Source organism: Clostridium weizhouense, assembly GCF_019431045.1.
Classification (GTDB): domain Bacteria; phylum Bacillota; class Clostridia; order Clostridiales; family Clostridiaceae; genus Clostridium; species Clostridium weizhouense.
In genome coordinates this window covers 1-57,671 of sequence record NZ_JAHXPT010000005.1, presented here as the reverse complement: position 1 = coordinate 57,671, position 57,671 = coordinate 1, and the positions used below count along the sequence as shown (strand labels likewise).

At 27.4% G+C, this 57,671-nt stretch carries 49 protein-coding genes, 3 pseudogenes and 2 other annotated features (1 of these 54 running past the window's edge); of the genes and pseudogenes, 41 read left to right on the top strand and 11 right to left on the bottom strand.

The window, feature by feature from the left end:
• A protein-coding gene (locus tag KYD98_RS08075) for an iron-containing alcohol dehydrogenase (protein WP_219779106.1) crosses the window boundary here: on the top strand, positions 1 to 1,127 show its 3' portion. The gene continues 37 nt to the left of window position 1, outside the view; the window shows 1,127 of its 1,164 coding nt (coding positions 38-1,164); its start codon lies beyond the left edge, outside the window; the stop codon is at positions 1,125 to 1,127.
• 93 nt (positions 1,128 to 1,220) lie between these two features.
• Here KYD98_RS08075 and KYD98_RS08070 read toward each other — a convergent pair whose 3' ends face one another.
• Complete coding sequence (locus KYD98_RS08070) at positions 1,221 to 1,622, bottom strand: GtrA family protein (protein ID WP_219779105.1); 402 nt, start codon at positions 1,620 to 1,622, stop codon at positions 1,221 to 1,223.
• A gap of 11 nt (positions 1,623 to 1,633) precedes the next feature.
• A complete protein-coding gene (locus tag KYD98_RS08065; RefSeq protein WP_219779104.1) occupies positions 1,634 to 2,599 on the bottom strand; it encodes a glycosyltransferase family 2 protein in 966 nt (321 codons plus the stop codon).
• 291 nt (positions 2,600 to 2,890) lie between these two features.
• Here KYD98_RS08065 and KYD98_RS08060 point away from each other — a divergent pair, with 291 nt between their 5' ends.
• From KYD98_RS08060 to KYD98_RS08040, 5 genes are all read left to right on the top strand, one after another.
• Positions 2,891 to 3,754 carry a S66 family peptidase gene (locus KYD98_RS08060; protein ID WP_219779103.1) on the top strand — a complete coding sequence of 288 codons (864 nt, stop codon included), beginning with the start codon at positions 2,891 to 2,893 and terminating at the stop codon, positions 3,752 to 3,754.
• 85 nt (positions 3,755 to 3,839) lie between these two features.
• Positions 3,840 to 4,127 (top strand) — a binding site (T-box leader).
• Positions 4,128 to 4,289: 162 nt separating this feature from the next.
• Positions 4,290 to 6,932: a valine--tRNA ligase gene (locus tag KYD98_RS08055; RefSeq protein ID WP_219779102.1), complete on the top strand. Its 2,643-nt coding sequence runs from the start codon at positions 4,290 to 4,292 to the stop codon at positions 6,930 to 6,932.
• Between the two features lie 273 nt (positions 6,933 to 7,205).
• A complete protein-coding gene (locus KYD98_RS08050) occupies positions 7,206 to 7,526 on the top strand; it encodes a putative heavy metal-binding protein (RefSeq protein ID WP_219779101.1) in 321 nt (106 codons plus the stop codon).
• Between the two features lie 213 nt (positions 7,527 to 7,739).
• Positions 7,740 to 9,044 carry a bifunctional folylpolyglutamate synthase/dihydrofolate synthase gene (locus KYD98_RS08045; RefSeq protein ID WP_219779100.1) on the top strand — a complete coding sequence of 435 codons (1,305 nt, stop codon included), beginning with the start codon at positions 7,740 to 7,742 and terminating at the stop codon, positions 9,042 to 9,044.
• A gap of 80 nt (positions 9,045 to 9,124) precedes the next feature.
• Entirely contained in the window at positions 9,125 to 11,104 is a 1,980-nt protein-coding gene (locus KYD98_RS08040; protein WP_219779099.1) for an HIRAN domain-containing protein, read from the top strand.
• Between the two features lie 203 nt (positions 11,105 to 11,307).
• Here the strand turns inward: KYD98_RS08040 and KYD98_RS08035 are convergent, their stop codons facing one another.
• Positions 11,308 to 11,553 (bottom strand): TIGR03905 family TSCPD domain-containing protein, encoded by a 246-nt coding sequence (locus KYD98_RS08035; protein ID WP_219779098.1) that lies wholly within the window; start codon positions 11,551 to 11,553, stop codon positions 11,308 to 11,310.
• A gap of 189 nt (positions 11,554 to 11,742) precedes the next feature.
• On the opposite strand from KYD98_RS08035, the gene KYD98_RS08030 reads away from it, so the two are divergent.
• Positions 11,743 to 12,621 carry a YncE family protein gene (locus KYD98_RS08030; RefSeq protein ID WP_219779097.1) on the top strand — a complete coding sequence of 293 codons (879 nt, stop codon included), beginning with the start codon at positions 11,743 to 11,745 and terminating at the stop codon, positions 12,619 to 12,621.
• Here the strand turns inward: KYD98_RS08030 and KYD98_RS08025 are convergent.
• A complete protein-coding gene (locus KYD98_RS08025) occupies positions 12,618 to 13,151 on the bottom strand; it encodes a DUF4364 family protein (protein ID WP_219779096.1) in 534 nt (177 codons plus the stop codon). The two genes, KYD98_RS08030 and KYD98_RS08025, sit on opposite strands and share 4 nt — an antisense overlap.
• 178 nt (positions 13,152 to 13,329) lie before the next feature.
• Here KYD98_RS08025 and KYD98_RS08020 point away from each other — a divergent pair, with 178 nt between their 5' ends.
• Both KYD98_RS08020 and KYD98_RS08015 read left to right on the top strand, forming a co-directional pair.
• Entirely contained in the window at positions 13,330 to 14,100 is a 771-nt protein-coding gene (locus KYD98_RS08020) for a polysaccharide deacetylase family protein (protein WP_219779095.1), read from the top strand.
• An 89-nt stretch (positions 14,101 to 14,189) separates the two neighbouring features.
• A complete protein-coding gene (locus tag KYD98_RS08015) occupies positions 14,190 to 14,840 on the top strand; it encodes a single-stranded DNA-binding protein (protein ID WP_219779094.1) in 651 nt (216 codons plus the stop codon).
• A gap of 94 nt (positions 14,841 to 14,934) precedes the next feature.
• Here KYD98_RS08015 and dapD read toward each other — a convergent pair whose 3' ends face one another.
• Positions 14,935 to 15,645, bottom strand: coding sequence for a 2,3,4,5-tetrahydropyridine-2,6-dicarboxylate N-acetyltransferase (gene dapD, locus KYD98_RS08010; protein WP_219779093.1), 711 nt, complete (start codon positions 15,643 to 15,645; stop codon positions 14,935 to 14,937).
• Positions 15,646 to 16,079: 434 nt separating this feature from the next.
• Here dapD and KYD98_RS08005 point away from each other — a divergent pair, with 434 nt between their 5' ends.
• The 7 genes from KYD98_RS08005 to KYD98_RS07975 all read left to right on the top strand — a co-directional run bounded on the left by KYD98_RS08005 (position 16,080) and on the right by KYD98_RS07975 (position 25,963).
• Positions 16,080 to 17,213, top strand: coding sequence for a pyridoxal phosphate-dependent aminotransferase (locus KYD98_RS08005; RefSeq protein WP_219779092.1), 1,134 nt, complete (start codon positions 16,080 to 16,082; stop codon positions 17,211 to 17,213).
• 488 nt (positions 17,214 to 17,701) lie between these two features.
• The gene (locus KYD98_RS08000; RefSeq protein WP_219779091.1) at positions 17,702 to 19,375 is read left to right on the top strand and encodes a peptide ABC transporter substrate-binding protein; all 1,674 of its coding nucleotides are present in this window, start codon (positions 17,702 to 17,704) and stop codon (positions 19,373 to 19,375) included.
• Between the two features lie 695 nt (positions 19,376 to 20,070).
• Positions 20,071 to 20,997, top strand: a complete 927-nt coding sequence (locus KYD98_RS07995; RefSeq protein WP_219779090.1) for an ABC transporter permease — start codon at positions 20,071 to 20,073, stop codon at positions 20,995 to 20,997.
• Positions 20,998 to 21,016: 19 nt separating this feature from the next.
• Positions 21,017 to 21,961, top strand: coding sequence for an ABC transporter permease (locus tag KYD98_RS07990; RefSeq protein WP_219779089.1), 945 nt, complete (start codon positions 21,017 to 21,019; stop codon positions 21,959 to 21,961).
• 11 nt (positions 21,962 to 21,972) lie between these two features.
• Positions 21,973 to 22,980, top strand: a complete 1,008-nt coding sequence (locus tag KYD98_RS07985) for an ABC transporter ATP-binding protein (RefSeq protein WP_219779088.1) — start codon at positions 21,973 to 21,975, stop codon at positions 22,978 to 22,980.
• Positions 22,980 to 23,960, top strand: coding sequence for an ABC transporter ATP-binding protein (locus KYD98_RS07980; RefSeq protein WP_219779087.1), 981 nt, complete (start codon positions 22,980 to 22,982; stop codon positions 23,958 to 23,960). The genes KYD98_RS07985 and KYD98_RS07980 overlap by 1 nt, the downstream gene beginning before the upstream one ends.
• 356 nt (positions 23,961 to 24,316) lie before the next feature.
• Positions 24,317 to 25,963: a peptide ABC transporter substrate-binding protein gene (locus KYD98_RS07975; RefSeq protein ID WP_219779086.1), complete on the top strand. Its 1,647-nt coding sequence runs from the start codon at positions 24,317 to 24,319 to the stop codon at positions 25,961 to 25,963.
• Positions 25,964 to 26,062: 99 nt separating this feature from the next.
• Here the strand turns inward: KYD98_RS07975 and dapB are convergent, their stop codons facing one another.
• The 3 genes from dapB to KYD98_RS07960 are packed head-to-tail and all read right to left on the bottom strand — an operon-like array spanning position 26,063 to position 28,718.
• Complete coding sequence (dapB, locus tag KYD98_RS07970) at positions 26,063 to 26,821, bottom strand: 4-hydroxy-tetrahydrodipicolinate reductase (RefSeq protein WP_219779085.1); 759 nt, start codon at positions 26,819 to 26,821, stop codon at positions 26,063 to 26,065.
• A gap of 9 nt (positions 26,822 to 26,830) precedes the next feature.
• Positions 26,831 to 27,709 carry a 4-hydroxy-tetrahydrodipicolinate synthase gene (gene dapA / locus KYD98_RS07965; protein WP_219779084.1) on the bottom strand — a complete coding sequence of 293 codons (879 nt, stop codon included), beginning with the start codon at positions 27,707 to 27,709 and terminating at the stop codon, positions 26,831 to 26,833.
• Between the two features lie 16 nt (positions 27,710 to 27,725).
• Positions 27,726 to 28,718 (bottom strand): aspartate-semialdehyde dehydrogenase, encoded by a 993-nt coding sequence (locus KYD98_RS07960; protein ID WP_219779083.1) that lies wholly within the window; start codon positions 28,716 to 28,718, stop codon positions 27,726 to 27,728.
• A gap of 442 nt (positions 28,719 to 29,160) precedes the next feature.
• On the opposite strand from KYD98_RS07960, the gene KYD98_RS07955 reads away from it, so the two are divergent.
• The 3 genes from KYD98_RS07955 (at position 29,161) to hslO (ending at position 31,227) form a co-directional block, all read left to right on the top strand.
• On the top strand, positions 29,161 to 29,436 hold the full coding sequence (locus KYD98_RS07955; RefSeq protein ID WP_219779082.1) for an alpha/beta-type small acid-soluble spore protein: 276 nt from the start codon (positions 29,161 to 29,163) through the stop codon (positions 29,434 to 29,436).
• Positions 29,437 to 29,587: 151 nt separating this feature from the next.
• Positions 29,588 to 30,328 (top strand): class I SAM-dependent DNA methyltransferase, encoded by a 741-nt coding sequence (locus tag KYD98_RS07950; protein WP_219779081.1) that lies wholly within the window; start codon positions 29,588 to 29,590, stop codon positions 30,326 to 30,328.
• 14 nt (positions 30,329 to 30,342) lie between these two features.
• Positions 30,343 to 31,227: an Hsp33 family molecular chaperone HslO gene (hslO, locus tag KYD98_RS07945; protein WP_219779080.1), complete on the top strand. Its 885-nt coding sequence runs from the start codon at positions 30,343 to 30,345 to the stop codon at positions 31,225 to 31,227.
• A 328-nt stretch (positions 31,228 to 31,555) separates the two neighbouring features.
• On the opposite strand, the gene KYD98_RS07940 is transcribed toward hslO, so the two are convergent.
• Positions 31,556 to 32,260: a DUF6873 family GME fold protein gene (locus KYD98_RS07940; protein ID WP_219779079.1), complete on the bottom strand. Its 705-nt coding sequence runs from the start codon at positions 32,258 to 32,260 to the stop codon at positions 31,556 to 31,558.
• Between the two features lie 301 nt (positions 32,261 to 32,561).
• Here KYD98_RS07940 and ytxC point away from each other — a divergent pair, with 301 nt between their 5' ends.
• The 10 genes from ytxC (at position 32,562) to sstT (ending at position 43,502) form a co-directional block, all read left to right on the top strand.
• Positions 32,562 to 33,470, top strand: a complete 909-nt coding sequence (gene ytxC, locus KYD98_RS07935) for a putative sporulation protein YtxC (RefSeq protein WP_219779078.1) — start codon at positions 32,562 to 32,564, stop codon at positions 33,468 to 33,470.
• 158 nt (positions 33,471 to 33,628) lie between these two features.
• The gene (gene infC, locus KYD98_RS07930; RefSeq protein ID WP_219779077.1) at positions 33,629 to 34,150 is read left to right on the top strand and encodes a translation initiation factor IF-3; all 522 of its coding nucleotides are present in this window, start codon (positions 33,629 to 33,631) and stop codon (positions 34,148 to 34,150) included.
• A 20-nt stretch (positions 34,151 to 34,170) separates the two neighbouring features.
• Entirely contained in the window at positions 34,171 to 34,368 is a 198-nt protein-coding gene (gene rpmI, locus KYD98_RS07925) for a 50S ribosomal protein L35 (RefSeq protein ID WP_090089354.1), read from the top strand.
• 28 nt (positions 34,369 to 34,396) lie between these two features.
• A complete protein-coding gene (rplT, locus tag KYD98_RS07920; RefSeq protein WP_219779076.1) occupies positions 34,397 to 34,756 on the top strand; it encodes a 50S ribosomal protein L20 in 360 nt (119 codons plus the stop codon).
• A gap of 260 nt (positions 34,757 to 35,016) precedes the next feature.
• Complete coding sequence (locus KYD98_RS07915; protein ID WP_219779075.1) at positions 35,017 to 36,363, top strand: TrkH family potassium uptake protein; 1,347 nt, start codon at positions 35,017 to 35,019, stop codon at positions 36,361 to 36,363.
• 12 nt (positions 36,364 to 36,375) lie between these two features.
• Positions 36,376 to 37,044 carry a potassium channel family protein gene (locus tag KYD98_RS07910; protein ID WP_219779074.1) on the top strand — a complete coding sequence of 223 codons (669 nt, stop codon included), beginning with the start codon at positions 36,376 to 36,378 and terminating at the stop codon, positions 37,042 to 37,044.
• 14 nt (positions 37,045 to 37,058) lie between these two features.
• Entirely contained in the window at positions 37,059 to 37,838 is a 780-nt protein-coding gene (locus KYD98_RS07905; RefSeq protein ID WP_219779073.1) for a TrmH family RNA methyltransferase, read from the top strand.
• Between the two features lie 66 nt (positions 37,839 to 37,904).
• Positions 37,905 to 38,128, top strand: a binding site (T-box leader).
• Positions 38,129 to 38,231: 103 nt separating this feature from the next.
• Complete coding sequence (gene pheS / locus KYD98_RS07900; RefSeq protein WP_219779072.1) at positions 38,232 to 39,251, top strand: phenylalanine--tRNA ligase subunit alpha; 1,020 nt, start codon at positions 38,232 to 38,234, stop codon at positions 39,249 to 39,251.
• An 18-nt stretch (positions 39,252 to 39,269) separates the two neighbouring features.
• Entirely contained in the window at positions 39,270 to 41,648 is a 2,379-nt protein-coding gene (pheT, locus tag KYD98_RS07895) for a phenylalanine--tRNA ligase subunit beta (protein WP_219779071.1), read from the top strand.
• 639 nt (positions 41,649 to 42,287) lie between these two features.
• Positions 42,288 to 43,502 (top strand): serine/threonine transporter SstT, encoded by a 1,215-nt coding sequence (sstT, locus tag KYD98_RS07885; RefSeq protein WP_219779070.1) that lies wholly within the window; start codon positions 42,288 to 42,290, stop codon positions 43,500 to 43,502.
• 90 nt (positions 43,503 to 43,592) lie between these two features.
• Here the strand turns inward: sstT and KYD98_RS07880 are convergent, their stop codons facing one another.
• Positions 43,593 to 44,024, bottom strand: a complete 432-nt coding sequence (locus KYD98_RS07880; protein ID WP_219779069.1) for a MerR family transcriptional regulator — start codon at positions 44,022 to 44,024, stop codon at positions 43,593 to 43,595.
• 222 nt (positions 44,025 to 44,246) lie between these two features.
• Between KYD98_RS07880 and KYD98_RS18505 the strand changes: the two are divergent.
• From KYD98_RS18505 to KYD98_RS07860, 4 genes and pseudogenes are all read left to right on the top strand, one after another.
• A pseudogene (locus KYD98_RS18505) lies at positions 44,247 to 44,661 on the top strand (iron-containing alcohol dehydrogenase); the annotation flags it as partial.
• A gap of 24 nt (positions 44,662 to 44,685) precedes the next feature.
• Positions 44,686 to 45,096: a cupin domain-containing protein gene (locus tag KYD98_RS07870; RefSeq protein ID WP_219779067.1), complete on the top strand. Its 411-nt coding sequence runs from the start codon at positions 44,686 to 44,688 to the stop codon at positions 45,094 to 45,096.
• 53 nt (positions 45,097 to 45,149) lie between these two features.
• Positions 45,150 to 45,470: a carboxymuconolactone decarboxylase family protein gene (locus KYD98_RS07865; RefSeq protein ID WP_219779066.1), complete on the top strand. Its 321-nt coding sequence runs from the start codon at positions 45,150 to 45,152 to the stop codon at positions 45,468 to 45,470.
• 5 nt (positions 45,471 to 45,475) lie between these two features.
• Entirely contained in the window at positions 45,476 to 45,949 is a 474-nt protein-coding gene (locus tag KYD98_RS07860) for a flavodoxin (protein WP_219779280.1), read from the top strand.
• A gap of 465 nt (positions 45,950 to 46,414) precedes the next feature.
• On the opposite strand, the gene KYD98_RS07855 is transcribed toward KYD98_RS07860, so the two are convergent.
• Positions 46,415 to 47,047: a lysozyme inhibitor LprI family protein gene (locus KYD98_RS07855; RefSeq protein ID WP_219779065.1), complete on the bottom strand. Its 633-nt coding sequence runs from the start codon at positions 47,045 to 47,047 to the stop codon at positions 46,415 to 46,417.
• A gap of 278 nt (positions 47,048 to 47,325) precedes the next feature.
• Here KYD98_RS07855 and KYD98_RS07850 point away from each other — a divergent pair.
• From KYD98_RS07850 to KYD98_RS07815, 8 genes and pseudogenes are all read left to right on the top strand, one after another.
• A pseudogene (locus KYD98_RS07850) lies at positions 47,326 to 48,902 on the top strand (AAA family ATPase).
• Between the two features lie 211 nt (positions 48,903 to 49,113).
• Positions 49,114 to 49,932, top strand: a complete 819-nt coding sequence (locus KYD98_RS07845; protein WP_219779064.1) for a MerR family transcriptional regulator — start codon at positions 49,114 to 49,116, stop codon at positions 49,930 to 49,932.
• Positions 49,933 to 50,062: 130 nt separating this feature from the next.
• Positions 50,063 to 53,683 (top strand): excinuclease ABC subunit UvrA, encoded by a 3,621-nt coding sequence (gene uvrA / locus KYD98_RS07840; protein WP_219779063.1) that lies wholly within the window; start codon positions 50,063 to 50,065, stop codon positions 53,681 to 53,683.
• A gap of 206 nt (positions 53,684 to 53,889) precedes the next feature.
• On the top strand, positions 53,890 to 54,885 hold the full coding sequence (locus tag KYD98_RS07835) for a polysaccharide deacetylase family protein (protein WP_219779062.1): 996 nt from the start codon (positions 53,890 to 53,892) through the stop codon (positions 54,883 to 54,885).
• Between the two features lie 325 nt (positions 54,886 to 55,210).
• Positions 55,211 to 55,375 carry a hypothetical protein gene (locus KYD98_RS07830; protein WP_219779061.1) on the top strand — a complete coding sequence of 55 codons (165 nt, stop codon included), beginning with the start codon at positions 55,211 to 55,213 and terminating at the stop codon, positions 55,373 to 55,375.
• A 1-nt stretch (position 55,376) separates the two neighbouring features.
• Positions 55,377 to 55,940, top strand: coding sequence for an ATPase (locus KYD98_RS07825; protein ID WP_219779060.1), 564 nt, complete (start codon positions 55,377 to 55,379; stop codon positions 55,938 to 55,940).
• A gap of 278 nt (positions 55,941 to 56,218) precedes the next feature.
• Positions 56,219 to 56,899, top strand: a complete 681-nt coding sequence (locus tag KYD98_RS07820; RefSeq protein WP_219779059.1) for a DUF5680 domain-containing protein — start codon at positions 56,219 to 56,221, stop codon at positions 56,897 to 56,899.
• Positions 56,900 to 56,919: 20 nt separating this feature from the next.
• Positions 56,920 to 57,362 (top strand): annotated as a pseudogene (locus KYD98_RS07815) (SEC-C metal-binding domain-containing protein).
• Positions 57,363 to 57,671: the final 309 nt, after the last annotated feature.

Genomic DNA, 57,671 nt, shown 5'->3' with positions numbered 1-57,671 from the left:
ATTTTGGAAAAGGACAAATAAAAAATTTAGGAAATGCTATAAAAGAATATGGAAGTAAAGTACTTATAGTTTATGGTGGAGGAAGTATAAAAAAGATAGGTTTATATAATCAGATAACAGAGATTTTAAATAATAATAATTTATCTTATGTAGAACTTTCAGGAATAGATCCAAACCCAAGAATAGAATCTGTTAGAGAAGGTATTAAGATTTGCAGAGATAATGATGTAGAAGTTGTTTTAGCTGTTGGTGGAGGAAGTACAATAGATTGTGCAAAAGTAATCGCAGCAGGAGTAAATTATCAGGGAGATGCTTGGGATATAGTGTTAAATTCAAGTAAAATAACAAAAGCTTTACCAATTATAACAATATTAACACTAGCAGCAACAGGGTCAGAGATGGATCCGTATGCAGTTATATCTGATATGAGTAAGAATGAAAAACTTGGAACAGGACATGATAAAATGAAACCTAAAGTTTCAATATTAGATCCAGAATATACTTATTCAGTACCTAAAAATCAAACAGCAGCAGGAACAGCTGATATAATGAGCCATATATTTGAAAGTTATTTTAATAATACAAAAGGTGCGTTTATTCAAGATAGAACAGCAGAAGGATTACTTAGAACTTGTATAAAATATGGTAAAATAGCTGTAGATTGTCCAAATGATTATGAGGCAAGAGCAAACTTAATGTGGACATCTAGTTTAGCTATAAATGGATTAATATCATATGGCACTAAAGGTGAATGGTCTGTTCATCCAATGGAGCATGAATTAAGTGCATTTTATGATATAACTCATGGAGTTGGTTTAGCGATATTAACTCCTCATTGGATGAGATATGTTTTAAGTGATAAAACAGTTGATAAGTTCGTAGAATATGGAGTGAATGTTTGGAATATAGATAAAAATTTAGATAAATATGAAATTGCAAACAAAGCAATAGATAAGACATCAGAATTCTTTAAAGAATTAGAAATACCTTCAACTTTAAGAGAAGTTGGAATAGGGGAAGAACATTTAGTAGAAATGTCTAAAAAAGCAGTAAATGGTGGATTGAAAAATGCATTTAAACATCTTACTTCAGAAGATGTGTTTAATATTTATAAATTAGCTCTTTAATATAATAGTGATACGAAAATAGGAACTTAATATTAAAAATAATGGACTATTTCAAATACATATAATTTTGAGATAGTCCATTTCATTTTATACTTATTTTTTTTTAAAGGCAAAGAATTTCATTAATATAAATGTAAAAGGAACACCTATTAATGCAGCTAAACCATAAGCTATAAGCTTATGAAGTCCCATTATATTAAATACTAATAATACAACTATATTTTGAATAATAAAATTTGGTATATATGATATTGCAAATTTTATAAATTTACTAAAATTAAGTCTTTCTTTGAAAGTTATAAAACTATTTAATAAATAAGATATAAATAATCCTGATATATATCCCAATATAAAGGCTATATTTTCATTTAAGAAATTTGAATATATGTAAGAAAAAATAACACCATTAAAAGTATTGATAATTCCTATTATTACAAACGTAATAAACTGTTTTGAGAAGAATGTATTTTTAAATTTTTGAATAAAATTAGTCATAATGTGTTCCTCTAAATATCAGATTTGTCAGTATCTATTAGCTTATCAGCAATAATAAATCTTGGTCTTTGTTTAGTTTCAGTATATATTTTACCGATATATTCTCCAATTATCCCTAAAGATAAAAGCTGTATTCCACCAAGTAGCCAAATAGAAAGTGTTAATGATGTCCATCCAGTTACTGTTTTTCCAAGAAACTTAACAACAAGAGAATAAATCAAAGCAATAAAACTAACGAAAAATATAAAAAATCCTAAACTAGTGATTATTCTTATAGGTTTTATACTAAAAGAAGTTATTCCATCTAAAGCAAAAGCAAGCATTTTTTTAAATGGATACTTGGATTCACCAGCAAATCTTTCATGACGTTCATATTCAACAACTGAAAATTTATAACCTATTAATGGAACTATTCCTCTAAGAAATAAATTAACTTCTTTAAATTGGCTTAAACCCTCTAAAGCTCGTTTGCTCATAAGCCTATAATCAGCATGGTTGTAAATAACATCAACACCAAGTGCATTCATAAATTTATAAAAACCTAAAGCAGTTGTTTTTTTGAAAAATGTATCTGTTTTTCTGGAAGATCTAACACCATAGACTACATCACTTCCACTATAATATTCTTCTACAAATTTATCAATGACTTCTATATCATCTTGTAAATCAGCGTCTAATGATATTGTAATATCAGCATATTCTTTAGCTGTCATAAGACCAGCAAGTAATGCATTTTGATGCCCCTTATTTCTTGAGAGAGTTATCCCGCTAAATATAGAATTTTGAGAATGTAACTCTTGAATTATATTCCTGGTTTTATCTTTCGAACCGTCATTAACAAAAAGTATTTTACTATTCCTAGATATAAGATTTTTATCTATCATAGTATTCATTTTTATTAATAATCTCTTTGCTGTTTCATGCAAAACAGCATCTTCATTATAACAAGGGATTACCAAGTACAGGCAATCATTCATATATATTACCTCCGATTTATTAATTACATTTAAATTATAGTTAGTTTTAAATTTAGTATATAATTTAATTATTATATAGACTAAAAATCTTCATCACATTATAATCCATAATATTGAAATTGTAAATATAACAATAATTAACTTAAGTTTTATTTGTACAAATAGAGAATTAAGTATTCTAGTTATTGTTTGAAAAATATCTTATAATTTATGTTATTATTATAAATTATAAAAAGCTTAAAAAAAGAAAAGCATTTAGAAAATAGATATTTAATAGAAGGAGAAAAATTAATGAAAATATTAAACTATGGAGATAATGTTGGAATTGTAGCTTGTTCTAATGGATTAGATAAAAGTTATGAATGCAAAATCGCTGAATTAGAAAATACATTAGATTTATTAGGACTTAAAGCTATATTTAGTGAAAAGTTATATAAAGAAAACTCTATATTTAATGGAACAGGTAGAGAAAAAGCAGATATATTAATAAATTTATTTAAAGATTCTAAGGTTAAAGCTATATTTGATGTATCTGGTGGAGATTTAGCTAATGAAGTTTTAGAATATTTAGATTATGAAGAAATAAAGAAAAATGCCAAACCTTTTTTCGGGTATAGTGATTTATCTGTTGTTATAAATTCGTTATATTATAAGAGTGGTATTGAAACTTATTTATATCAAATAAGAAATTTAATTGGAGATAATTCTGAAATTCAAATTAAGAATTTTAAAGAAACATTTATGGAAGATAAGAACAGTCTTTTTGATTTTAAATATGAATGGATACAAGGTAAATACCTAAATGGCATAGTAGTTGGAGGAAATATACGTTGTTTTTTAAAGCTTGCTGGAACAGAATACATTCCTAATTTTAAAGATAAGGTTTTATTATTAGAAAGTTTAAGTGGTGATGTAGCTAAGATGAGTACATATTTAACTCAGTATAAGCAGTTAGGTGTATTTAAAGAAATAACAGGGATAATATTAGGTGATTTTACAGAGATGGAAAATAAGAAATATACACCTAATATAATTGAATTAATACAGAAAATAGTAGATAATGTTAACATACCTATAGTAAAAACAAGTCAAATTGGGCATGGTTCAGATTCAAAGTGTATTATTATAGGAAAGAATATAGAATTAAAAAAATAAGAAATAAGATATAATCATTAAACTACTATTATTGACAAAAGATAATCGTTAATATATTATAAGATAAAGAAAATACAAATTAATAATAAAAGCAATGAAAAAGAGGAGTAAAAACTGAAAGTATTAAAGGAAACTAGCTTATTAAGTTTAGGAGTACTGTTCTTAGTACAATAAAGAACAATGTTAGAGAGAGGGAATAGGTGAAAGCCCTTATATGGAAGGTTTTGAAGGTAGCTTTTGAGCTTCTTTGGTGAAATAGTAGTAGCTAAAGACGGTTTGTCTAAATCGTTATTGAATTAAGAGCCTATAAATAGCATCATAGTTATATGCTAAAGTAGGAATAAAGGTGGTACCGCGAGTCTTCGTCCTTTTGTGGATTGAAGGCTTTTTTTATTTTTCAAAGAAAGCCATTGGTTTTCAACCACAATTGTTAATTGAGACATCTCATACCCACTTTATTCTCATTAAATTAAAAGGATACTTAGTTAGCAAAATACACAAACAAATGCTAATTGAAATAAAGGGAGGAACATAAATGTCAGAAATTAAAAACATATCAACAACATATGATCCAAAAGAATTTGAAGATAGGATTTATAAGAACTGGGAAGAAAAAAAATATTTTACACCAGTAATTGATAAAAAGAAGAAACCATATACAATAATTATGCCACCACCAAATATAACTGGTGAACTTCACTTAGGTCATGCTTTTGATGATACTCTTCAAGATATGCTTATTAGATTTAAGAGAATGCAAGGATACTGTGCTTTATGGTTACCAGGAGAAGATCATGCATCTATTGCAACAGAAGTTAAGGTTGCAAATGAATTAGCCAAACAAGGATATAACAAAAAAGAAATGGGAAGAGAAGCATTTCTTGAAAAAGTTTGGGAATGGAGTGATGATTATAGAGCAAGAATAAGAAATCAAGTGAAAAAACTTGGAGTTTCTGCTGACTTCACAAGAGAAGCATTTACAATGGATGAAAATTTAAGTGCAGCTGTAAAGCATGTATTTGTTAAGCTTTATAATGAAGGATTAATATATCAAGGAAACAGAATAACTAACTGGTGTACTCATTGTCAAACAGCACTTTCTGATGCTGAAATTGAATATGAAGAACAAGCGGGTCATTTCTGGCACATAAACTACCCATTAGCTGATGGTTCAGGATTTTTAGAAATTGCAACAACTAGACCAGAAACATTACTTGGAGATAGTGGTGTAGCTGTTAACCCTAACGATGAAAGATACAAACATCTTATAGGAAAAACTGTAATATTGCCACTTGTAAATAGAGAAATTCCTATAGTTGGGGATGACTATGTTGATTTAGAGTTTGGAACTGGTGCTGTTAAGATGACTCCAGCTCATGATCCTAATGACTTTGAAGTAGGTAAGAGACACAATCTTGAAATCATAAGAGTTATGGATGACAAGGGTATTATAAACGAAAAAGGTGGAAAATATAAAGGCTTAGATAGATATGAAGCTAGAAAAGCTATAGTTAAGGATTTAGAGGAAGCAGGACTTTTAGTTAAAATAAAAGATCACTCTCATAATGTTGGTACACATGATAGGTGTGGTACTACAGTAGAACCAATAATATCTAAACAATGGTATGTTAAGATGGAGTCTTTAGCAAAACCTGCTGTAGAAGTAGTTAAAGACGGAAAAACTAAATTTGTTCCAGAAAGATTTGATAAGACATACTTCAACTGGATGGAAAACATTCAAGATTGGTGTATTTCAAGACAATTATGGTGGGGACATAGAATACCAGTTTATTACTGTCAAGATTGTGGAGAAATGATGGTACTTGAAGAAGCACCAACTAAATGTTCTAAATGTGGATCTACTAATATAGAGCAAGATAATGATGTACTTGATACATGGTTCTCTTCAGCATTATGGCCTTTCTCAACATTAGGTTGGCCAAACAAAACTGAAGACTTAGAATATTTCTATCCTAATAATGTATTAGTTACTGGACATGATATAATCTTCTTCTGGGTTGCTAGAATGATATTCTCAGGACTTCATTGTATGGGAGAAACTCCATTTGATACTGTATTAATTCATGGACTTATAAGAGATTCTCAAGGTAGAAAGATGAGTAAATCTTTAGGTAATGGAGTTAATCCATTAGAAGTAATTGAAGAATATGGTGCTGATGCATTAAGATTCATGATTGCAACTGGTAATGCTCCAGGAAATGATATGAGATACTATCCTGAAAGAGTTGAAGCTTCAAGAAACTTTGCTAATAAAATTTGGAATGCTTCAAGATTTGTTATGATGAATCTTGATAAAGAAGTTATGAATAAATATAAAGATTGTAAAGAATATTCTTTAGCTGATAAATGGATATTATCACAAATGAATACTGTAGTTAAAGAAGTTACAGAAAATATGGAAAAATTTGAACTTGGAATTGCAATGCAAAAAGTTTATGATTTCATGTGGACTGAGTTCTGTGATTGGTATATAGAACTTGTTAAACCAGTATTCTATGGAGAAGACGAAAAAGCTAAAGGTATAGTTTATAATGTGTTAAATACTGTTTTAGTTACAGGATTAAAATTACTACATCCAGCAATGCCATTTATAACAGAAGAAATATTTACTCATTTAACAGATGAAGAAACAATAACAACATCTGCTTGGCCTGTATTTGAGGAAGCATTAGTAAATAAAGAAGCTGAAAATGATATGGCTTATGTAATTGAAGCTATTAAAGGATTAAGAAATGTAAGAGCTGAAATGAACGTACCACCATCAAGAAAAGCTAAAGTTATATGTTATATAGCAGAAGATGCAAAACAAGCATTTACAGCTGGTAAAGCATATATGGAAAAATTAGCATCAGCTTCAGAAGTTGAATTTATAGCTGATAAATCAATGGTTCCAGAAAATGCAGTATCACTAGTAGTTAAGGGTGGAGAATTATTTATGCCATTACTTGACCTTGTAGATAAGGATAAAGAGCTTGAAAGATTAAATAAAGAGCTTAAAAAGTTAGAAGGCGAAATTGATAGAATAGATAAAAAATTAGGAAATTCAGGTTTCGTTGCTAAAGCACCAGAAGCAGTTGTTAATGCTGAAAAAGAAAAAAGAGTAAAATATGTGGAAATGCTTGAAGCTGTTAAAGTTAGAATTGAAGCTTTAAATTAAAAATATAATAATAAAAGGTTGCACACATTATTTTAATGTTTGTGCAACCTTTTTATACATTTAAAAAAATAATCATATGCTGAACAATTATTCCTTCACTACATTTGGGAATGTTATATGGATAAAAAAATCGATGCTCCACAGACGCCTTAGCAATTTTTTTATATTAATATGATTTTATATTCTTAAGAATATATTATAATCATATTAATAATAAATTTAAAAGTATAGGTTAATATTAAAGAAAGAATGTATATACAAGGAGGAGTGAAAATGATTGTAACAACAACACCATCTATAGAAGGTAAAAAAATTATAGAATACAAAGGAGTTGTATTTGGAGAGGTTATTTCAGGGGTTAATTTTATAAAAGATTTTGCAGCAGGATTATCTAACTTTTTTGGTGGACGTTCTAATACTTATGAAGATGAATTAATTCAAGCGAGACAAAATGCTATGAAAGAAATGGAGACGAGAGCATCTCAAATGGGTGCTAATGCAATTGTAGGAGTAGATATTGATTATGAAGTATTAGGTTCTGATAATGGAATGCTTATGGTGACAGCTTCAGGAACTGCTGTTTATTATGAGTAAAAATCTATAATTATTGAAATTTAATAAATTGATATAGTTAAGATCTTATAAATAATTACTTGAATTTAAAAGTGGAAAGGTTAGTATAATGAAAAATTTTTAATAACTTTAATTAAAACATTTAATTATTATCTTTCCACGTCATATTAATAAATGTTCAATATATGTTAGTATAGATAAATTTAATAGATAATTAAAGGGGAAGTAAATAAAATGAATTATAATGAAGCAATGAATTATTTAAGTAGTGTGGGCAGATTTGGTTCAAATTATGGATTGAAAAGAACATACAGATTACTAGAAATATTAGGAGAGCCACAGAAAAAATTAAAGTTAGTACATATAGCAGGGACAAATGGAAAAGGATCTACTACTGCTATGATAACTAATATGTTGATGGGGCTTGGATATAGGGTTGGAATGTATACTTCTCCTTATTTAGAAGAGTTTGAAGAGAGAATTCAAATAAATGGAGTAAATATTAAAAAGGATTCACTAGCTAAACTTATGAGTGTTGTAAAAGAAGCAGTAGATCAAGTTATAGAAGAAGGCTATGAACATCCTACTGAATTTGAAATATTAACTTCACTTATGTATTTGTATTATTATGAAGAGAAAGTGGATTATGCAGTTATTGAAGTGGGTCTTGGAGGAGAATTAGATTCAACTAATGTAATAATACCAGTAGTTAGTGTTATTACATCAATTAGTATGGATCATATGAATATATTAGGAAACAGTTTAGGTGAGATTGCTACACAAAAAGCAGGGATAATAAAGGAAAATATTCCGGTTATAGTATATCCTCAAAAAGAAGAAGCCAAAAATGCTATATTAAATAAAGCAAAACAATTAAATTCAAAAGTATATGAAGTATTCAAAGATAGTGGAAGATTTATTAGAATGATTTCAGAGGAAAAAGTTTATCAAGAGGTAGAAGTTACAGGCTTAAGAAATAAATATAAAGTTAAATTACCACTTATAGGAGAACATCAAATTTTGAATTTAAGTGTGGCTTTAACTACAATAGAGGTATTATGTGAAAGAGAAAAGATCAATTTAGATAAAATACTAATTGAAAAATCTATTGAAAATGTAATATGGAAAGGAAGATTAGAGGTATTAAGAACTAATCCATTACTATTAATAGATGGGGCTCATAATATAGATGGAATAAAAATGCTTAGAAAAAACATTGAAAAATATTTTAAATATAATAAGTTATATTTATTATTAGGGGTTCTTGCAGATAAACAAGTTGAAGAGATGATTAAAGAAATAACACCACTAGCATATAAAGTTTATGCATTAACGCCTCATAGTGAAAGAGCAGAATTAAGTGAGGAATTAAAAAAAGAAATATTAAAATATAATAAAAATACTATAGCATTAGAAGATTATGAAGAAGCATATAAATCAGTATTAAATGAAGCAAGCAATGATGATATGATTTTGATAAGTGGATCATTATACATGGTAGGAGATATGAGAAAAATAATAAATAATATGATAAACTAATAGCAGAAATAATATACTGTAGAAAAATAGTTACATTAATAATGTGTGGTATTACTTTAAATAAAGGGGATGAGAAGTGTATGTGTAACATTAATGTTGATAATTTAATAGAGAGTAGAGAATCTATCTATAAAGAATTAGAAGAGTTTTATTATAAAAATCTAGGTATACCCTATAGTTATCAAGATTTTCAAGTAGCAGGACTTAATGAATTTAATGTAGCTTTTAATAAAATAAAACCATTAGAAATTTATGATCAAATTAGACTAGCTAATGAACTTATAAATAACTTATTAAGTTATAATAGAGATAATAAAAAAGAGGTTTTAGAAAATATTAAAGGGTATCTTACACTTAATCCTATAATTAATTATTATAATGCATTTTTAAGAAATTTTAGAGCTATTTATGAAGAAAATGAGGATTATAAAGAAAATCTAATTAATATTATTGAGTCGCTACTTTATGAAGGGGATGTAAGTGAAGAAATAAAACTTTCATTGATAATGCAGTGTGTTATTAAATTAGATAAAACTGATAAGATTTTAAAGGTACTTTCAATTAATAATGAGTATATATTTTATATAATTAAAGTATATGAATCTATGAAAAATTCTAATAAGAATATATTTAAGTTAGCTAAAAAATCAAATGGATATGCTAAAGCAGTTTGTGTACAGGCGCTTCAACCATCAAATAATGATATAAAAGAGTGGTTGATACAAGAATCACTTGAAGATAATTTAGGAGATATAGAATGTTTACCATATACAATATTAGCATTAGATATATTAAAATATTTAAAATCTGGAAAGGTTAATACTGATAATTTACAATCAATGTCAAAGTGGATTAGTCTATTGTTTTCTGAATATAGTATAGACAGTATTAATGATGGTTTAGAAATATGTATTGAATTTTTAAAAAATGTTGATGAACATGCTAGAGATATATATAGCTTATATGCAACAACATCAATTGTATATGCAATTGATTCATTTATTTTAGATGAATATGAAATTTATGATACAGAAGATATATATTCGTTAAGTCCACAATATAAAAATATAATAACGCTTGCAAATCGAATATATAAGAAGAGTTCATGGAGAGATATCATTTTGGATGAAATAGGAAACATAGAATTAGACACTGAAATAATAATAAGTTCATTAGAAAAAACTAATATTAGGCTCAAAAAAAGAGAATTTGAACTTCTTATAAAAAGAGATAATACTAATCCTAACTTATATAGATATGCATTTGAAAGAGGAAGTAAAGCTATAAAACAAATTGCTATAAAATTAGCTTATGAAAAATTAGAATTTAAAAATATTTTAAATATAAATAAAAACATAAAATTAGATGAGTTGAGTATTGAGCAAATTAATCATATTTGTTTTTATTTTTTAGTAAAGGGTATAAAATATGAAGAATTTCCTGAAAAGTATAAAAAGATAAATTTAGCTGCGTTGAAAGCATCTTTAATTGAAACACGTACTCAAGCTATTAGAAATTTAACTTTAATTAAGGAAAATTTTGATTTAAATGATATAAATATTGTAGAGGAAGCAATTATAAATGAAAAAATTGCAAGTTTGAAAACTTATTTAAAATCTTTAATAGGTAGAAGCTATCAAAAGAAAAAGGAATATGTTATTACAGAAGATGTAAAGATAATACCCCATGTAAAAGATATATATATAATATCTACTGAAATATCAGGAATTAGATATGTTGATTTATCAGAGGTATATGATGTTTTAAGAGAGGGTCAGATAGTATATTTAAATAGAGAAAAAGAGAATATCTACGATGAAAATGCTATACAAATAGTAACATCGAAAGGATATGTTATAGGGTATGTACCACAAAATAATAATTTGATTTTAAAAAATTTAATTGACAATGGAAAATATTTATATGGAATAATTAATAAGTTAAGTTATAATTATGAAGATATTAAGATTAATGTTTATTTAAGTTACAAAGATGTAATAAATGAAATAACAACAACATTATCATTGTTGTCAAATAGAGATACTGAATATATACAATGATAGTTAATACTCGTAATAGTTATAATCCTTACAGGATAGCAGATAATACTGTGTATAATGATTTTTAACCCTCAGTTGAGAAGATTCTCACCTGAGGGTTAAAAATTTGTTTATAATAAAATATAAGTCAAATTTAAAAAATAATAGATAAGTATAATCATCTTTTTAATATATTATTATATATTAAATCGAATATTTCTATGTTATTTTGATTTCCATTCTATTAAAGCTTTGGCTAATTGATCTGGGCAAGATGTATCTTTAGTATTACATTTTATTCCTAACAATTTATTGATGGCTGTATCTACATCCATTCCTTTTACTAAGGCACCAATACCTAAAAGATTTCCAGCACAACCTCCTATAAAATCGACAGATTGTATTTTATTATTTTCTATTTCAATATTAATAACTGATGAACAAACACCTTTAGTTTTATAAGAAAACATTTTTAAAATTCTCCTTTCGTTTTAAGCATTTTAATAAATAGTAAAATGTGTTAATTAATTATAGGAACATATTTATTATAGTAGGATTTTGTCAATAAATAAAGATATCACAGAAAATTATTTGTACCAATAATGTGCTTTAAGAATATATTATAATACAAAGATGATTATCCAAGAGGAGAGAGGAAAATGAAGTCAATTATTGTATGTAATACTGGATCAGATACTTTAAATAAAATCGGTGTTAAAACTTTAAATGTTGAAACTCTAAATTTATCTCTTGGGGAATCAAGAGTTGGTCCTCATGGGCTATCAATATATTCAAATAAACTTTTTGTAGCAAATAATTATAGTAATACTATATCTTTAATAAATATGGATATGTTTAAAGAAGAAAGAAATTTTTATATAGGTTCTCATCCTAATGATTTAGCTGTGTATAATGAAAGATTATATGCTTTATGTGGGGAATCTAATTCACTTCTTGTATATGATTTAATTAATAATAAAGTTAATTTTGAATTACCTACAGGTATATTTCCACATAGCATAAGTTTATTTAATGAAGGCAATAATGTATTTATAAGTAATATGGGTGAGGATAGTATATCTGTAATTGATTGTATAGAGAATAAAGAAATAACCAAAATAAGATGTGGAAAATATCCTGCAAAGATAGTTATATCAAAAGATAAAAAATATTTATATGTATGTGAAAGTCATGTAGGTCATAATACAAATGGAAGTATATCAATAATATCATTAAAGAATCTTACAATACAAAAAAGAATTAAGGTTGGAGTTTCTCCGGTTGATTTGTGGGAAGAAAATGGATATGTTTATGTATCTAATTTATTAGAAGGAAGTATTAGCATAGTTAATTTAAATAAAGCTATAGAAGAAAGAAAAATATTTGTTGGAGGAATGCCAAGAGGAATTATTAAAGTTGGTGAATGTATTTTTATTGGGGATTATTTAAATGGACAATTAAAGTTAATTAATTTAAAAGAAAAAAGTATAAAAACCATAGCAATAGGATCTGAACCTAATGCTATGATTTTAATTTAATGATCTTCATTAAACAACATATTTATTATATTTGTGTATATATCTGACGGATTTTCTTTCCATTTATTGCAAAGAATTACAGCTTGGTTTTTTGATGGAACTGTTAATTTTAGTTCCATAAGTAAACTTTGATTTTCTAGGGCTCTTAAATCAACTATAAAATTATCACTACTATCTAATGTATAATCACTATGTATAGTAAGCTCTTTTTTTATAAGTTCTAATTTGTCTTTTATATAATTATCTATAATAGAAATTTTTGAAGGGGATATTCTGTCTTTAAACAATGAAAGAACAGTATCTCCTTTTTTTGTCAAATATAGTAACTGTTTATCATTAATTTTCTTATAAATAACAAAATCTGAACTCTCTAATTCACATAAATATTGTTGAAGTGTGAAGTAATTGATGAAATTATTTTCAAGAATTATTTCGGTAAATTGAGTGTTAGATATTGGGTCTTTTATTGATTTTAATATATATAGCATTAATAATTTATTTTCTGCTAATTCCGATGAACTTTCGTACATAAACTACCCCCATAATTATTGAAATAACACTTTTATTATAACATAAAATATTGTTTATGGAATATATTTAATATTAATAAATAGCTAAAATAATACAAATAAACTTTAGTATATTATTAGTATTTTTTTTGCTATGTAGTAAGTCAAACAATTATATTAGGAGGAGATGTAAAAAAAGTTGAAATGGAGAAAATATAGAATATTTCTGGATTTAGTTCTTATTATTTGTTTAATGCTCATGTCATTTAGTATAAATCAAAATATTCAAACTACATCTGGAAAGATAGAGGATAATCCAATATATTCTGTAAAATGTGAAGATAAATCTATTGGCTTAACATTTGATATAAATTGGGCGGAAAAAGATAATCTTCAAAGCATATTAAAAATATTAGATAAATATAATGTAAAAGGAACATTCTTTATAATGGGAGGGTGGGTTAATTATAGTAGTGAAAATGTTGAAAAATTAAAATCTATAAAGGAAGGGGGACATGAAATAGGTAGTCATAGTTATAAGCATCCTAACTTTTCTAAAATAAGTGAGAGTAGAATAGAAGAAGAACTTAAAAAAACAGATGAAATTATTGAAAAATATATAGGAGAAAAGCCAAAACTTTTTAGATTTCCAAGTGGAGATTATAATAAACAGTCTCTTAAAAAAGTAAAAAGCTTAGGTTATATTCCTATACAATGGAATGTGGACTCTGTTGATTGGAAAGAATTAGGACAAGAAGTTGAGTATAAACGTGTAATGAAAGGTGTGACACCTGGATCAATATTACTTTTCCATAATAATGCAAAATATACTCCTGCAAATTTAGAAAGAATTATAAATGAGCTTAAAGTACAAGAATATAAGTTTAAAACAGTAGGAGAACTTATATATTTTGAAGATTATTATATTGATGAAAATGGAATTCAACATAAAAATAATAATAAAGATTGAAAATAAACCAGTAATTGTATTATAATGGTAATAAGTGCTAGTGGGAGTACTATTTACTAAATTTATTTACGGTGGAGAGAGGGGTAACAATGGATAATTTAATGTTAAATAACAAAATTTACCTTGAAGGTAAAGTGGCATCTGAATTAGAATTCAGCCATGAAATGTATGGAGAGGGGTTTTATACTTTTGATTTAGATGTGATGAGACTAAGTGATTCGGTTGATAGACTAAATATAACCGTTTCAGAAAGACTAATTAGTAATATACAATTAGAGATTGGATCAGATATAATTGTGGAAGGACAATTGAGATCTTATAATAAGTTTGTCGATGGATCCAATAAACTAATACTTACAGTTTTTGCGCGTAATATTGAGGAATGTTTAGAAAGAAGTAAGAATCCTAATGAAATATTCTTAGATGGATATATTTGCAAAGAACCTATTTATAGGACAACACCATTTGGTAGAGAAATTGCTGATGTATTACTTGCGGTAAATAGAGCATATAATAAATCAGATTATATTCCAACAATTGCATGGGGTAGAAATTCTAGATTTTGTCAAACATTAAATGTTGGTGATAATATAAGAGTATGGGGAAGAGTGCAAAGTAGAGAATACCAAAAGAAGGTTTCAGACACAGAAAGTGTTAAGAAAATTGCTTATGAAGTATCAATATCTAAAATGGAAAAGGTTGAAGGTGAAAATTCTTCAAATGAAGAAGGTGCAGTTTAGAAATTAGTTAAGATAAGTTTATAAACTATCTCGATATTATAAAATAAAAATAGGATTTCATATTATGAAATCCTATTTTTATTTATGTAAGAAATTATTTTCTTAAATCATCTAAAAGTTGAGTTTTTCCTTTTGTTTTTTCATCAACTGATTTTATAACTTTAGCAGGAGAACCAGCCACAACCATTCCTTCAGCTACATCTTCAGCCACAACTGAACCAGCAGCTACAACGGCACCAGCACCAATTTTAACTCCTTCCAAAATTACAGAATTAGCTCCGATTAAAACATTATCTTCTATAATACAAGGTTCTTTACTAGGTGGTTCTAAAACGCCAGCAACAACAGCGCCAGCACCAAGATGAACATTTTTACCAAGCTTACCACGAGCACCTACTACAGCATTCATATCAACCATAGTACCCTCACCAATTTCAGCACCTATATTAATTACAGCGCCCATCATTACTACAGCATTTTTACCAATAGTAACCTTATCTCTAATTACAGCGCCAGGTTCTATTCTTGCTTCAACTTCTAATAAATCAAGCATAGGAATAGCAGAATTTCTTCTATCATTTTCTATTCTAAAATGTTTGATAAGATGTTTATTATCTAATATTATTTTAGTAATAGCATCAGATTCTCCTATTAATATGTAAAAGCTATTAGCACCATACCATTCTATATTATCCATTGAAGCATTACTTAAGTCTCCATTAACATATACTTTAACTGGTGTTGATTTTTTTGATTCTTTAATAAATCTAGCGATTTCATAAGGATCAGTTAGATTATAAGACATTGTATCACCCTTTCATTATTTACAATTAATTTAATTATAATAAAAATATAAAATAAATAAAAGAGTAAAAACATATAAGTTTGAAAAAATTTGTTTATTGATATAAATTTTAGAATATTTATAAAAGGTATTGATTAACAGTAGATTAAGGAACTTAAATGGAAAATTTATAAACTATATGCTTTTAACCACATATAGTTAATTAAAACATATATATAAATAGTTTGAATGAGATATATTAATAATGTAGAATAGTCTTATAAAAAAGTTCTACTTAAATATTATTTATTGATTGAATTGGGAAAACAGGATATGAAATATTAGTAAAACAATATAGTTTTTAAGAAAATAAATTCGTATATAATTTTGGGGATATCATTTATATAAGTGATATAATATGTGAAATAAAACTTAAGAAGGAGATATAAAAAAATATGAATAAAAGAGTAAAAAATGTACAAATTTCAGGAATAAGAAGATTCTATGAAAAAGTCCAAAAAGTTGAAGGTGCAATATCCTTAACACTTGGTCAACCAGATTTTAATGTACCTGAGAATATAAAAAAATCAATGATTAAAGCAATTGAGGAAAATAAAACTACATATACATCAAATGCAGGAATTGAAGAGTTACGAGAGGAAATAAGTAAATACTTAAGAACATGTAGCATTAATTATAATAAAGATGAAATTTGCATAACAGTAGGGGGAAGTGAGGGCTTATATGTAATATTATCTGCTCTTATAAATGAAGAAGATAAGATTTTAATTCCATCACCTGCTTATCCAGCATATGAAAGTATATCAAATATATTAGGAGGAACTGTAGTAAATTATTCTTTAAATGAAGATTTTACATTAAATATAAATGAGATTAAGAAAAAAATAGATGAACAGAATATTAAGTATTTACTTCTTTCTTTTCCATCAAACCCAACAGGTGCTATATTATCTAAAGAACAAAGAGATGATTTAATAAGTTTAATAAAAGAAAATGATATTATTGTAATTACAGATGAAATGTATTCAGCAATAATATTTGATGAATATTATTCAGTAGCTCAAAGTGAAGAGGTAAAAGAAAAAATTATATATGTAAGTGGCTTCTCAAAAATATTCTCAATGACAGGTCTTAGAGTAGGATATTTTGCATGTAGTAACAAACTTATGAAAGAGTTAATAAAAGTACATCAATATGCAGTATCATGTGCAACATCAATATCTCAATGGGGAGCTTTAGAAGGACTGAAAAGTTGTCTTGGAGATGTTGAAAAAATGAAAAATACTTTTGAAAAAAGAAAGAATTATTGTATTAAAAGATTAAATGAAATTGGAATAGATGTAGTAGATCCAAAAGGTGCTTTTTATATTTTTCCATCAATAAAAAAGTTTAATATGTCTTCAGAAGAATTTTGTACTAGATTATTAAAAGAAGGAAAAGTTGCTTGTGTACCAGGAAGTGCATTTGGAGATTTTGGGGAAGGTTATATGAGAATATCCTATTGCTACTCAGGTGATATACTAACAGAAGCTTTTAATAGATTAGAAAATTTTATAAAAACATTATAGTATATTTTGTATTAAATATTTATATATATAGATATTTAATACATTTTTTTTATCTATTTAGGGAATTCTATAAATAATAGTTTGAGAAGTGAAAAATTAAATATAAAAATGAATAAAGTTTTAAAAATACAAATTATTATATAGAAAATTATTAAACTCCTAATTGATAGATATAGGAAAAACAATAAATTCTTAGTAGATTTTGTAATAGTTTTTTAATAAAAAAATATAAAACTGAATAAAAAAATAAGAAAAATAAACCAATTTTAAAATAAATTATAATAAATTAAGTGTTTTTTAATAAATTGTTATTATTAATGTGTTAAATAATGCATTTATAATAAATGATTTATTTGACAAAAGTCTAAAATATTATATAATTTAATAAATATTAACTATTAAAAATTAAAAAATGATATTAATAATTTTTGGGGGTTCAAAATAAAGAAGATTATTATGTCAGTTAAATAAAAAGGAGGCTAATAATAATGAAAAAAAGTAAGCTTAAAAAGCTATGTGCTACAACTTTAGCATTGAGTTTAGGAATGTCAGTTTTAGCTGGATGTGGTGGAGCAACAAAAAAAACAGCGGAAAAAGATGGAAAAATTCTTACTTATAATCTAAATGCTGATCCTAAAACTTTAGATCCTGCATTAAATAATGCAGTGGATGGAGGAATAGTTCTTGTAAATGCTTTTGAGGGACTATGCAAATTAGATGAGAATGATAAAGCAATTCCAGGAGTAGCAGAAAAATGGGATGTTTCTCAAGATGGAACAGTTTATACATTCCATTTAAGAGATAGCAAATGGTCAAATGGAGAGGCAGTTACAGCAGGAGATTTTGAATACGCTTGGAAGAGAGTAATAAATCCTAAGACCGCAGCTGAGTATGCATATCAAATGTCATATGTAAAGGGTGCCGATGAATTCAATCAAACAAAAGATATTAATGGAGATGGTAAAATAGATACTATAGATGATATTGGAGTTAAAGCTATAGATGATAAGACATTAGAGGTTACTTTGAAAGAACCATGTTCATATTTCTTAGAATTAACAGCTTTTCCATGTTATTTTCCAGTAAATAAACAATTAGTTGAAGGAAATGCTCAATGGGCTAATAATGCTGAAACATATGTTTCAAATGGACCGTTTAAAATTACAAAATATGCTATAAAAGACCAAATAGTATTAGATAAAAATGAAAATTATTATGATAAGGATAAAGTTAAACTAGATAAAGTTGATATGAAGCTTGTTACTGAAGAAACATCAGCTTGGGCAAGTTACCAATCAGGACAATTCGATATGGTAGATGTTGTACCGTTATCAGAAGTTCAAACAGCAGTTAAGGATGGGACAGCTAAAATATTTGATCAATTAGGAACATATTTCTATTGTGTTAATGTTTCTGAAAAGGCTAAATCAATAAATCCAGAAGCTGCAAAAGTTTTATCTGATGTAAAGGTAAGAAAAGCGTTAGCACTTGCTATAGATAGACCATCATTAGTTAAAAATGTAACTAAAGCTGAACAAATACCAGCTTATAGCTTTGTTCCAGAAGGAATTAAAGGAAAAGATGAAAAAGATTTTGCAGGAAAGAAATATTTTAAACCAGAAGGAGATATTGAAGAAGCTAAAAAATTATTAGCTGAAGCAGGTTATCCAAATGGAGAAGGGTTCCCTTCAATAGTATTAAGTTTTAATCCTGAAAGTGGTCATGGAACAATTGCTCAAGCAGTTCAAGATATGTGGAAAAATAATTTAGGAATAAATATTGAGCTTCAAAGTCAAGAATGGAAAGTATTCCAAAAAACAAGAGATAATAAGGAATATCTAATAGCAAGACATGCATGGATTGGAGATTATGTAGATCCAATGACATTCTTAGAAATGTGGATTAGTACTTCAGGACAAAATAATGCAGGATATAATAATCCTAAATATGATGAGTTGATTAAATCAGCAAAGACAGAACAAGATCCTACAAAGAGATTTGATTTAATGCATCAAGCAGAAGATGTATTAATGGAAGATATGCCAATAATTCCTGTATACTATTATACTAATCCAAAAGGTATAAAGGATTATGTTAAAGATGTTAGAGTATCTCCATTAGGATTTATATACTTTGATAAAGCATATATAGAAGGAAAGTAAGTTATTTCTAAATTGCTTCAATAGAATATATAGAGTTAATTCTCTATATATTCGAAGCGATTTTTTTATTTATATAAATGTATAGTTAGAAGTTATATACATAATAGATTTTCTATATAGTTTCTAAATTATAATTGTGAGTTTAGTATTTTATAAATAGTTTAAGAGTTATATTAATGAACAAATTTTATTAGAACTTATATATTAGATATTATACATAAAGTATAGTGAAGAAATAACAAATCTATTATGTAGATAGAGTATTACTTTGTTATTGTTAAATATTGAAAGTATAATTTTTAACGATATATATATCCTTTTATGGAAAATATAAATAAATCAACAACTTATATCGATAAAAAAGTTGTTGATTATGAATTGAAATGTGATAAAATTAATAAAAATTTAGTTAATTTAGGTATTGATTCAAAATATAGTAAGAAAATAAATTTAATTTAATTAATATATCAATTAAATTTAGAAAAAAATAAATAATTAATAATAAGAAATACATTTGTAGTTGAGAGAAATACACAGTTTAAGAGGTATTGTTGTAGATGGTTTTCATTATTATATTGTTAAATAAAGAGCCTTCTAGGTTCTAATTTATTGACAAAGTTTAATATTATTATATAATTATTAAATAAATAGAATAAAAAATAAATTTTAAAATTTATAATAAGGGAGAGAGAAAAATGCTGAAATATATTGGGAAAAGATTGTTAGCAAGTATATTAACAATATGGGTTGTCATAACATTAACATTTTTTCTAATGAGACTTATGCCTGGTGGTCCATTTGATAGTGATAAATTAACACCTGAAATTAGAGCTAATATGGAAGCAAAATATGGAATGGACAAGTCATTAGGAGAACAATATACAATGTATATGAAAAATCTACTAAAAGGAGATTTAGGTGAGTCCATGACTTTTAAAGGAAGAAGGGTATCAGATACAATATCTTATTCATTTCCAGCATCAGCAAAGATTGGTTTAGTAAGTGTGGCTTCATCAGTCCTTGTTGGAGTAGGGTTAGGAATTGTTGCTGCACTTAAAAAGGGTAAATGGGCAGATTCACTTATTATGCTTTTAGTAACTTTAGGTATAACTATACCAAGTTTTGTAATAGGAGCTGTTTTAATATACTTCTTAACTGTAGAGTTAGGGTTATTACCAGCAACAGGATTTAGTAGTTGGAAGCACTATATTATGCCTGTTATAGCTTTATCATTAGGATCAATGGCTTTTATTACAAGACTTACAAGAAACAAGTTATTAGATGTTCTAAAGTCTGATTATATAAGAACAGCAAAGGCTAAAGGGCTAAGTAAAGGCACTGTTATATTAAAACATGGATTAAGAAATTCATTAATTCCAATAGTTACATATATTGGGCCTTTAATAGCAAGTATTTTGACAGGGAGTTTCGTTGTAGAAAAGATATTTGCTATTCCAGGATTAGGTAATGAGTTTGTTCAATCAGTTACTAATAGAGATTATACTATGCTACTTGGAGTTACAGTATTCTATTGTACAATGTTAATAATGTTTAATTTTTTAGTAGACATTATGTATGTAGTAATTGATCCAAGAATAAAATTAGAAGATGTAGAAGTTTAGAAAGAAGGGGAGAGAAGATATGGAACAAGAAATGAGTTTAGAAAAGGAACTATTTACTCCTCTAACTGAAGAAGAAAAAAAGGTCGATGTGGTTATAAGACCTAGTATTGGTTATTGGAAAGATGCATGGAATAGATTAAAAAGTAATAAGATGGCATTAATATCATTAATAGCAATAATATTAATTATAGGAGCAGCAGGTATAGTCCCATGGGTATCAAGCTTTAATTATTCGGAAACAAGATTAGAGTTAGCTAATTTAAAACCTTCATCAGAACATTGGTTTGGAACAGACCAGTTAGGAAGAGATATATTTGTAAGAGTATTTTTTGGCGCTAGATATTCTTTAAAAATTGGTATAGCAGCAGCATTTATTAATTTATTTATCGGAGTATTATATGGTGGAATATCAGGATTTTTGGGCGGAAAAGTTGATAATATAATGATGAGAATAGTTGATGTTTTATATTCTATTCCATTAACTATATATGTAATAATTTTAATGGCTATTTTAAATAAACCAGGAAGTGGTGGAAGTGGTCTTTCTACAATAATAATAGCTCTTTCTATTTCTTATTGGATTGGAATGGCTAGAATAGTAAGAGGAGATGTACTTCAATTAAAGCAACAAGAATTTGTTCTTGCAGCTAAAGCACTTGGAGCTTCAAATACTAGAATATTAATTAGACATTTAATACCAAACTGTATTGGATCTATAATGGTTACAATGACATTATTAATACCACAAGCTATCTTTACAGAAGCATTTTTAAGCTTTATAGGATTAGGTCTTATTCCACCTAAAGCATCATTAGGTACTTTAGCTAATGAAGCAATGAAAGCTATTTATCAATATCCTTATCAATTGTTATTCCCAGCAGTGGCAATTTGTTTGATTATATTGGCATTTAATCTTTTTGGTGATGGATTAAGCGATGCATTAGATCCTAAGAACAAGAGATAGGAGGAAGAAGGATGGAAAAGTTATTAGAAGTAAAAGATTTAAGAACTTCCTTTAAAACTAATGTAGGTGAAGTACATGCGGTAAGAGGTGTATCTTTTTATTTAGATAAAGGAGAAGCTTTAGGAATAGTAGGAGAATCTGGTTGTGGTAAAAGTGTTACCATGATGTCTATTATGAGATTATTAGCTGACAACGGAAAACTTGTTGGCGGAGAAATACATTTTGATGGAAAAGATATTTCTAACGTAAAAGAAAAAGAAATGGAAAGTATTAGAGGAAATGATATAGGAATGATATTCCAAGATCCTATGACATCCTTAAATCCAGTTTATACAATTGGAGATCAATTAATTGAACCTTTATTAAAACATAGATCAATGAGTAGATCAGAAGCAAAAAAACAAGCGATTGAAATGTTGAATTTAGTTGGTATACCAAGTCCAGAAAAAAGAATGAAACAATATCCTCATGAATTTTCAGGTGGTATGAGACAAAGAGCAATGATTGCTATGAGCTTAATTTGTAAGCCAAAGCTTATTATAGCGGATGAACCAACAACAGCATTAGACGTAACAATTCAAGCACAAATTTTAGATTTAATGAAAGATTTAAAAGATAAACTTAATACTTCAATTATATTAATAACTCATGATTTAGGAGTTGTTGCAGATTTATGTAGTAGAATAAATGTAATGTATGGCGGAATAGTAGTAGAAACTGGTTCTACTGAAGATATATTCTACAGAGGAAGACATCCATATACTTGGGGACTATTAAGAAGTGTACCAAATCCAAAAGAAAATAAAAAAGAAAAACTTAAACCTATAGAAGGTCAACCACCAGATTTATTAAAACCACCAGTAGGGTGTCCGTTTGCTGCTAGGTGTGAATATGCAATGAAAATTTGCCTTCAAAAACAACCTCCACACTTTGAAGTAGGAGAGAATCATAAAGTTGCGTGTTGGTTATGTCATGAAAATGCACCAACGGTTGAATCACCTATAAGGAGGGAAAGATAGTGGAAAATAAGAATGAAGTAATTTTAGAAGTAAAAGATTTGTGTAAATATTTTCCGGTTAATAAAGGTTTATTTAAGGGTAAAAGCTATGTTAAAGCTGTAGATAGAGTTTCTTTTACAATAAATAAAGGTGAAACATTAGGTTTAGTAGGAGAATCAGGTTGCGGTAAGACAACAACAGGAAGAACTATATTAAAACTGTATAATCCTACGTCAGGTAAAATAGTATTTAAAGGAAAAGATATAACTAATTATTCAATTAAAGAAATGGTTCCTTTAAGAAAAGAATTACAAATGATATTCCAAGATCCATATGCTTCATTAAATCCAAGAATGACCGTTGGAGATATAATTGGAGAGGCTATAGATGTTCATAATTTATATAAAGGTGAAAAAAGAACTGAAAGAATTAGAAGTCTTTTATCAAAGGTTGGTCTTGCAAGTGATCATATAAATAGATATCCACATGAGTTTTCAGGTGGTCAAAGACAAAGAATAGGTATTGCAAGAGCGTTAGCAGTTCAACCATCTTTAATAGTATGTGATGAACCGATATCAGCACTTGATGTTTCAATTCAAGCTCAGGTTATAAATATGCTTGAAGAACTTCAAGAAGAATTAGGATTAACATATTTATTTATTGCTCATGATCTTTCAATGGTTAAACATATATCAACACATATTGGAGTTATGTATTTAGGAAGAATGGTGGAAAAAGGGGAAAGTAATGTTGTTTATTCTGAAGGTTTGCATCCATATACGCAAGCTCTTTTATCAGCAGTACCTATACCTGATCCGAATATAGCAAAAAATAATAATAGAATAATATTAGAAGGAGATATTCCGTCTCCAATAGATCCACCACCGGGATGTAGATTCCAAGGTAGATGTAGATATGCAAAACCTATTTGCAGAGAAGTTGATCCTGAATTAAAAGAAGTTAAACCAGGACATTTTGTAGCATGTCATTTATATGATTAATTTATATTTTTTTACGTTATAAAATTATATTTAGAGATTTCTAAGTTTTATGAATATATAAGACTTAGAAATCGTATCTATAAAAGATAGGAATTTTTAAGTTATTTATAAAAATATAAAGAGATATATAGCTATTAGATAAAAAATATTTAGTTTTATGCAACCGTTGTCTATGGTTTGTTTGGGTTGTGTATTTTTAATTGAAATTAGAAATCATTATCCGATAGAAAGCAATTATAATGCTTATATTAATATAATTATGACTGCTGTAGATGCTAATCATTAGATGTGATTATGTGTTAAAATTACTAAATATTATAAAATAAACTATATTTATAATTTAAGGGGGAAAAATAATGAAAGTAAGTAAACTTAAGAAGTTATGTGCTATGTCTTTAGCATTGACTTTAGGAGTTTCAGTTTTGACAGGATGTGGAGGTGGATCATCTAAATCTTCATCTGGACAAGTTTTAACTTATAACTTAAATGCAGATCCAAAAACTTTAGATCCAGCATTAACTTCTGCTATTGATAGTGGAACGATTATAGTGAATGCATTTGAAGGTTTATACAAATTAGATGAGAATAATAAACCAGTTCCAGGTGTAGCCGAAAAATGTGATATTTCAGAAGATGGAATAGTTTATACTTTTCACTTAAAAGATAATCTTAAGTGGTCAAATGGAGATTCAATTACTGCAAACGATTTTGAATATGCTTGGAAGAGAGTATTAAATCCAGAAACTGCTTCTGAATATGCATTTCAAATGTCATATATAAAAGGCGCAGAAGCTTATAATCAAAGTAAGGGTAGTTTAGAGGATGTTGCTATAAAAGCACTTGATGATAAGACTTTACAAGTAACATTAGCTGCACCATGTGCTTATTTCTTAGAATTAACAGCATTTCCATGCTATTTACCTGTAGATAAAAAAGTTGTTGAATCAAATCCGCAATGGGCTTTAAATGCTGAAACTTATATTTCTAATGGTCCTTTTAAAATGACCAAATATGGAATGAAAGATGAAATAGTTTTAGAGAAGAATGAAAATTATTATAATGCATCAAATGTAAAACTTGATAAAGTAGATGTAAAACTTGTTACAGAAGATACATCAGCTTGGGCAAGTTTTAAAAGCGGAACTTTTGATATGGTAGATATTGTGCCAACATCAGAAATTGAAGGCGCTTTAGCTGATGGTACAGGGAAAAAATTCCCGTTATTAGGAACAGGATTCTATGTAATAAATGTTTCTGATACAGTAAATTCAATTGATCCTAATGCAACAAAAGTATTACAAGACAAGAGAGTTAGAAAGGCATTGAATCTTGCGATTGATAGACCATCTATAATAAAAAATATACTAAAAGGTGGTCAATCCCCAGCAACTGGATTTGTAGCAGCAGGAATTAAAGATTCAGATGGAAAAGATTTTGCTGAAAAACAATACTTTAAACCAGAAGGTGATGTAGAAGAAGCTAAGAAATTATTAGCTGAAGCTGGATACCCAAATGGAGAAGGATTCCCAACACTTGTAGCACTTATTAATCCAACTAATCCAAATGGTGATATTGCTCAAGCGCTTCAAGATATGTGGAAGACTAATTTAGGAATAGATATTCAACTTCAAAGTCAAGAATGGAAAGTATTCCAAACTACAAGAACTGCAAAACAATATGAAATAGGATTCCATTCATGGGTCGGGGATTATGTAGACCCAATGACATTCTTAGATATGTGGGAAAGTACATCGGGACAAAATTGTGCTGGATATAATAATCCTGAATATGATAAGTTAATAAGAACTGCTAAAGTTGAAACAGATCAAAATAAGAGATCTGAAATATTACATCAAGCAGAAGATATATTAATGGATGATATGCCAGTAATTCCATTAAATTATCAAGTAAAAGTTAAAGGCATAAAAGACTATGTAAAAGGTGTTAGTGTATCACCATTAGGTTTTATATACTTTGATAAGGCATATATAGAAGGAAAATAGTAATTATACAAAATAGACCTAGCTTTAGGTCTATTTTTTTATAATTAAATAGGAGACTTTTTAAGCCTCCTATTTAAAGAATGTTAATATCCTTTAAGTTTATTTAGTTATACCTATAACATCATCCATGTTATATAGACCTGGGTCAGATATAGTGCCCATATATTCACAAGCTTTTAAAGCACCGATTGCAAACACTTCTCTTGATATAGCTTTATGAGATAGCTCTATTACTTCGCCACTTCCGGCAAATATAACATCATGATCTCCAACTATAGAACCACCTCTAATGGCATGAATTCCAATTTCATTTTCTTTTCTCTTAGATGAACCAGAACGTCCATATACAAATGTGGTTTCTTCTATTATAGATTCTTTTATTGTATCAGCTAGTAATACAGCAGTACCACTAGGAGAATCAACTTTTTGGTTATGATGTTTTTCAATTATTTCAATATCATAATTACCATAAAGAAGTGGTGTTACTTTTCTTAATAAAGAATTTATTAGGTTAACTCCAAGAGACATATTAGCCGAACGAAATAAAGGTAAAGTTTTACTTTTTTCATCTATTAATGCTAAATCTTCATCTGAAAAACCAGTTGAACATATAACTAAAGGTTTTTTTGTTTTTTCAGTTAAACTTATTAAACCTTGCAAAGCATCAGCTCTTGAAAAATCTAGTAAAACATCATAGTCTATATTCAACTCTTCTGTATTTTTATATATAGGATAAGAAGTTTCAGAAGAAAAATTATCTATTCCACCAATTATTTCTAAATTTTTAAATTTAGTTGTACATTCAGTAATAACTTTTCCCATTTTTCCTGAACAACCATTTAATACTATTCTAATCATTTTATCACCTTATATTAATTTATTTTCTTTTAAAACAGTCTTTAATATTTCTAGATTTTTATCATCCATTTCACAAAGTGGAAGTCTTAAAGATCCAACTTGTAAACCCATAAGATTCATTGCTGTTTTAACAGGGATAGGATTAGTTTCTATAAATAAAGTATTAGTTAAAGATAATTTGTTTAACTGAATGTCTAGAGCTTCATTAAACTTACCATTTAAGCAGTTTTTTGTAAGTTCATGAACTTCTTTAGGAATAACATTAGCTAAAACAGATATAACCCCTTTGCCTCCAAGAGACATAATAGGTACGATTTGATCATCATTACCTGAGTATATATCTATTTTATCTTTACATAATGCTTTCATTTCAACTATTTGACTTATATTGCCACTAGCTTCTTTTATAGCAACTACATTACTTAATTTAGATATTTCCATTAAATCATTAGGGGTAATATTTACACCAGTCCTACTTGGTACATTATAAAGAATTATAGGTGTTTTAACTGCATCGTTTATAGCAGTAAAATGTTTTAATAATCCTTTTTTAGATGTTTTATTATAATAAGGGGTAATTACAAGAAGTCCATCAACACCAATACTTTCTGCATATTTACTCATTTCGATAGCAGAATTAGTATTATTTGAACCTGTACCTGCAATTACAGGTATTCTTTTGTTTACTACATTAACAGTAAATTTAATTGTTTTTTTCTTTTCTTCTTCTGTCATTGTAGTGGCTTCACCTGTAGTACCACAAATAACTATAGCATCTGTACCTTCTTTAATGTGCCATTCTAATAAATCTTTTAGCTTATCATAATTTACTCCATTATCATCAAAAGGAGTAATTATAGCTACACCTGAACCTTCAAATACTGACATTTAAATTCCTCCATTATTAATTGTTAGATTGGATCATTATTTCAGCAATTTGAATAGCATTAAGAGCTGCTCCTTTTCTTATGTTATCACCTACAACCCATAGGTTTAGGCCATTATCAACACTGAAGTCTCTTCTAATTCTACCTACATAAACATCATCTTTTCCTGAAACTAAAAGTGGTGTAGGATATTTTAAGTCCTTAACATCATCATATACAGTTACACCATTAGTGTTTCTTAATAATTCAAAAATATCTTCAATTTCAAATGATGAGTTAAACTCAACATTTATACTTTCACTATGACTGTTTAATACTGGAACTCTTGCAGTAGTAGCAGTGATTTTAAGATCAGGACAATGAAGAATTTTTCTTGTTTCTTTGATCATTTTTTCTTCTTCTTTAGTATAACCATTATCTAAAAATACATCTATATGAGGTAATATATTACCTGCTATAGGATATGGAAATTTTTTTGGTTCAATTCCGTTTAGTCCGTCTTCTAAATCTTTTATGGCTTGAACACCAGCTCCAGATACTGCTTGATAAGTTGAATAAACTATTCTTTTAATTCCATATTTATCATTTAAGGCTTTCATAATAGGCATTGCTTGAATTGTTGAACAGTTTGGATTTGCAATTATTCCCTTGTGAAGTTTTATATCTTCGGGATTAACCTCAGGTACTACAAGAGGTACCTCTGGATCCATTCTCCAAGCACTACTGTTATCTATTACTACAGCACCATATGAAGCAAATATAGGTGCAAATTGTTTACTTGCGTCTCCACCTGCTGAAAAAAGTGCATAATCTATTTTTTTATCTTTTATATTCTTTTCACATGTTTCCTCAACAGTATAATCCTTTCCTTTAAATTTTAATACTTTACCTTCAGATTTCTTAGAGGCGAAAAGATATAAATTTTTTACTGGAAAATCCCTTTGATCTAAGATTTCTAAAAATTTTCTACCTACATTTCCAGTAGCCCCAACTATTGCGATATTATACACGATAATCCCTCCTAATTTATTGTTTTACAATTATACAATATACAAATACTATAGTTAAATATGATAAAAATATCAAGTATAAGGTGAGAAATAAGTTAAAAATTTTAATATCATATTAAAGTTTAGTACATACTAATAATGTATTCAGAACATAGTATTAGTGAAATAATAAAAATAAATTAATATATATGTTCTAATCTAAATTACTAAATTTCTAATTTTTTATATAAAGTAACTATGTATATTAATACTCAAAAATTAGAAATATATATATAATAAATTTTTTATATAAGTTCATGGATATACTTTATTAGTTATATCATTTATAAATATTCTAAGATTTATATTAATGAACAAATTTTGTTGGAACTTATATATTTATTAATAAGTAGTTTAATTTTAAAATTTTATTATTTATTTTTTGAGAGGAGTTGATAGATAGATGAGTAGTACACCGTTAAAAAAAATAATAAAATCAAAAATAAAATCAAATAAAGAACTTACAGAACTTGAAAAGATGAGAGAAAAACTTAAATATGAAATTGCAGAAGAACTAGGCTTAAGTGATAAAGTAAATAAAGAAGGTTGGGGTGGTCTTTCAGCAGAAGAGACTGGACGTATAGGAGGACTTATGACTAAACGTAAAAAACAACTTAAAATGCCAACTAATAATCAAATAGTAGATGGTAATGATGGTATTCAAGATAAAGAAAAATAATATATTAAATCATATAAAACATAATAGAAATGTTTATATATTTTAAAGTAAATTTATATAGTCTATAAAATAAGCCATAAAGTTGACTAATTAAGTATTAAGATATAATATAATTGTTGGAATAATTATATTTAAGGATGGTTAACAACTTATGGCTTATGGAGAGTTTGCAAATATTTATGATAAATTAATATATGAAGATATAGATTATAATTTAGTTAGTAATAGAATATTAGAGTTATGTAAAGAATATCAAATACAATATGAAGATTATTTAGATTTAGCATGTGGGACAGGTAATGTAGGTGTAAATGTTGCTAAATATTTTAAAAATATTTATGCTGTAGACTTATCAGAAGATATGTTAAATATAGCTTTTAATAAATTTAAAAAAAACAAAATTAAAGCTAAAATAATATGTCAAGATATGTGTGATTTGTCATTAAATCATAAGTTTAATTTAATAACATCTGTACTTGATTCAACTAATTATATTACAGATAATGAGGATTTAATTGAATACTTCAAAGGTGTATATGATCATTTAAAAGAAGATGGATTATTTATATTTGACATAAACTCTTATTATAAGTTATCAAATATATTAGGGAATAATATATATACATATAATTCAGATGAGGTTTTTTATACATGGGAAAATGTTTTTGAAGATGAAGTATTAAATATGTTTTTAACCTTTTTCGTTAAGGATAAGAATACTAGTTTATATGAAAAGTTTGAAGAAGAACATATAGAAAAAGCTTATAAGGAAGAATATATAGAGAAAGCTTTGAGACAATGTGGTTTTAAAGTGATTGGGAAATTTGAGGGATACATTAATAAAGACGTGGATGAAAAGAGTGAAAGAATAGTTTACGTTGTAAGTAAATAATGGAGGCGATATTTATGAAAGACAAAATTGTTAGAGCAACAGCAAAAGAAGGTATGATTAGAATAATTGGAGGGATTACAACCAATTTAGTTAGTGAAGGAAGTAAAATACATGATTGTACTCCAGTAGCAGCTGCAGCATTAGGAAGAATGCTTACAGCAGGAACATTAATGGGTACTACACTAAAATCTGATAAAGAATCAGTTACATTAAAAATCAATGGAGGGGGAGAAGCAAGTGGTATAACAATAACTGCTCATAATGATGCAAGTGTTAAAGGCTTTATAGGAAACCCTCATATAAATAAAGAACTTAATGAAAAAGGTAAATTAGATGTTGGTGGTGCTATTGGTAAAGATGGTCTTTTATATGTAATAAAAGATTTAGGTTTAAAAGATCCATATGTAGGTCAAGTGCCAATATATAGTGGGGAAATTGCAGAAGATTTTGCTTATTATTTTACAGTATCAGAGCAAACACCATCAGCAGTATCATTAGGCGTTTTAGTTGATAAAGATTTATCAATAAAAGCAGCAGGAGGATTTATAATTCAAATGATGCCAGGTGCAGATCCGTTATTAGCAGATTTAGTAACATATAGATTAGAAGAGATTCCACCTATTACTTCATTAATATTGGAAGGAAAAACTATAGAGGAAATACTAGAATTTATTTTTGAAGGAATGGATTTAAATATACTAGATTCAATATATCCAGAATATAAATGTGATTGTTCTAGAGAAAAAGTAGAAAAAGCTTTAATTTCTATAGGGAAAAGTGATTTACAAGAAATATATGATGAAGGAAAGTCAGAAGAAATAGTATGTAATTTTTGTAATACAAAATATAAATTTACAACTGAAGATATAGGAACTTTATTAAAAAATAATACAAAATAAAAATATTGATATAAAAGTTATATTTAAAATAGGTTTAATATTATTATCATAAACAGAATTCTCAATATAAAGTTATTATATTAAATAAGAATTATAAATGTTTAAAAAGAATATAGACTTTAGTATAAACAATATATATATTTATTTATATAAACCAAGTTTAATTAATAAAATGATTCGGTTGAAATATAAAAAATATGCCTTAACAAATTAATGTTAAGGCATATTTTTTTGTTCTTTATACAATTATAAGAATATTAATTAGGAACAGAACAAAATTAAAATCATATTATTATATAGTGAAGATGATTAAAAATTTTACTGATGTTTAAATGATGAGTAAACTGCCTCTATCTATTAATTTACCTTTTCTTAAATAAATAGGAGATACATTATATTTAGAGAGAAATTTTTTGATTTCATTACCCCATTTATAATTTTCTAATTCACCAAAGAAAGCCATCCTATCTTTAGATATCATTCCACCAGTACCTCCTATAAATCCATAGTTTAATGAAGGAAGAATTATATCACCAGGTGGGAGTAAAAGAATATCAAAATTTAAATTGGTTAAATTTTTATAAATTCCTATATCGCTTGTTATAAGTGCTTTGTCATTAATAGGAAGTACAGAACATTTAGTATAACCTTGAGAAACATTAATTAAATTTTTAGAATTTTGGGAGTTTAAAAGATTTTTATCGGTATATTTTAGATTATGTATAAAATAGTTATCAAGAATTAATGAATTTAAAATTATATCTCCAGGATATGTATTAGACAAGGAGGTTTTTGAAATAATATATTTTATATTATTATGATTTAAAGTTTTTATAAAATCTTTACATATATTTTTTTGCACAATTATTTGATTATTAGATCCATTTTTTAAGATATTCAATTGAATATCTGGATGTCCATTTATTGCTTCATATACATTTGAATATTTGGGAACTAATATGGGCTCTATATTCAGTTTGATTAGGTTATTCAGTTCTTCTTTAGTTGCTCTATAATCTATAAAACAATACATAATAATGCTCCTTTAATATTGGTTAAGGCACTATCAAAAATAACAGATTAGTATATTTGCTTTACGTTATACTGTGTAAGAAAATTCAGTTAATAGATCTATATTAACTAAAATTGTATCCAGTCTGCTAAAAATAAACAACGCATCTTTAGTATATTATTTTCGTTTATGTGCCTAATAAAAAGTTACTACAATATTATTAAAAATACAATACCCGATTAAAATGGGAATTAAAGAATTTTTTTATTCGCATAACTCATTTAATTTTACTACATACTAATGTAAGAAGGGAGTGAAATCCATGCTTGTTTTAAAATTAGCTTATAATGAGGACTTAGATTTTGTAAGTGAATTACAAGAACTAAGAGAATTATTAAAGAAAAAAGATATAATAATAGGATTAGTAGAGAGTATTGAAGGAGAAACACATATTATTAAAATTATTTGTGAAGAAGAATCGTATAATGAAAAAGTAGAAGATATAATTAATTTATATGTAAGTAATATTTTATATAGAATAGTAATTGATAATTATAGAAAAAAGGAAATGCTTGAATTTTTGACAGAAAGTTATTTTTTCTTAAAACAAGATGAAATATTAGAAGTAGAAGATAAAATAATAAAAGTGTTAAAATGTGAAGATTGTTTAAAAGATATGAATTCTGTATATTATTTAAATAAAATGAATGGAATAGTTGAAGAAATAAGAGAGTGTATAAAAGAAAAACAAGAAATTAATATAAATGGTTTTATTACATTTAGAATGAGAAAACTTAGAGAAGATATAGAAAAAATAATACAAAAGATTGTAGAAGACTTTATAGTTGAAAAAGAATATCAGGAATTTGTAAAACTATTAAAATATTTTGTTGATATACAAGAGTGTAAAATAGATTTGATAAATATAATAATAGAGGATGATGGAGGATATATAGTAACAGATAATGATGAAAGAGATTTGTTAAAAAATTTTATGCAAGAATTTGCTGATTGTAAAAGAATAAGTGATGTAAGTACTGAAGATGTATTGATAAGTGGACTAATCACAAATACTCCCAAAAAAATCATCATTCATAAAAAGGAAAATTCTATAAATAAAGAGTTTCTAGAGACTATAAATAGTGTATTTGGTGAAAGAGTAGAATATTGCACAGGATGCAATAAATGTATAAATAAAAAAATAAATGTAAAAAGTATTGACACATTATAAGAGAAATGATAAAATAATTTTTGTCAAGAAGAAACAGAGCCGTTTCTCACCATACAGTTTTTAAATTACTAGTATGGTTAATATCTCTAGATTTAAAGTAGTGATAATACAAGACGGCAATGTTGCCGTCTTTTTATTATGTATATAGCTATTCGGAGGTGAAAAGTATTAGTAAAGATTATTTTATTAATGAAGAAATAAGACAAAAGGAATTAAGAGTAGTTGCAAATGATGGATCTCAATTAGGTGTAATATCTTCAAGAGAAGCTATGAAGATAGCAGATGAACAAGAATTAGATTTAGTTATGATTTCACCAAATGCAAACCCTCCAGTTTGTAAGATAATGGACTTCGGTAAGTTCATATATGAGCAATCTAAAAAAGAAAAAGAAGCAAAGAAAAAACAAAAAGTTATAAGCATCAAAGAAGTAAGAGTTGGTCTTACCATAGAAGAACACGATATTGAAATAAAAGCAAAAAATGCTAGAAAGTTCTTACTAGATGGAGATAAAGTTAAAATCACTGTTAGGTTTAGAGGTAGAGAGATGGAACTTACTCATATTGGGCAAAGGATTCTCGACAACTTCGCAAATAAATTACAAGATGTCTGCCAAATAGAAAAACATCCTAAAAAGGAAGGCAGAAACATGACAATGGTTTTAGGCCCTAAAAAGGCATAACTTGAGAGGAGGATTTTATCATGCCAAAAATGAAAAGTCATAGAGGTGCAGCAAAAAGATTTAAGAAGACAGGAACAGGAAAACTTAAGAGAGCTAAAGCTTTTAAGAGCCATATCCTAACTAAGAAAAGTTCTAAAACAAAGAGAAATCTTAGAAAAGCTGGCTACGTGTCAAAATCACAAGAAAAAGTAATGAAGAAATTATTACCATATCTATAATTTGGATAGATTACAGGAGGTTTAAAGCATGGCAAGAGTAAAAAGAGCAAAAAACGCTCGTAAGAATCATAAAAAAGTTTTAAAACTTGCAAAGGGATACTACGGTGGAAAGAGTAAGTTATTTAAAACTGCTAACGAATCAGTAATTAGAGCATTAAGAAATGCTTATGTTGGAAGAAAAAATAAGAAGAGAGATTATAGAAGATTATGGATTGCTAGAATAAATGCAGCAACAAGAATGAATGGTCTTTCATATTCAAAATTCATGAATGGAATTAAATTAGCAGGAATTGATATAAACAGAAAAATGTTATCAGAAATAGCTATAAATGATCCAAAAGCGTTTGCAGATTTAGTAGAAGTTGCTAAAAAACAAATAAACGCTTAATTTAAAATGCGACTTAGGTCGCATTTTATTTATATATTAAAGAATTATTATTTAGATGAAATTTTTTGATAATTATTTAATATATATGCTCTAATTAAGTTATTATATTTATAATCTTTTATAAAAAAATTCTGTCTTGAATTAATAGTATCTAATTAGAAGCATATATTATATCAAAATCCACATAAAAATAATAAAAAACAGACAAAATAAAATATTATTTTTAATTAGGTGAAAATTTAACCTTTAGAGGTGAGTATATGGCAAAGTATTTAACTAAAAAGGTAAAACTTGACGCAGTACAAGTATTATCATTAGGTTTCGCAATAGTAATATTAATAGGAGCACTTTTATTAACTTTACCTATTTCATCAGTTTCTGGTGAATATACAAATTTTATAGATGCTATTTTTACATCAACATCAGCAGTATGTGTTACAGGACTTGTTACATTAGATACAGGAACTTATTGGAGCCCATTTGGTCAGACTATAATTATAATCTTAATAGAAATAGGTGGATTGGGGTTCATGTCTCTTACTACATTTATAGCAATATTGCTAGGTAAAAAAATAACATTAAGAGATAGATTACTTATGCAGGAAGCTATGAATACATTTAATCTTGAAGGTTTAGTAAGAATGGTTCAGTATGTATTTGCATTAACATTTTCTGTTCAATTTTGTGGCGCATTATTATTATCGACACAATTTATACCAAGATTTGGTTTTGTAAAAGGTATTTTTTATAGTTTATTTCATTCTATATCTGCTTTTTGTAATGCAGGATTTGATTTGATTGGAAATTTTAATAGTTTAGTAGGCTATTCAAGTAATGTAGTTATACTTTTAACAATAAGTATATTGATTATTATTGGAGGACTGGGATTTGCAGTTTGGCTTGAAATATATAATTATAAAGGTGCTAAAAGATTATCGGCTAATTCTAAAATGGTTCTTTTAATGACTACTGGATTAATAATAGGTGGATTTTTATTAATATTAATTTTTGAATATAATAATCCAAATACATTAGGAAATATGAATTTCAAAGATAAGATTTTAAATGCATATTTTGCCTCTGTATCTCCAAGAACAGCAGGATTTAATAGTATCTCTACAGATGGAATGTCTATGTCAGGAAAGTTGGTAACAATACTATTAATGTTTATTGGAGGATCATCAGGATCTACAGCAGGAGGATTAAAAACAGCTACATTCGGTATTTTAATGTTTACTGTAATTTCTGTATTAAGAGGAAGAGAAGATACTGAAGTTTTTAATAGAAGATTTTCAAAAGATATAGTTTATAGAGCTTTCACATTACTTGTTATTGCAATGATTCTAGTAATGGTAGTCACTATGATTCTAACAGTAACAGAACCAGATCAATCTTTTATAAATTTACTTTATGAAGCAACGTCTGCTTTTGGAACAGTAGGATTAACTACTGGAGTAACTCAACAGTTATCAACAATAGGTAAAATAGTAATAGCAATTACAATGTATTTTGGTAGAGTTGGACCAGTAACGGTAATTTTAGCATTAGTAACTAAAAAGAAGAAAACAGGATACAAATATCCTGAAGCCAAGATATTAATAGGATAGGAGTGAAGTGGTTTGACAAATAAACAATTTGTTGTAATTGGACTTGGAAGATTCGGGTCTTCTGTTGCAGAAACTCTATATGAATTAGGTAATGATGTTTTAGTAATTGATAAAGATGAAGATATAATACAAGAAATTTCTGATAATGTTACGCATGCAGTCCAAATGGATGCTACTGATGAAAATGCATTGAGAACATTAGGACTTAGAAATTTTGACGTTGCAATAGTTACAATTGGTGCTAATATACAAGCAAGTGTTATGGCAACTTTACTTGTTAAGGAGCTAGGGGTTAAATATATAATAGCTAAAGCAAATAATAAAATACACTCTAAAGTCCTATATAAGATAGGTGCAGATAGAGTGATTTTACCAGAACAAGATATGGGAGTTAGAGTAGCACATAATTTAGTTTCATCAAGTATATTAGATTATATTGAACTATCTCCAGATTATAGTATAATGGAAATCCAAGCATTAGAAGAATGGAACGGTAAGAGTTTAAGAGAGATAAAGTTAAGAAGTCAATATGGAATAAATGTTATGGCAATTAAAAAAGGTGATGATATAAATATTTCTCCTTATGCAGAGGATATTGTAAATGCTAATGATATAATAGTTGCTATAGGATCAGCAAAAGATTTAAGTAAGCTTGAAGGAATGATAGTAAGATTAAATTAATTGAGGTGTATACTTTGATTTTTATTGAAAGTAAAGATAACAATTTATATAAAGAAACTAAAAAATTAAAAGATAGAAAAAACAGAAATAAAAATAATAAATATGTTATTGAAGGTTTTAGATTAATTGATGAAGGGTTTAAAGCAAACTTAGATATTGATTATTTAATTTTAACTAAAAATGCATATGAAAAAATAGAATTTTATTTTGGAGATGAAATAAGAAATAAGGTAAAGATATACTGCATTTCAGATAACTTATTTAAAGATTTAACATCTACAGAAAATCCTCAAGGTATAATAGCTGTGGTTGATATGAAACAAAAAGAATTTGATGTTTCAGGCGATTTTTATTTATTTTGTGATAAATTGCAAGATCCGGGAAACATGGGAACAATAATTAGAACTGCACATGCTGCTGGAGTTAATGGAATAATACTTTCAAAAGGAACAGTTGATATATATAATGAAAAGACAATAAGAGCAACTATGGGTTCGCTTTTTCATCTTCCAATTTATTATGATGATGATTTATTATTAATAAAAAAGTTAAAAGATGATGGATTTAAATTATTAGTAACTTCTCTTGAAAGTAGTAAAGATTTTTTTAAAGAAGAATTATCAGGAAAAGTAATACTTACTGTTGGTAATGAAGGTAATGGTGTTTCAGAAGAAGTCTTAAAGTTAGCAGATAGTAGAGTAAAAATTCCTATGCCAGGAGGAGCTGAATCTTTAAATGTAGCAATAGCTACATCAATTATAATTTATGAAAAGGTACGACAAAATTCTATTTAAACAAAAGTTAGATTAATCTATTGAAATTAAAATGGTTTATTTGTATAATTATATAGAATTAAATAATAAAAGACTATGAACGAGAGAGTAGATATTAAGAAATTTGCAGGGAGAAAAAGCCATAGACTGAAAGCTTTTTTAAAAGAAATAATATTGAAGTTCACTCGGGAGTCCTAACTGTGAAGTTTTAAAGTAGTAGTTAGCGGTAATACCGTTAAAATATTAAGTTGGATTCTTATATTTATTATAAGTTTCAATTAGGGTGGTAACGCGGATAATCCGTCCCTTTTCGGGGGATGGATTTTTTTTGCTTTAAATAAGACATATATTATGTGTCTAACACAGTACTTAATATTAACTTAAAATATTACCAATATTGAAAGGAGAAAAGAAATGAAAGAAAAACTTAAAGAAATTCAAGAAGCTGCATTGAAAAAACTTGAAAGTGTTTCAAAAAGCAGTGAATTAGAAGAAATAAGAGTTAAATTCTTAGGAAAAAAAGGAGAACTTACTACAATATTAAGAGGAATGGGTAGTGTATCACCTGAAGAAAGACCTCTAATAGGTAAATTAGTTAATGAAGCAAAAAGCATATTAGAAGATAAAATAGAACAAATTGCAAGTGATATAAAACAAAAAGAAAAGCAAAGTAAGCTTTCTAGTGAAGTTATAGATATTTCTCTTCCAGGAAAGAAAAAGGTAATAGGAAAAAGACATCCACTTGATTTAACATTAGAAAGTATGAAGGAAATTTTTATTTCAATGGGATTTACTGTTGAAGAAGGTCCAGAAGTAGAGCTTGATCATTATAACTTTGAAGCATTAAATATTCCAAAGGATCATCCAGCAAGAAGTGAGCAAGATACATTCTATATAAATGATAATATAGTTTTAAGAACCCAAACCTCTCCAGTTCAAATTAGAACAATGGAAAAACAAGAACCACCAATAAAGATGATTTCTCCAGGAAAAGTTTATAGATCAGATGCAGTTGATGCAACTCATTCACCTATATTCTATCAAATGGAAGGTTTAGTTATAGATAAAGGAGTTACTTTTGCAGACTTAAAAGGAACTTTAGAACTATTTGCTAAAAAGATGTTTGGAGATAAAGTTGTAACAAAATTTAGACCACATCATTTCCCATTTACAGAACCATCCGCTGAAATGGATGCAACTTGTTTCGTATGTGGGGGAGAAGGTTGTAAAGTATGTAAAGGTAGTGGATGGATAGAAGTACTAGGATGCGGAATGGTACATCCAAATGTATTAAGAAATTGTGGAATAGATCCAGAAGTTTATAGCGGATTTGCATTTGGATTTGGTGTTGATAGAATGGTAATGCTTAAGTACGGTATAGATGATATCAGACTATTATATGAAAGTGATATGAGATTTTTAAATCAATTCTAAACTACGGAGGTAAGAAATATGAAGATACCATATAATTGGTTAAAAGATTATGCAGAAATAAATGTAAGTCCAAAAGAATTAGGAGATAGATTAACTTTATCAGGTTCACAACTTGAAGAAGTAATTGTTCAAGGAGATGTAATACAAAATGTAGTTACAGGAAAAATTGTAAAGATTGAAAAACATCCTGATGCTGATAAATTAAGTATTTGTCAAGTAGATATTGGAACTGAAGAAATACAAATAGTAACTGCAGCAACTAATATGAAAGAGCAAGATGTTGTACCAGTTGCTTTACATGGTTCGGTTTTAGCAGATGGAACTAAAATTAAAAAAGGAAAACTTAGAGGTGTTGTTTCAAATGGTATGTTCTGTTCAGAAGAAGAATTAGGAACAGCAGGAGATGAACCAGTTCATGGTTTATTAATATTACCAACTGATACAGAACTAGGTAAGGATATTAAAGAAGTTTTAGGTTTAAATAAAGCAATATTAGATTTTGAAATAACTTCAAATAGACCAGATTGTTTAAGTATGATAGGTATGGCAAGAGAAGCAGCTGCAACTTTAAGAACTTCTTATAAAATGCCTAATTTAGAATACAAAGCTTCAAGTTCATCTGATATTAATGATGAACTTAAGGTTGAAATAAAAGATGAACTTTGCAATAGATATATGGCAAGAGGAGTTAAGAATGTAAAAATTGCACCATCACCAGGTTGGATGCAAGAAAGGTTACTTGAAGCAGGTGTAAGACCTATAAATAATATTGTTGATATAACAAATTTTGTTATGTTAGAAATAGGTCAGCCAATGCATGCTTTCGATAGAAGAGAGCTTGCAAATAATAAAATAGTTGTAGAAAGAGCGAATGATAAAGAAAAGTTTACAACTTTAGATGAAGTTGAAAGAGAATTAGATAGTTCTATGCTTTGTATTAAAGATGGGGATAGAACAGTAGGTCTTGCTGGAATAATGGGTGGTTTAAACTCAGAAGTTAAAGATGATACTACAGAAATTGTTTTTGAATGTGCAAATTTTGATGGAACTAATATAAGAGTGAATTCTAAAAAGTTAAATTTAAGAACAGAAGCTTCTTCTAGATTTGAAAAAGATATTGATCCAAACTTAGCACAATTAGCATTAGACAGAGCTTGTGCTTTAGTATGTGAGCTAGGAATTGGAGAAGTTATGGAAGGTACTATAGATATCTATCCTAATAAAAAAGAAGAAGGAAACTTAGTAGTTGATTCTAATTGGATAAATAAATTCTTAGGTACAGATATTTCTAAACAAGGAATGAAAGAAGCTTTAGATAGTTTAGAAATATTAACTGAAATAGATGGAGATAATTTAGTATTAAAAACTCCTACATTTAGAATAGACCTTGCAATTAAAGAAGATATTGCAGAAGAAGTTGCTAGAATTTATGGATATGATAAGATTCCTACAACAATATTTAAGGTTTCTACTGATAGAGAATCTAAATATAGAAAAGAAGTTTTAGATGATAACATAATACTACTTGCAACTGGAAGTGGATTAAATCAATCTATCAGTTATTCATTTGTATCGCCAAAAGTATTTAATAAGGTTAATTTATCAGAAGATAGTGAACTTAGAAATGTTGTTAAAATAAAGAACCCATTAGGTGAAGATTATAGTGTAATGAGAACAACTACTTTACCTTCAATTATGGAATCTTTAGAAAGAAACTATGCTAGAAACAATGATTTTGTAAGATTATTTGAAATGGGAAAAATATATATTCCAAATGAAGATGAAACAAAACTTCCAACAGAAAAGAATATATTAACTATTGGAATATATGGTGATTGTGATTACTTAGATTTAAAAGGAATAGTTGAAAATATACTTGAAGGCTTAGGAATAAATAATGCAAATTATGTAAGAGAAAGTGATAATCCAAGTTATCATCCAGGAAAAACAGCTGCATTAATGCTTGGTAAGAATAAGGCAGGTGTTTTTGGAGAAATACACCCAGATGTTACAGAAAACTATGGATTAGATGTTCCTTGCTTTGTTGCAGAAATAAATCTAGATGTTTTATATGAAAATGCTGAAATAGCTAGAAAATATAAAGCACTTCCAAAATTCCCAGCAGTAACTAGAGATATAGCCTTATTAGTTGATGATGAAGTTCTAGTTCAAGAAATTGATCAAACTATAAGAAAAGCTGGTGGAAATATTGTTGAAAAAGTAGAATTATTTGATATATATAAAGGAAAGCAAATACCTGAAGGTAAGAAGAGTATAGCTTATGCAATTGCATATAGAGATGAAAATAAGACTTTAACAGATAAAGAAGTTAATAAGACACATGATAAGATATTAAGATCTTTAGAATATAAACTTGGAGCAACTTTAAGAGATTAATTTAATACAATAAAAAGTACTATTTCATACTGCTTAAACTGTATTTTTTGTCAAGAACAGTTTAAACAAGAGTAGAATAATTTAGAAGATGATTTCTGTATTGAACAGGAGTCATCTTTTTTAAATTATATTGCTGTCTATAATTATTGTGATAATTTCTTTAGAAAGTTTAGGTACTTACTTTATAGATATTGGAACTGTTGTTATTTTAAAAATGCAAAAACCAAGGAAGAATAAGTAACATAACTTTAATTTCATTTATTCAACTTATTTATTGGAAAGTTAAAAATTTATGTAACAGTCATTTTTAAATTAAATGTTTATTTTTATAAAAATTTCACATAATATAAGTAAGAAAAGGTGCTAATCTTATAAAGATTGATTACTTTTTTCTTTGTCTTTTAAATATTAAAGCTAATATATGAATTATTTTATGAATACTAAATATGTATTTGAAATAACAAAAGAGATAAGCTTACAAGAAAGTTTAAAAGAGTCTTTCTTACATAGAATGTGTGGAAAAAATACAGTTTTAGCGTATAAAAAATTGAAATAATATTATTTTTATTGTGGAAAAAACATTATTATGATATTATTTTATTATATTTTTTAACACTAAGATAAAGATAAGGAGGAAAAATGAAAAAATTAATAGAAAAATGGAATAATATAAGTTTAGTTAAAAGAATCATATTCGGTCTAATATTAGGTATAATATTTGCATTAACAATTCCAAATTTAGGAGCGCCAATATCGATATTGGGATCATTATTTGTAGGTGCATTAAAAGCAATAGCTCCAATATTAGTGTTTTTCTTAGTAATGGCTGCACTTTCTCAGTTTAAAGAAGGTAAAAAGACTAATATGAAGTCAGTTATAGTATTATATCTTTTAGGAACACTTTCGGCAGGAATAGTTGGAGTTATTGGTAGTTTTCTATTCCCTGTTAACTTAGTTTTTACTACAAGTGTAGAAAACTTAACACCACCAAGTGGTGTAGGAGAAGTATTACATAATTTATTAATGAGTATAGTATCTAATCCAGTTAGTGCACTTTCTAATGCTAATTATATAGGAATATTATTTTGGGCAGTAATTATAGGTTTTGCTCTAAAAAATGCTAATGAAAGCTCTAAGGAAATTATAGCAAATCTTTCAGATGCTATATCACAAGTAGTAAGATGGATAATCAATTTAGCACCATTTGGAATAATGGGGCTTGTATTTGATAGTATATCTAAGCAAGGGCTAGAATCATTAATTAAATATGGTCAATTGATATTAGTACTAGTTGGATGTATGGCATTTTTTGCTTTAGTAGTAAATCCAATAATAACTTTTATAGTAATACATAAAAATCCATATCCACTTGTTCTTAAATGTTTAAAAGATAGTGGTATTACAGCGTTCTTTACTCGTAGTTCAGCTGCTAATATACCTGTAAATATGGCATTATGTAAGGAACTTGGATTAAACGAAGATACATATTCAATTTCTATACCACTTGGAGCAACTATAAATATGGGAGGCGCTGCTATAACTATATCAGTATTAGCACTTGCTGCAACTAACACTCTTGGTATAAATGTAGATATTGGTACAACTATAATATTAACTATATTATCAGCTGTAAGTGCATGCGGAACTTCAGGAGTGGCAGGAGGATCATTATTATTAGTACCACTTGCTTGTAGTTTATTTGGTATTCCAAATGATATTGCTATGCAAGTAGTTGGTGTTGGATTTGTAATTGGAGTTATACAAGATTCTTGTGAAACTGCACTTAATTCTTCAACAGATGTACTTTATACTGCAGTAGCTGACTTTGCACAAAAGCGTAAGTTAAAATCATAATAATAGTTTAGTAAAACTCTTACTTGTATTAAATATACAGGTAAGAGTTTTTTAGGTTATTATAAATAGCTTAACGATTGTCTCTATTTATTATTTATTTGAGTTTGTATTTAGAAATTTCATTGCAAGTTCATCTTTTAATCCAGGTAAATTAGTGGTCCCATTTTCTTTGGCAATTCTATAAAATTCGCATTTATAATTAATACGATCTAAAGATTTCTGCAAAATAGCAATTTGATGTTCTGTTTTTTCTTTCTGATGAAGGAACAACTCATATCTTAAGTCAATAGTGGAATCTCCTTCTTCGCACCATTCAAAAAATTGTTTGATATCCTTAAGTGGCACACCTGTATTTTTTAAACATTCTATCATTTTCAGGCATTCTATGTCTGTATCATTAAATATTCGGATGTTTCCAGAACTTCTATTTACAAGAGGAAGAAGTCCTTCTTTATCATAGTAACGTAGGGCTGATATAGATATATTTAACATTTTAGATATCTCACCAATTGAATAATTCATAAAGTACCTCCAAAAATATTTTTAAATTTTTTAGAAAAAAGGTTGACCTAAAGTTAGGTTTAGGTATTAGCATATAAATATATTAAGTCATTGAAGAAGATTTCGCAATCATAAATCGCATTTTATAAATGACTTCTGATAATAAAAAAATAGGAGTGTTGTATATGAATTTTATGAAATATTCACCAACTAGATTATTATTTGGTGCAGGACAATTAAATTTATCCAGTTTTAGCAATAGTGGATCCAGAACTGATAAAAAGTCTTTCAGCTACATTTACAGCTTATCAAGGGTTTGATTCATTATTCCATAGTACACAGAATGTTATATTTCAGTAGCTGCTAATATGATGAGCGACATGTATGCTTTGACAGCAATTGAGAATATAGGAACTTACCTTGCAAGAACTGTGAAAGATGCAAATAAGCCTCAGGACTTTATCACACAATGATTATAAAATTACAGAAGGACTGTTGAGTGGCTGAACTTAAAATGTCAGACTATGGAATACAAAAACATGAATTAAATAATATGGCAATAAATGCAAAAGAGACTATGGGTGGATTATTTATGTGTGATCCATGTCCGTTATCACATGAAGATTGTTTGAAAATTTATGAAAAATCATATAAATAAGAAAAAAAAGAAGGTGAAAATAATATGGATAGAAAAGATTTAGAAAAAGTATCTGACTTTTTACTTGGAGAAGAAAATACCGTTTATGCACCTTATTTTATTGGGAAAAGCTATTTAAGTCTTTTGAATAGTAAGGAAGTAATGATTTGCAATGTTACATTTGAACCAGGATGCCGTAATAATTGGCATATCCATCATGGTGCTGGACAGATATTAATATGTGTTGGTGGTCATGGATGGTATCAGGAGATTGGTAAAGAGACACAACTTTTAAAGAGCGGAGATGTAGTATATATTGCTCCAGAAATCAAACATTGGCACGGTGCTGTAGCAGATGAAGCTTTTGCGCATCTGTCCCTATCTGTTCCAGTAGAAGGTACTTCCAATGAATGGTGTGAACCAGTGACAGATGAAGAATATGAAAAATTAAGATAAGATTGTGTGGTCAGGCAGGATGAAAATTCTGCCTGACTAGAAAGGAGATAGTTATGAAAAATCAAACAGCAGGAAGAGATGCCCTTGGAACATTTGCACCTAAATTTGCGGAATTAAATGATGATGTTTTATTTGGTGAAGTATGGTCACGAGAGGATAAATTATCCCTTAGGGATCGCAGTGTAATTACGGTAACGGCATTAATGACAAAAGGAATTTTTGACAACTCTTTAAAATACCATATGGTAAATGCAAAAAATAACGGAGTAACTAGGGAAGAAATTGCTGAAATCATTACACATCTGGCATTTTATGTGGGATGGCCAAATGCTTGGGCAATATTTACACTTGCAAAGGAAGTATGGGAGGAATAGATATTATTGGAAAAAAGTTGATTGTGTATTATTCATATACAAATAATACGAAGAAAATTGCAGAAAAGATTCAGATGGCTACTGGTGCAGATATCTGCGAAATTGAAACTGTAAAGCCTTATACAGGTGATTATAATTCAGTAGTTGAACAAGGAAAACAGGAAGTAGACCGTGGATTTAAACCAGCTATTAAACCTCTTAATGTAAATTTGGGAGATTATGATACTATTATTATAGGGACTCCTGTGTGGTGGTATACTTATGCTCCATCAGTTGCAACTTTTTTATCTAAATACGATCTGTCAGGCAAGACAATAATTCCATTTGCAACGAATGGAGGATGGATTGGACATACATTAAAGGATATCCAAAATAGTTGTAAGGATGCTATTGTTACAAATGCTATTGATATTAGATTTGATATGGATAAGATGGTAACGCCTGAAGCAAATCTTAACGGATGGATTAATTGTTTATAAATAGTTTTGTATTTGAATTAGTTAACTACAACTATATTTGAATATGATAAATGGCTTACATCAAGTGATGTAAGCCTATAATTATAAGATAAATTATAAAATTCTTATTTTGATTTAAATATTTTATATTTCATAATTTTACTAACAATAAAGAAAATTAATAATATTATTATAAATAATTTATCACTTATAACATTTGATTTTAAAAATAAACCTAAAATTATAATTATTATTCCTAAAATAGAATAATACAATTTATATAAATATATATTATTTTTATCTGGAAATATATTGGCCATTAAGATATTCAATAATCCTAATAACATTGTAATTACCCCTAATGTTCCCATTGACAAGATATCATCTCCTACAAATTAATATATATCAGATTTATATTCTAATTAATTGTAAAAAATATCTCAATAGATAATTTTGTATTTGCAGAAAATTTTTCCTTTTTAAACTTTATTTCATGTATTTTGCAATTAATTCATAACATCTTTCCTTAGTTGTTTCTGCTAAACTTGAAGTATATATGTATGAATATATACTTCCACCTTCATAAGGTGATGAGTCATTTTGAGCTGTATTATCTCTACATGATATCCATTTAATTTCTTCATTCTCTAATTTCTTCATATCATCAGATGATAATTGCTCTTTTAATACACCATATATTTCATTTAAAGCATCATCCCATCTTTTATGTCTTTCGCCTGCTGCTGAAAGCATGTTTGCAGTAATACCTGTAGCATCCTTTTCATCTAGATCCTTCATGCCTAATTCAATAATATCTAATTTATTTTTATATATCTGTTTTGTACTTTCCTGTGTTTTTGGGGGTTCATTATTTTCTTTTACTGTTTTATCTTTATTATTTGTTGATTTACTGTTTTCAGTAGTTTTAACATTTGATTTAGTATCTGAATCATTATTTGTTTCAGTTATATCATTTTGATTAGTTTTACTATTTTCATTAGATATATTTTCTTGTTGTTCGTTTTTAGGGGGAATATCCTTATTACTATTTGTACACCCTATAAGGTTAAAAACTGTTAATCCTATTAAAACTAAACACAATATTACTTTTTGCTTCATTAAAAATTCTCCTTAGATTTTAATATAAATTTTAATTATAAAATTATGTTTTAGAACATCAACATCATAAATTCCTTTATGTACTCTATATAATAACATATTTTCACAAATATTTTAGTTTTTAGAAAATAAAGACCAGTAAAAAAGACTTTTCAGATAAAATGGCAGAAGGAGAAGCAAAATTAAAAAGCATGTTTAAAAGAATGATATTAAGCCAATGATATTAAAAGTATATTTGGCTTATGTTATAATAAGTATACTGTAATGATAAACAAACTATGGAAGGAGATGATAGTTTGACTATGTATTTAAACACAGATAGGCCACTAAAAAATTATAAAGAGCTTATAAATGAAAAGTACTTTGTAGATAAATCTCTAATAATAAAATTATTAAATGAAAAAATATCAACTAAGAGCAAGTACGTATGGTTACAAGACCAAGGCGGTTTGGAAAATCAAGTGTTGTAGATATGCTTGGATCATATTATTCTAGGGCAGTAGATTCAAAAAAAATTTTTGATAAGCTTAAAATAAGCAAAGTTAATAGTTATGAAGAGCATCTAAATAAATATAATGTAATAAATATAAGTTTTAATACAATACCAGACAAAAACAAAACTTATGATGAATATATTGGTATAATTCAAAACGGAATAATAAATGATATAAAAACAATGTATCCAGATATAGAAATAAAAGAGTTTTTTAATATTAGCCATATGTTAAGTCATACAAATGATAGATTTATATTTATTTTTGATGAATGGGACTATATTTTCAATAATAACTTATTTCAAGAAAATCAAAATGATTTCTTAGAATTTCTAAGAAACCTTTTAAAAGATCAACCATATGTGGCACTTTGCTATATGACAGGAGTTTTACCAATTAAAAAATATTCAAGTGGTTCTGCACTTAATATGTTTGATGAATATACATTCTTAAGAGATAGGAGTTTTGGAGAATTTTTTGGTTTTACTGAAGAGGAAGTAAAGACTCTATGTGCAATAAATGGTGAGTTAAGCTTTGAAGAACTTGAAAGCTGGTATAATGGATATTTAACAGCATTGGGAATCAAAGTATATAATCCTAGATCAGTTGTTAAAGCATTACAAAATAATCATTGTGAGAGTTATTGGACCAATACAGGTGCTATGGATGAAGTAGCAGAATATTTGAAATATAACACTTTAGATATAAGAGATGATGTTATAGAAATGGTATCAGGAGAAGAAATAGATATTATAATTGATGAAGAATTTAGAGCAGGGCAAGGAGCTCCAAGAAATAAGGAAGAAATATATTCGGCTATGATTGTTTTAGGTTTCTTATCATATTATGATGGATATTTAAAGATTCCTAATAAAGAATTAATGAAAGAGTTTGAAAAAGCTTTAAGAGATAAATCTTTTGGATATGTTTCGAAGATAATAGAAAATTCTAAGAAAATGTTAAAATCAACAGTTAAGGGGGATACAAAAGTTATAGAAGAAATCCTTCATGATATTCATAACTCAGAAATTCCAGTTTTACAGTATAATGATGAGAATAGCTTATCATGCGTTCTTACACTTGCATATCTTTCTGCTAGAGATACTTATAGAGTAGAGCGTGAGGAAAAGACGGGGAAAGGTTATGCTGATTTTACTTTTCATCCAAGACGGAAGAATGATATTCCTTTTATTGTTGAACTTAAAAAAGATGAATTACCAGAAGTAGCAATAAAACAAATTATAGAAAAAGAATATGTAGAAAAATTCAAGAAAGAAAATGAAGGTAAAAAAGTATTAGCTGTAGCGATATGTTATGATTCAAAAAAGAAGGAACATAAGTGTAAGATTCAAGCAATTTAATTAGAAATAATATAGATTCTATTTATAAAGAAATAACATGAACTTTTTAGTCTTAGGCATTGATATGACTTGCCTAAGACTGTTTTTGTAAGTGAAAATGGTGTATCACAAGCAATAATATATTTACAAAATATGTTATAATAAAAATAGAAACAACTTTGAGTATTAGACAAATAGTAATTTGGATAAATGTATTTGGAGGAAGAGACAAGTGTTTAGGATTGGAGAATTTTCAAAATTAACTCAAGTTTCTATTAGAATGTTAAGATATTATGATGACATTGGTATTTTAAAACCAGCTAAAATTAATAATAAAAATGGATATAGAATGTATTCAGTAGAGCAAACAAAAGTTTTAAGTAAGATAATCTTTTTAAGAGATATAGGATTTAGTACTGAAGAAATCTCTCATGCATTAAAACATTGGGATAGTGAATCATTAAAGAAAGAATTTAAACGAAAAGAAGAAGTTATTAAAGAAGCAATAAGTGTTGAAGAGCAAAAGTTAAAGAAATTAAGAGAAGCAATGTCGGAAATAGATGATAGTAAGGATTTTAACTATAATGTTGTGATAAAATCTATTCCTTTTTATAATGTCATTTGTCTTAGAAAGATTGTACCAAACTATTTTTCAGAAGGTGAACTTTGGCATTTATTATGTGAACATATTGAAAAAGAAAATTTAAATATAAAAGATAGTAACCATAGTTTTGCAATATATCACGATAATGAATATAAAGAAAATGATGTAGATATTGAGGTATGCATAGTAACAGAGGAAAATGGAATAGAAAAAGATGGAGTTACTTTCCGAAAAACAGATGCTTTTGACTTGGTTGGATCTACAATGGTTTATGGACCCTATGAGAATATTTCAGGTGCTTATAAGTCATTTGTAAATTGGTTAGATGAAAATAATCAATATGAAATAAGTGGAATGAGTATGCAGGTATGCCATAAAGGGCCTTGGAATGAAGAAGATCCAAAGAATTATTTAACAGAAATACAGATACCCATTAAAATTAAATAATAACCACAAAATAATGTATTAGTTTATTCTTGTTCATTATTTTTTTATTATTACTAAATAAAAAATATTGACTCTCACATCGTGGTATGGATTATTATCAGTAATATACCAATGGCAAAGGAGAGTTTTTATGAATAGGAATGAGCATTTTAATGTTTATGAAATAGGGAGAGTAAAGGGTAAAAATAAAATAATAATAAATAAAAGTTTTGTTAAGGGATTAAAACACTTATCATTATTTAGTCATATCATTGTTATTTTTTCTAAGGAACTTATGCAAAAAACTATTGAAATAAATAATGTAGATGAAAAAACAGGAGTAATTACTTTTAATGAGGATAATGATTTAGAAGATAATGTTCTTGTTTATGATATAAAACCATATTTTCCTTGTGAAGATAGGATTAAGGAAAGTTCTAGCCCTAAGGTAAAGAGTATAGATAATAAAAAAGTTTTTGTGAATTCCAAAAATGAGATTGAATCAATTGGAAACCTTAAAAAAATAAATGGAGAAGATTTTATTTATATAGGGAATGATTTTGAAAATATCTATGAAGATTTAAGGGGATATTCTTATATAAAGATAATGTGGTGGTTTAATAGATTTGATGAAGCAAAGTATAGAAGGGTAACTGAATGTAATCCACCTTATGAAAATGCACCCAGAACAGGAATTTTTGCATCAAGATCACCAGTAAGACCAAATCCTATAGCACTTACAACAGCTAAAATATTAGAGTTTGATAAAAATCTAAAAAGAATCAAAGTAAGCAAGTTAGATTCTTTTAATAATAGTCCACTAATCAAGATATTTCCATATATATCTATTAATGATAAAGTTGAAGTTTGTAGTGTTCCTAATTGGCTTAAACATTGGCCAGAATGGGTTGAGGAGTTTGAAGAAGAGCATACTTCACAGCTTTATATAAAAGAGTCAAGTCTTGATATCATCAAAAAGTATTCTCATAATAATATAAATAAAGATAAAAAAGATTTTTATAAAAATCAGCATATAGATAACAAAAAAACTGAAGGTATTGTAATAAAAGGTGCAAGACAGAATAATCTTAAAAATATTGATGTTACAATTCAATATAATAAAATAACAGCAGTAACAGGAGTTAGTGGAAGTGGAAAATCAAGTTTGATATTTGATACATTGTATTCAGAAAGTAAAAGAAGATTTATGGAAAGCATTGGAGGTCCAGCTAATAATACATGCAGAGAAAAACCAGATTTTGATATGATAAATGGCCTTCCACCAGCAATATCAATTTCTCAGAAAAGTATCTCTAGAAATCCACGTTCTACAGTAGGCACTATAACAGAGATTTATGATTATTTAAGAAATATATTTTCAACTATTGGTATAAGACATTGTCCAAATTGCGGTAGTGCTATCATTCCTCTTTCTAGCCATGAAATTTATGAAAAGTTAATGGAATTACCAGATAATACAAGGATTTTAATAAAACCATATAATAATGGAGATTTATCTTATAAACCTGTAATTAATGAAAACTTGGTTTATGAACATGTAATTGATGAAGATAAAAATAATAAAAAAAACATGCTTAAAAATATAGAAGAAGCATTGAATATAGGAAATGGGGCAATTTATGTATTAATTAATGATTGTGAGAAGATATTATTTCAAGAAAAGCAAATGTGTTATGAATGTAAGCATCTTATGTTTGAATTAACCCCATCTACTTTTAGTTATAATAATCCAGATTGTATGTGCCAAGTATGTAATGGTTTAGGTATTCATAGAGAAATAGATTGTAGTTTAATTGTTTCTAAGCCAGATAAATCAATTCTTGATGGAGCATCAAGTTTATTGAAAGATTTAAGAAAATTTAAAGAAAATCCTAATGCTAACTGGTCAAAAGGTGAAGTATTAGCATTAGCAGAAGATATGAAGGTTGATTTAGAACTACCATGGTGTAAGCTATCACAAGAATTTAGAGAAAAAATAATATGGGGCACTGAATATGAAATCACATATGTATATAAAAATAAGAATGGTAGAAGTGGTGAAATCACAAGGAAAGTTGAAGGTGCTTATAATTATATAAAGCGTTTATATGATAATGGCAGTAATGAGTCTATAAAAAGAATTGCTGATGAATTTATGAAAGAAGGTATATGTAATAGCTGTAATGGTGAAAGGCTTAACAGAGAAGGAAGAAGCGTTGAAATATTAGGGGTAAGATATCCAGTTGTAGCAGCAATGACAATTGATGAGCTAAAGAAATGGATTGAAAAATTGCCAGATTCATTGCAGGAAAGTGAATTAAATAAGGTTGAGCCATTATTAAAAAAGCTTTATAGAAAAATTGATTTATATATAAAAATGGGTCTTAATTATCTAGCTTTAAATCGTTCAGTAGCAACATTATCAGGTGGTGAACTTCAAAGATTAAAAATAGTTAAGCAATTAAATGGTGAAATTACTAATATGCTTTATGTTTTAGATGAACCATCAACAGGACTGCATCCTAAGGATTATGATAAGCTTATTATGATTATAAAAGAACTTAAAGACTATGGAAATACTGTTGTTATCGTAGATCATAATAAGGAAATTATAAAGTGTGCCGATTATATTATAGACATAGGTAAAGGTGCAGGAATAAATGGTGGTAATATAGTTGCGCAAGGGACAGTCATTGAAGTTATGGATAATGAAAATTCAGAAACAGGAAAATATTTATCCAATGAAAAGACAATAGAAATTGAAAAATCATATCTAACAGATAAGTGGATTAAAATAGATGGAGCTAGAGGCAATAATTTAAAAAATATAGATATTAGATTTCCAATTGGAGCTATTACATGTATAACAGGGGTTAGTGGCTCTGGGAAAAGTACGTTAGTTTCTAAGGTTATTTATCCAGCTTTAATAAATAAATTAGAAGGAAAAGATGATATAAGCAGATTTTGTGATTATATTTCAGGAGAAAACCATGTAAAGCAAATTATTTATGTTGACCAAAGGCCAATAGGACGTACTTCTAGATCAAATATAGCAACATATGTTGGACTTATGGATGAAATAAAAAAGCTTTTTGCTTCCACAAATGCTGCAAAAACTCGAGGATATAAAGATAGTAAGTTTAGTTTTAATAGCAAAGATGGTGGATGTGAAAAATGCAATGGTGATGGAAGTATTTGCAATCATATTTCTTTTATGGAAAACATTTGGACCACCTGTCCAGTTTGTAAAGGAAAGAAATATAAAAATGAAGTATTAGAGATAAAATATAATGGGAAAAATATATATGAAGTTTTAGAAATGACTGTAGAAGAATCCTTAAATTTCTTTATAGAACAAAGCAAGGTATATAAAATTTTAGAAACATTATTTGAAGTTGGCTTAGGATATATAAAATTAGGACAAAGTGCAACAACGCTATCTGGAGGAGAAGCACAAAGAATAAAATTATCAAAAGAATTATGTTTAAATCAATTAAGTGATTGTATATATATTTTTGATGAACCAACTTCAGGATTACATTTTTCAGATATTCAAAACCTATTAGTTCTTTTTAACAAGATAAGAAATAATGGTAATACTATTTTAATTATAGAGCATAATTTAGACGTTATTAAAAATGCAGATTGGATAATCGATTTAGGTCCTGAAGGTGGAGTTTTAGGAGGAAATGTTATAATGCAAGGTACAGTAGCAGATTTACTTGATGTAGATTATAGTTATACAGCTAGAGCTTTAAAACAGTTGATTTAATCTTAATTTTATAAAAAGATTTGGTTTTAAGATTAATCTAATAATACATGTATTAAATAAAAAAACAGGATGTTCTAATCAATATAATTTCATTTTAAGTGAAAATTTAGTAATAAAATGTTGTATAATGTAATTGTAACAATAAGTATTACATTATAATACTATAGATAAAACCATGTTAAATTTAAAAATATGGAGGAGAAAACTTGATTAAGAAGAAATTAGCTTTATTTATAGCTCTATCATTGCTTTTATCAGGATGTGGACTAGGAAATAAAAATGAAGATAATAAGAATATAGATATTTCAAGTAATGAAAAAATAACGGATGATTCTACTAATGAGAAGTCCATAGAAGATTCAAAATCTTCTAATGGATCAGATTCTACTTCTAAATTAGAATCTAATTCTAAAACAGAGTCTACACCTAAGCCTGAATCTACCCCTAAAGAAAAATCTAATCCACCCCAAAAGCCTACTACTAAAAAGGCATTATCTGATACTTCATCACTCAGTACTGAACCTATAGAGTGGTCATGGTTATATTCATCAAGAGATAGTGCTGAACTTTTATCAAAATATAAAGCTTATGGTTTTGGAGATACTTCAAAAAAGATTATTTATCTTACTTTTGATGAAGGGTATGAAAATGGCTATACTGATAGTATTCTTAATACCTTAAAGGCAAATAATGTACAAGCCACCTTTTTTGTAACTAAACCTTATGTAACTGGTAGTTTTAATGGTATTTCAAATACTGAATTACTAAAAAGGATGAGCAATGAGGGGCATATAATAGGTAATCATTCTGTACATCATAAATCTATGCCTACATTTAAGGATGAATCTGCTTTTAATGCTGAAATTACTCAGGTAGAAGATGCAGTAAATAGTGTTCCAGGTTGTAAAATGTTAAAATATTTTAGGCCACCAGAAGGAACTTTTAGTGAATTGTCACTTTATTATACTCAAAAACTTGGTTATAAATCTGTATTCTTTACCCTTGCTTATAAAGATTATGATGTAGACAATCAGCCTGATCCTGGATCTTCTAAAACACAGCTTTTAAAAAATACTCGTGATGGTATGATTTGCTTACTTCATGCTGTGTCTAAAACTAATGTAACTATTTTAGACAGCTTGATTAAGGAGTGGAAGAGTCAAGGGTATGAATTTAAAACTTTAGATGAACTTCCTAATTAGATAACTAAATTTAGGATTTTACTTATGTAATGAAACTAAATAATATTTAAAACAAAATTAGGCATCCATTTGGATGCCTTTTATAATATCCTACATAATTAAAGCCTAAAATGGTTAATCATCTATAACAAAAAGTGTAACAAAACTTGTAACCTATAATTGCAATTTACTTAATTAGAAAAAGTAATGTATGAATAAATAAAGTTTAGGATAATGAAGGGTGAAACGTATCTGTGGAGAACCAAAATAAATATATATTAGGTTTATTATTTTTATTTTCTGGTATATAATTAATCTATAAATAGAAATTTTTCAGGAGGGTTATATGGATAATAAGAGTATCAATTTATATGACATTTTTATAAGATATTCCTATGCTGATATTATGGAATTACTTCAAAATTCAAAAACAAAAGAAGAACAAGATTTTTATGCAAACTTATCTAATATGATACTACAAAGAGAGCAAATGAAAGTTATAGGTAAGTAATATGCAAAATTACACTATATTTGCAGGCGTTAATGGAGCAGGAAAAACTTCTATATATAAATCTATTTATTATAATGAAAATATAGAGGAGAAAAGAATAAACACTGATGAAATGGTTGCAAGAATAGGCTCTTGGCAAGACAATAATATTCAAATGAAATGTGCAAGAGAAGCTGTAAAACTAATAAAAAAATATATACTTGAAGGCATATCATTTAATCAAGAAACTACTTTATCAGGAAAGAGTATTATTAGTAATATAAAATTGGCAAAAGAAAAAGGATTTTATGTTACTATGAATTATATAGGGGTTGAAAGTGTTGATATTGCAAAACAAAGAGTTGCAATACGAGTTAGAAAAGGTGGTCATGGAATACCAGATGAGGCTATAGAAAGAAGATATGATGATTCTTTAGCAAATTTAAGTAAAATAATTAGTATATGTGACAAAATTAATATATATGATAATTCAGAAATGTTTAAATTAGTAATGCTTATTAATAATGGAGAAATAATTTGGAAAGATAAGAAAACACCTAATTGGTTAAATATTGAATTTAAATAAGTAGTAAAATCATAGAAGGTTTTACTACTTATTTCTTTATAAAAATATAATGAAAACTTCATTTGAAATAATATTAATTATATTGTATATGTGAAAATCTAAACTTTTTCAGTTGTGGTGCGGTGAACCATATCATAAGTGAGTGATAAAGTAGAGAATGATTGATATTAAAAATTGCTTTTTTACTGAATGCAACTTTTGGTTGTCAACTTTGTTATACTTAGGTGGTAGAAACATGATAATATTGTCAGTATACTAATATTAGGAGGGATTAAACTATGAGTTTTCAAGAACAATTGCAAACACTTAGAAAGGCCAAAGGTCTATCACAAGAGAAATTAGCTGAATTCTTATGCATATCAAGACAATCAGTTGCAAAATGGGAAGTAGGACAGTCTTATCCTGATATAGCTAGATTAATTGCATTAAGTGATTTTTTTAAAGTAAGCATTGATAAATTAGTTAATGATTACGAAGAGAATTGTTGCTTGTGTATTGAAGAAAATAAAGTTAACAATATAAATGAAAGTATAATTGATTTTTTATGCAAGGCTAAAAAATCAACATATGCTGGAAATGGAATAGAGTGTAAAACTTCAAGGCCAAAATCCCATGACTTAGAATATGCAGAGGGAAACTTAAAATATATTGATACTTATTTAGGTGGAGAAAGATTTTCAGGAGAAGAAGGTTTATGGCAAGATGATATTCCATTTTGGTCAATGAATTATACTGGAAGAGTTTTGGATGAAAGATTTTCAGGTAGGTTTTTAAAGGAAGCTTTGAGTTTAGTGACTGAGGATAATCCATATAGAGGTCCTATTATTTATCAAAATGGACAGTATAAATATCATTGTATTATAAATGGAGAATTTAAGTGGTTTCAAGGATATGAGGAAATATATTTTGATGATATTAAAGTTTATGAATGTTATTTTCATGGAGGACTAATTAAATAGTTAAAATAGGGAGTAATATCATGAGATTAAAAAGAAATGATTTATGTTGGTGCAAAAGTGAATTGAAATATAAAAATTGTCATTTAGAATTTGATAAAAAGTTAAGTGATTTAAAAAGAAAAGGACATATAGTACCAACGAAAAATCTTATAAAAACAAAAGAGCAAATTGAAGGAATAAAAAAGAGTGCTGAAATTAATAATGGTCTTCTAGATTTAATTAGTGAAAACATCAAAGAAGGCATGACAACATAGGAAATAGATAAATTAGCATATAATTATACAATATCAAAGGGTGGAATTCCGGCAGAACAATTAAACCAATGATAAATGCTGGAAGTCATGAAATATTTATAGATGAAAATAATGGATGGACAGCTCTTACAATTGATGGTTCTCTCTCAGCACAATGGGAACATACAATTCTTGTAACTGAAAATGGTATAGAAATAATTTCAAGATAAAGAGTGCATTAAGATACCATGAAATAATAGCAAGTAAAATCAAGAAGTAATCTCTCTATTTCTTTATAATAAATATAGAACGGTTGAAACGAGGTGAACAGATGAATGTACGAGTGGCAGAAGCAAATTCAAATAATTGTTGATGAAATTGACAAATGTATTAAAAATTATAATGATGAAGCTGACTTACGGACAGTTAATAACCATATAATTGGTAATATCTATTTTAACAAAAAAATTATTTTTTAAAATATAAAAAACCACCTTTTTATAGTGTAAAATTGATTTGCACAAACAAATTACAAAAGA

What these genes read in the sequence shown, in the direction of transcription:
- KYD98_RS08070 (WP_219779105.1), bottom strand. Translation starts at nt 1,622, where the DNA reads ATGACTAATTTTATTCAAAAATTTAAAAATACATTCTTCTCAAAACAG.
- KYD98_RS08065 (WP_219779104.1), bottom strand. Translation starts at nt 2,599, where the DNA reads ATGAATGATTGCCTGTACTTGGTAATCCCTTGTTATAATGAAGATGCT.
- KYD98_RS08060 (WP_219779103.1), top strand. Translation starts at nt 2,891, where the DNA reads ATGAAAATATTAAACTATGGAGATAATGTTGGAATTGTAGCTTGTTCT.
- KYD98_RS08055 (WP_219779102.1), top strand. Translation starts at nt 4,290, where the DNA reads ATGTCAGAAATTAAAAACATATCAACAACATATGATCCAAAAGAATTT.
- KYD98_RS08050 (WP_219779101.1), top strand. Translation starts at nt 7,206, where the DNA reads ATGATTGTAACAACAACACCATCTATAGAAGGTAAAAAAATTATAGAA.
- KYD98_RS08045 (WP_219779100.1), top strand. Translation starts at nt 7,740, where the DNA reads ATGAATTATAATGAAGCAATGAATTATTTAAGTAGTGTGGGCAGATTT.
- KYD98_RS08040 (WP_219779099.1), top strand. Translation starts at nt 9,125, where the DNA reads ATGTGTAACATTAATGTTGATAATTTAATAGAGAGTAGAGAATCTATC.
- KYD98_RS08035 (WP_219779098.1), bottom strand. Translation starts at nt 11,553, where the DNA reads ATGTTTTCTTATAAAACTAAAGGTGTTTGTTCATCAGTTATTAATATT.
- KYD98_RS08030 (WP_219779097.1), top strand. Translation starts at nt 11,743, where the DNA reads ATGAAGTCAATTATTGTATGTAATACTGGATCAGATACTTTAAATAAA.
- KYD98_RS08025 (WP_219779096.1), bottom strand. Translation starts at nt 13,151, where the DNA reads ATGTACGAAAGTTCATCGGAATTAGCAGAAAATAAATTATTAATGCTA.
- KYD98_RS08015 (WP_219779094.1), top strand. Translation starts at nt 14,190, where the DNA reads ATGGATAATTTAATGTTAAATAACAAAATTTACCTTGAAGGTAAAGTG.
- dapD (WP_219779093.1), bottom strand. Translation starts at nt 15,645, where the DNA reads ATGTCTTATAATCTAACTGATCCTTATGAAATCGCTAGATTTATTAAA.
- KYD98_RS08005 (WP_219779092.1), top strand. Translation starts at nt 16,080, where the DNA reads ATGAATAAAAGAGTAAAAAATGTACAAATTTCAGGAATAAGAAGATTC.
- KYD98_RS08000 (WP_219779091.1), top strand. Translation starts at nt 17,702, where the DNA reads ATGAAAAAAAGTAAGCTTAAAAAGCTATGTGCTACAACTTTAGCATTG.
- KYD98_RS07995 (WP_219779090.1), top strand. Translation starts at nt 20,071, where the DNA reads ATGCTGAAATATATTGGGAAAAGATTGTTAGCAAGTATATTAACAATA.
- KYD98_RS07990 (WP_219779089.1), top strand. Translation starts at nt 21,017, where the DNA reads ATGGAACAAGAAATGAGTTTAGAAAAGGAACTATTTACTCCTCTAACT.
- KYD98_RS07985 (WP_219779088.1), top strand. Translation starts at nt 21,973, where the DNA reads ATGGAAAAGTTATTAGAAGTAAAAGATTTAAGAACTTCCTTTAAAACT.
- KYD98_RS07975 (WP_219779086.1), top strand. Translation starts at nt 24,317, where the DNA reads ATGAAAGTAAGTAAACTTAAGAAGTTATGTGCTATGTCTTTAGCATTG.
- dapB (WP_219779085.1), bottom strand. Translation starts at nt 26,821, where the DNA reads ATGATTAGAATAGTATTAAATGGTTGTTCAGGAAAAATGGGAAAAGTT.
- dapA (WP_219779084.1), bottom strand. Translation starts at nt 27,709, where the DNA reads ATGTCAGTATTTGAAGGTTCAGGTGTAGCTATAATTACTCCTTTTGAT.
- KYD98_RS07955 (WP_219779082.1), top strand. Translation starts at nt 29,161, where the DNA reads ATGAGTAGTACACCGTTAAAAAAAATAATAAAATCAAAAATAAAATCA.
- KYD98_RS07950 (WP_219779081.1), top strand. Translation starts at nt 29,588, where the DNA reads ATGGCTTATGGAGAGTTTGCAAATATTTATGATAAATTAATATATGAA.
- hslO (WP_219779080.1), top strand. Translation starts at nt 30,343, where the DNA reads ATGAAAGACAAAATTGTTAGAGCAACAGCAAAAGAAGGTATGATTAGA.
- KYD98_RS07940 (WP_219779079.1), bottom strand. Translation starts at nt 32,260, where the DNA reads ATGTATTGTTTTATAGATTATAGAGCAACTAAAGAAGAACTGAATAAC.
- ytxC (WP_219779078.1), top strand. Translation starts at nt 32,562, where the DNA reads ATGCTTGTTTTAAAATTAGCTTATAATGAGGACTTAGATTTTGTAAGT.
- rpmI (WP_090089354.1), top strand. Translation starts at nt 34,171, where the DNA reads ATGCCAAAAATGAAAAGTCATAGAGGTGCAGCAAAAAGATTTAAGAAG.
- rplT (WP_219779076.1), top strand. Translation starts at nt 34,397, where the DNA reads ATGGCAAGAGTAAAAAGAGCAAAAAACGCTCGTAAGAATCATAAAAAA.
- KYD98_RS07915 (WP_219779075.1), top strand. Translation starts at nt 35,017, where the DNA reads ATGGCAAAGTATTTAACTAAAAAGGTAAAACTTGACGCAGTACAAGTA.
- pheS (WP_219779072.1), top strand. Translation starts at nt 38,232, where the DNA reads ATGAAAGAAAAACTTAAAGAAATTCAAGAAGCTGCATTGAAAAAACTT.
- pheT (WP_219779071.1), top strand. Translation starts at nt 39,270, where the DNA reads ATGAAGATACCATATAATTGGTTAAAAGATTATGCAGAAATAAATGTA.
- sstT (WP_219779070.1), top strand. Translation starts at nt 42,288, where the DNA reads ATGAAAAAATTAATAGAAAAATGGAATAATATAAGTTTAGTTAAAAGA.
- KYD98_RS07880 (WP_219779069.1), bottom strand. Translation starts at nt 44,024, where the DNA reads ATGAATTATTCAATTGGTGAGATATCTAAAATGTTAAATATATCTATA.
- KYD98_RS07870 (WP_219779067.1), top strand. Translation starts at nt 44,686, where the DNA reads ATGGATAGAAAAGATTTAGAAAAAGTATCTGACTTTTTACTTGGAGAA.
- KYD98_RS07865 (WP_219779066.1), top strand. Translation starts at nt 45,150, where the DNA reads ATGAAAAATCAAACAGCAGGAAGAGATGCCCTTGGAACATTTGCACCT.
- KYD98_RS07855 (WP_219779065.1), bottom strand. Translation starts at nt 47,047, where the DNA reads ATGAAGCAAAAAGTAATATTGTGTTTAGTTTTAATAGGATTAACAGTT.
- uvrA (WP_219779063.1), top strand. Translation starts at nt 50,063, where the DNA reads ATGAATAGGAATGAGCATTTTAATGTTTATGAAATAGGGAGAGTAAAG.
- KYD98_RS07830 (WP_219779061.1), top strand. Translation starts at nt 55,211, where the DNA reads ATGGATAATAAGAGTATCAATTTATATGACATTTTTATAAGATATTCC.
- KYD98_RS07825 (WP_219779060.1), top strand. Translation starts at nt 55,377, where the DNA reads ATGCAAAATTACACTATATTTGCAGGCGTTAATGGAGCAGGAAAAACT.
- KYD98_RS07820 (WP_219779059.1), top strand. Translation starts at nt 56,219, where the DNA reads ATGAGTTTTCAAGAACAATTGCAAACACTTAGAAAGGCCAAAGGTCTA.